This window comes from Microbacterium testaceum, assembly GCF_003075375.1.
GTDB classification, from domain to species: Bacteria; Actinomycetota; Actinomycetes; order Actinomycetales; family Microbacteriaceae; genus Microbacterium; species Microbacterium testaceum_E.
The window spans coordinates 1-44,678 of sequence record NZ_QDFT01000027.1; the positions used below are offsets into that span (position 1 = coordinate 1).

50 protein-coding genes, 1 pseudogene and 1 riboswitch are annotated in these 44,678 nt (G+C 72.3%); of the genes and pseudogenes, 21 read left to right on the top strand and 30 right to left on the bottom strand.

Translation table 11 applies throughout. The features are described 5' to 3' along the window. The 6 genes and pseudogenes from DC432_RS11060 to DC432_RS11085 all read right to left on the bottom strand — a co-directional run. Positions 1 to 643: pseudogene (locus DC432_RS11060) on the bottom strand (IS5 family transposase); the annotation flags it as partial. Positions 644 to 689: 46 nt separating this feature from the next. After that, the gene (locus DC432_RS11065; RefSeq protein WP_116537939.1) at positions 690 to 1,139 is read right to left on the bottom strand and encodes a hypothetical protein; all 450 of its coding nucleotides are present in this window, start codon (positions 1,137 to 1,139) and stop codon (positions 690 to 692) included. 80 nt (positions 1,140 to 1,219) lie between these two features. Next, positions 1,220 to 1,537: a hypothetical protein gene (locus tag DC432_RS11070; RefSeq protein WP_133177925.1), complete on the bottom strand. Its 318-nt coding sequence runs from the start codon at positions 1,535 to 1,537 to the stop codon at positions 1,220 to 1,222. Positions 1,538 to 1,657: 120 nt separating this feature from the next. After that, positions 1,658 to 2,011: a hypothetical protein gene (locus DC432_RS11075; RefSeq protein ID WP_243393099.1), complete on the bottom strand. Its 354-nt coding sequence runs from the start codon at positions 2,009 to 2,011 to the stop codon at positions 1,658 to 1,660. A 69-nt stretch (positions 2,012 to 2,080) separates the two neighbouring features. Further along, positions 2,081 to 2,260 carry a hypothetical protein gene (locus tag DC432_RS11080; protein ID WP_116537942.1) on the bottom strand — a complete coding sequence of 60 codons (180 nt, stop codon included), beginning with the start codon at positions 2,258 to 2,260 and terminating at the stop codon, positions 2,081 to 2,083. Continuing rightward, positions 2,257 to 2,826 carry a MarR family winged helix-turn-helix transcriptional regulator gene (locus tag DC432_RS11085; RefSeq protein ID WP_116537943.1) on the bottom strand — a complete coding sequence of 190 codons (570 nt, stop codon included), beginning with the start codon at positions 2,824 to 2,826 and terminating at the stop codon, positions 2,257 to 2,259. Before DC432_RS11085 ends, DC432_RS11080 begins: the two co-directional genes overlap by 4 nt. A 115-nt stretch (positions 2,827 to 2,941) precedes the next feature. Between DC432_RS11085 and DC432_RS11090 the strand changes: the two genes are divergently transcribed. From DC432_RS11090 to DC432_RS16440, 3 genes are all read left to right on the top strand, one after another. Beyond that, positions 2,942 to 3,322, top strand: coding sequence for a hypothetical protein (locus tag DC432_RS11090; protein ID WP_108319378.1), 381 nt, complete (start codon positions 2,942 to 2,944; stop codon positions 3,320 to 3,322). Position 3,323: 1 nt separating this feature from the next. Beyond that, positions 3,324 to 3,653, top strand: a complete 330-nt coding sequence (locus DC432_RS11095; protein WP_116537944.1) for a hypothetical protein — start codon at positions 3,324 to 3,326, stop codon at positions 3,651 to 3,653. A 170-nt stretch (positions 3,654 to 3,823) separates the two neighbouring features. Then, on the top strand, positions 3,824 to 3,973 hold the full coding sequence (locus DC432_RS16440) for a hypothetical protein (protein WP_165801253.1): 150 nt from the start codon (positions 3,824 to 3,826) through the stop codon (positions 3,971 to 3,973). A gap of 53 nt (positions 3,974 to 4,026) precedes the next feature. Here DC432_RS16440 and DC432_RS11100 read toward each other — a convergent pair whose 3' ends face one another. From DC432_RS11100 to DC432_RS11120, 5 genes are all read right to left on the bottom strand, one after another. Then, entirely contained in the window at positions 4,027 to 5,097 is a 1,071-nt protein-coding gene (locus tag DC432_RS11100) for a spore photoproduct lyase family protein (protein WP_116537945.1), read from the bottom strand. A gap of 9 nt (positions 5,098 to 5,106) precedes the next feature. Next, positions 5,107 to 5,931 carry a DNA-formamidopyrimidine glycosylase family protein gene (locus DC432_RS11105; RefSeq protein ID WP_116537946.1) on the bottom strand — a complete coding sequence of 275 codons (825 nt, stop codon included), beginning with the start codon at positions 5,929 to 5,931 and terminating at the stop codon, positions 5,107 to 5,109. Between the two features lie 2 nt (positions 5,932 to 5,933). Continuing rightward, the gene (locus DC432_RS11110) at positions 5,934 to 7,415 is read right to left on the bottom strand and encodes a phytoene desaturase family protein (protein ID WP_116537947.1); all 1,482 of its coding nucleotides are present in this window, start codon (positions 7,413 to 7,415) and stop codon (positions 5,934 to 5,936) included. Then, the gene (locus tag DC432_RS11115) at positions 7,412 to 7,915 is read right to left on the bottom strand and encodes an SRPBCC family protein (protein ID WP_116537948.1); all 504 of its coding nucleotides are present in this window, start codon (positions 7,913 to 7,915) and stop codon (positions 7,412 to 7,414) included. Before DC432_RS11115 ends, DC432_RS11110 begins: the two co-directional genes overlap by 4 nt. A 165-nt stretch (positions 7,916 to 8,080) precedes the next feature. Further along, positions 8,081 to 9,280: a sensor histidine kinase gene (locus DC432_RS11120; protein WP_207770808.1), complete on the bottom strand. Its 1,200-nt coding sequence runs from the start codon at positions 9,278 to 9,280 to the stop codon at positions 8,081 to 8,083. 115 nt (positions 9,281 to 9,395) lie between these two features. Here DC432_RS11120 and DC432_RS11125 point away from each other — a divergent pair, with 115 nt between their 5' ends. Continuing rightward, entirely contained in the window at positions 9,396 to 9,659 is a 264-nt protein-coding gene (locus DC432_RS11125; protein WP_116537950.1) for a hypothetical protein, read from the top strand. Between the two features lie 66 nt (positions 9,660 to 9,725). Here DC432_RS11125 and DC432_RS11130 read toward each other — a convergent pair whose 3' ends face one another. The 5 genes from DC432_RS11130 to DC432_RS11150 all read right to left on the bottom strand — a co-directional run bounded on the left by DC432_RS11130 (position 9,726) and on the right by DC432_RS11150 (position 14,326). Beyond that, on the bottom strand, positions 9,726 to 11,042 hold the full coding sequence (locus tag DC432_RS11130) for a hypothetical protein (protein ID WP_116537951.1): 1,317 nt from the start codon (positions 11,040 to 11,042) through the stop codon (positions 9,726 to 9,728). Between the two features lie 129 nt (positions 11,043 to 11,171). Beyond that, complete coding sequence (locus DC432_RS11135; RefSeq protein WP_116537952.1) at positions 11,172 to 11,495, bottom strand: DMT family transporter; 324 nt, start codon at positions 11,493 to 11,495, stop codon at positions 11,172 to 11,174. A gap of 10 nt (positions 11,496 to 11,505) precedes the next feature. Then, a riboswitch (guanidine-III (ykkC-III) riboswitch) is annotated at positions 11,506 to 11,570 on the bottom strand. A 247-nt stretch (positions 11,571 to 11,817) separates the two neighbouring features. Next, positions 11,818 to 12,678: a CPBP family intramembrane glutamic endopeptidase gene (locus DC432_RS11140; RefSeq protein ID WP_207770809.1), complete on the bottom strand. Its 861-nt coding sequence runs from the start codon at positions 12,676 to 12,678 to the stop codon at positions 11,818 to 11,820. Next, positions 12,675 to 13,400 carry a tRNA (guanosine(46)-N7)-methyltransferase TrmB gene (gene trmB / locus DC432_RS11145; RefSeq protein ID WP_116537953.1) on the bottom strand — a complete coding sequence of 242 codons (726 nt, stop codon included), beginning with the start codon at positions 13,398 to 13,400 and terminating at the stop codon, positions 12,675 to 12,677. Before trmB ends, DC432_RS11140 begins: the two co-directional genes overlap by 4 nt. A 92-nt stretch (positions 13,401 to 13,492) precedes the next feature. Then, positions 13,493 to 14,326, bottom strand: coding sequence for a DUF3097 domain-containing protein (locus DC432_RS11150; protein ID WP_116537954.1), 834 nt, complete (start codon positions 14,324 to 14,326; stop codon positions 13,493 to 13,495). 124 nt (positions 14,327 to 14,450) lie between these two features. On the opposite strand from DC432_RS11150, the gene DC432_RS16860 reads away from it, so the two are divergent. From DC432_RS16860 to DC432_RS11170, 4 genes are all read left to right on the top strand, one after another. Further along, positions 14,451 to 16,586: a TPM domain-containing protein gene (locus DC432_RS16860; RefSeq protein ID WP_116537955.1), complete on the top strand. Its 2,136-nt coding sequence runs from the start codon at positions 14,451 to 14,453 to the stop codon at positions 16,584 to 16,586. Positions 16,587 to 16,678: 92 nt separating this feature from the next. Continuing rightward, positions 16,679 to 17,434, top strand: coding sequence for a PspA/IM30 family protein (locus DC432_RS11160; protein ID WP_108319907.1), 756 nt, complete (start codon positions 16,679 to 16,681; stop codon positions 17,432 to 17,434). A 65-nt stretch (positions 17,435 to 17,499) separates the two neighbouring features. Next, on the top strand, positions 17,500 to 18,312 hold the full coding sequence (locus DC432_RS11165) for an arginase family protein (RefSeq protein WP_116537956.1): 813 nt from the start codon (positions 17,500 to 17,502) through the stop codon (positions 18,310 to 18,312). Then, on the top strand, positions 18,309 to 18,764 hold the full coding sequence (locus DC432_RS11170) for a Fe-S oxidoreductase (RefSeq protein ID WP_116537957.1): 456 nt from the start codon (positions 18,309 to 18,311) through the stop codon (positions 18,762 to 18,764). The genes DC432_RS11165 and DC432_RS11170 overlap by 4 nt, the downstream gene beginning before the upstream one ends. 295 nt (positions 18,765 to 19,059) lie before the next feature. On the opposite strand, the gene DC432_RS11175 is transcribed toward DC432_RS11170, so the two are convergent. The 3 genes from DC432_RS11175 to DC432_RS11185 form a co-directional block, all read right to left on the bottom strand. Continuing rightward, a complete protein-coding gene (locus DC432_RS11175) occupies positions 19,060 to 19,524 on the bottom strand; it encodes an SIP domain-containing protein (protein WP_116537958.1) in 465 nt (154 codons plus the stop codon). Positions 19,525 to 19,594: 70 nt separating this feature from the next. Continuing rightward, positions 19,595 to 20,308 (bottom strand): tyrosine-protein phosphatase, encoded by a 714-nt coding sequence (locus DC432_RS11180; protein ID WP_116537959.1) that lies wholly within the window; start codon positions 20,306 to 20,308, stop codon positions 19,595 to 19,597. Then, the gene (locus tag DC432_RS11185) at positions 20,305 to 20,856 is read right to left on the bottom strand and encodes a carboxymuconolactone decarboxylase family protein (RefSeq protein WP_243393100.1); all 552 of its coding nucleotides are present in this window, start codon (positions 20,854 to 20,856) and stop codon (positions 20,305 to 20,307) included. Before DC432_RS11185 ends, DC432_RS11180 begins: the two co-directional genes overlap by 4 nt. A gap of 126 nt (positions 20,857 to 20,982) precedes the next feature. Between DC432_RS11185 and DC432_RS11190 the strand changes: the two genes are divergently transcribed. The 8 genes from DC432_RS11190 to DC432_RS11225 all read left to right on the top strand — a co-directional run bounded on the left by DC432_RS11190 (position 20,983) and on the right by DC432_RS11225 (position 28,460). Beyond that, positions 20,983 to 21,915: an alpha/beta fold hydrolase gene (locus DC432_RS11190; protein ID WP_116537960.1), complete on the top strand. Its 933-nt coding sequence runs from the start codon at positions 20,983 to 20,985 to the stop codon at positions 21,913 to 21,915. Positions 21,916 to 22,073: 158 nt separating this feature from the next. Beyond that, complete coding sequence (locus DC432_RS11195; protein ID WP_116537961.1) at positions 22,074 to 23,585, top strand: ABC transporter substrate-binding protein; 1,512 nt, start codon at positions 22,074 to 22,076, stop codon at positions 23,583 to 23,585. After that, positions 23,582 to 24,532 (top strand): ABC transporter permease, encoded by a 951-nt coding sequence (locus DC432_RS11200; protein ID WP_116537962.1) that lies wholly within the window; start codon positions 23,582 to 23,584, stop codon positions 24,530 to 24,532. Before DC432_RS11195 ends, DC432_RS11200 begins: the two co-directional genes overlap by 4 nt. Beyond that, positions 24,529 to 25,398, top strand: a complete 870-nt coding sequence (locus DC432_RS11205) for an ABC transporter permease (protein WP_207770810.1) — start codon at positions 24,529 to 24,531, stop codon at positions 25,396 to 25,398. The genes DC432_RS11200 and DC432_RS11205 overlap by 4 nt, the downstream gene beginning before the upstream one ends. Beyond that, entirely contained in the window at positions 25,395 to 26,192 is a 798-nt protein-coding gene (locus DC432_RS11210) for an ATP-binding cassette domain-containing protein (RefSeq protein WP_116537963.1), read from the top strand. Before DC432_RS11205 ends, DC432_RS11210 begins: the two co-directional genes overlap by 4 nt. Further along, positions 26,189 to 26,980 carry an ABC transporter ATP-binding protein gene (locus DC432_RS11215; protein WP_116537964.1) on the top strand — a complete coding sequence of 264 codons (792 nt, stop codon included), beginning with the start codon at positions 26,189 to 26,191 and terminating at the stop codon, positions 26,978 to 26,980. Before DC432_RS11210 ends, DC432_RS11215 begins: the two co-directional genes overlap by 4 nt. 114 nt (positions 26,981 to 27,094) lie before the next feature. Beyond that, a complete protein-coding gene (locus DC432_RS11220) occupies positions 27,095 to 28,153 on the top strand; it encodes a M4 family metallopeptidase (RefSeq protein ID WP_116537965.1) in 1,059 nt (352 codons plus the stop codon). Further along, positions 28,140 to 28,460 (top strand): protealysin inhibitor emfourin, encoded by a 321-nt coding sequence (locus DC432_RS11225; protein ID WP_243393101.1) that lies wholly within the window; start codon positions 28,140 to 28,142, stop codon positions 28,458 to 28,460. The genes DC432_RS11220 and DC432_RS11225 overlap by 14 nt, the downstream gene beginning before the upstream one ends. Positions 28,461 to 28,473: 13 nt before the next feature. Here the strand turns inward: DC432_RS11225 and DC432_RS11230 are convergent, their stop codons facing one another. From DC432_RS11230 to DC432_RS11240, 3 genes are all read right to left on the bottom strand, one after another. After that, complete coding sequence (locus DC432_RS11230) at positions 28,474 to 29,085, bottom strand: GNAT family N-acetyltransferase (RefSeq protein ID WP_116537966.1); 612 nt, start codon at positions 29,083 to 29,085, stop codon at positions 28,474 to 28,476. A gap of 120 nt (positions 29,086 to 29,205) precedes the next feature. Next, positions 29,206 to 29,892 (bottom strand): uracil-DNA glycosylase, encoded by a 687-nt coding sequence (locus DC432_RS11235; protein ID WP_116537967.1) that lies wholly within the window; start codon positions 29,890 to 29,892, stop codon positions 29,206 to 29,208. Then, positions 29,889 to 30,374: a phosphoribosyltransferase gene (locus tag DC432_RS11240; RefSeq protein ID WP_108320792.1), complete on the bottom strand. Its 486-nt coding sequence runs from the start codon at positions 30,372 to 30,374 to the stop codon at positions 29,889 to 29,891. Before DC432_RS11240 ends, DC432_RS11235 begins: the two co-directional genes overlap by 4 nt. Before the next feature lie 154 nt (positions 30,375 to 30,528). Between DC432_RS11240 and DC432_RS11245 the strand changes: the two genes are divergently transcribed. Then, entirely contained in the window at positions 30,529 to 32,016 is a 1,488-nt protein-coding gene (locus DC432_RS11245) for an MFS transporter (protein WP_116537968.1), read from the top strand. A gap of 15 nt (positions 32,017 to 32,031) precedes the next feature. On the opposite strand, the gene DC432_RS11250 is transcribed toward DC432_RS11245, so the two are convergent. Beyond that, the gene (locus tag DC432_RS11250) at positions 32,032 to 32,802 is read right to left on the bottom strand and encodes an SDR family oxidoreductase (RefSeq protein WP_431739681.1); all 771 of its coding nucleotides are present in this window, start codon (positions 32,800 to 32,802) and stop codon (positions 32,032 to 32,034) included. A 168-nt stretch (positions 32,803 to 32,970) separates the two neighbouring features. On the opposite strand from DC432_RS11250, the gene DC432_RS11255 reads away from it, so the two are divergent. After that, entirely contained in the window at positions 32,971 to 34,293 is a 1,323-nt protein-coding gene (locus DC432_RS11255) for a bifunctional o-acetylhomoserine/o-acetylserine sulfhydrylase (protein ID WP_116537969.1), read from the top strand. Between the two features lie 113 nt (positions 34,294 to 34,406). Here the strand turns inward: DC432_RS11255 and DC432_RS11260 are convergent, their stop codons facing one another. After that, on the bottom strand, positions 34,407 to 35,105 hold the full coding sequence (locus DC432_RS11260; RefSeq protein ID WP_108317860.1) for an SDR family NAD(P)-dependent oxidoreductase: 699 nt from the start codon (positions 35,103 to 35,105) through the stop codon (positions 34,407 to 34,409). Between the two features lie 122 nt (positions 35,106 to 35,227). Between DC432_RS11260 and metX the strand changes: the two genes are divergently transcribed. After that, complete coding sequence (metX, locus tag DC432_RS11265; RefSeq protein WP_116537970.1) at positions 35,228 to 36,433, top strand: homoserine O-acetyltransferase MetX; 1,206 nt, start codon at positions 35,228 to 35,230, stop codon at positions 36,431 to 36,433. A gap of 70 nt (positions 36,434 to 36,503) precedes the next feature. Here the strand turns inward: metX and DC432_RS11270 are convergent, their stop codons facing one another. From DC432_RS11270 to DC432_RS11285, 4 genes are all read right to left on the bottom strand, one after another. Beyond that, complete coding sequence (locus DC432_RS11270; RefSeq protein ID WP_116537971.1) at positions 36,504 to 37,751, bottom strand: MFS transporter; 1,248 nt, start codon at positions 37,749 to 37,751, stop codon at positions 36,504 to 36,506. A gap of 119 nt (positions 37,752 to 37,870) precedes the next feature. After that, a complete protein-coding gene (locus tag DC432_RS11275; RefSeq protein ID WP_116537972.1) occupies positions 37,871 to 38,197 on the bottom strand; it encodes a thiamine-binding protein in 327 nt (108 codons plus the stop codon). 64 nt (positions 38,198 to 38,261) lie between these two features. Continuing rightward, positions 38,262 to 39,569, bottom strand: coding sequence for a glycosyltransferase family 87 protein (locus tag DC432_RS11280; protein ID WP_165801254.1), 1,308 nt, complete (start codon positions 39,567 to 39,569; stop codon positions 38,262 to 38,264). A 75-nt stretch (positions 39,570 to 39,644) separates the two neighbouring features. After that, complete coding sequence (locus DC432_RS11285; RefSeq protein WP_116537973.1) at positions 39,645 to 40,490, bottom strand: ADP-dependent NAD(P)H-hydrate dehydratase; 846 nt, start codon at positions 40,488 to 40,490, stop codon at positions 39,645 to 39,647. A gap of 29 nt (positions 40,491 to 40,519) precedes the next feature. Between DC432_RS11285 and DC432_RS11290 the strand changes: the two genes are divergently transcribed. After that, positions 40,520 to 41,578, top strand: a complete 1,059-nt coding sequence (locus DC432_RS11290; RefSeq protein WP_116537974.1) for an NADH:flavin oxidoreductase/NADH oxidase — start codon at positions 40,520 to 40,522, stop codon at positions 41,576 to 41,578. A gap of 94 nt (positions 41,579 to 41,672) precedes the next feature. On the opposite strand, the gene DC432_RS11295 is transcribed toward DC432_RS11290, so the two are convergent. Continuing rightward, entirely contained in the window at positions 41,673 to 42,728 is a 1,056-nt protein-coding gene (locus DC432_RS11295) for a hemolysin family protein (RefSeq protein WP_116537975.1), read from the bottom strand. Continuing rightward, a complete protein-coding gene (locus DC432_RS11300; protein ID WP_116537976.1) occupies positions 42,728 to 44,068 on the bottom strand; it encodes a hemolysin family protein in 1,341 nt (446 codons plus the stop codon). The genes DC432_RS11295 and DC432_RS11300 overlap by 1 nt, the downstream gene beginning before the upstream one ends. 157 nt (positions 44,069 to 44,225) lie before the next feature. Between DC432_RS11300 and DC432_RS11305 the strand changes: the two genes are divergently transcribed. Beyond that, positions 44,226 to 44,678 carry a hypothetical protein gene (locus tag DC432_RS11305; protein ID WP_116537977.1) on the top strand — a complete coding sequence of 151 codons (453 nt, stop codon included), beginning with the start codon at positions 44,226 to 44,228 and terminating at the stop codon, positions 44,676 to 44,678.

A 44,678-nucleotide genomic window follows, 5' to 3' on the forward strand; every position in this document is an offset into this window, starting at 1 on the left:
CCCACGCCCCCGCAAGCGTGACCGGATCGCGCGGGACGAGTACGCCTTGTCGCCCCGGACCGCGTCCGGGCGGGTGCGAGGGCGACCGACGGGGCGACCCACGCGAAGCTGATCCAGCAAGGGCAGCAGCATCGGCGAATCACCGGCCTGTCCGGGGGTGATCACCGTGACCAGCGGCAGCCCCTTCCCGTCAACGAGCTGGTGGATCTTCGTCGACAGGCCGCCCCGGGAGCGGCCGATAGCATGATCAGGCGGCTCGACGCCCGGATTCGTGTAATTCGATACAGCCCCCTGTGGGGCGACTCGTGTTCGTCGCGTGCTGATGCGCCCGCGTGATCGTCGAATCCACCGATACCGACCAGTCCACCAGCCCCTCGGCGTCGGCCTGCGCGATCAGCGACTGCACGATCGAGTCCCAGGTGCCTTCGGTCGCGAGCCTGCGATGCCAGGTCCACACGGTCTGCCACGGGCCGAACACTGCAGGAAGATCGCGCCACGCGATCCCGCACCGATACCGGTAAATGATCCCTTCCAGCATCGTCCGCGCGTCCGAGAACTTCCGACCCGGGCGACCCGTCGGCCTCGGCAACATCCCATCGATCAGAGACCACTGAGCATCCGTAAGCAACCGAAACCGCGTCACCGCTCCAGCGTCTCAACCGATCCCCTCAACCTTTGTCAGACACGCCCTAGTGGTGGAACAGGGCGCGGACGCGGCGGGTGAACGGCATCCGGAGCATGACCTCGCGCCCGTCGACGTCGACCGTGACGATCGAGCCGCCCAGCCCGCGGCCGGGGGCGGGTGCGGCGTCGCCGCGGACGTACGCCTCGGCCACGTCGACGTAGACGGCGAGGAGTTGCGCGCTCTGATCCTTGGACGACGACGCGTCGACGAGCTGCATGCGGTGGCCCGTGTCGGTCTCGACCGAGAACCACCGCGAGCCGGGCGTCGACACCAACGCCCACCGGTCACCGCGCGAGAACCGCGCCCAGGCCGCACCGTCGCGCAGCTCGGTCGTGACGGAAAGATCCGCCTGGGCGATGACGAGCACCTCGAGCATGGCGAGCGCCTCGGCGGCCGTGACGTAGTCGGCGCGGTCGGCGCTGAGCCCGCCCCACTCGAATCTGCGCTCGCTCATCCCGCCGCCTCCTCGCCACGCACGTCAGGGATGAGCGTAACCCCGTGACGGGCGGCGCGGGCGGTTGCACCGGTGCGCGCTCAGGCGGGACGCAGACTGTCGTCGGGGTGGAGACTGCGCAGCGGCACAGATCCGTCGACGATCGCCCGCAGCGCCCGGGGGCTGACCTCGAGCTCGGCCGAGAGGGTCTCGATGCCGGTTCCGGACGACACCGCCGCCCGGAGCGCCGACTCTGCTTCTCGGGTGGCCTGGTCGACCTCGCCCGCGGAACTGCGGACGAAGGCGGCCAGGCGCGCCTTGGCGAGCCGGATCCACGCACGCTGGCGCTCTCTGAGGTCGACGGACTCGGCGGGCGCGTCAGGGGCGGGTGCGAGGGCACCGTGGCGGTCGGGCGTCATGACTCTCCACTCCGGGCGTTCGACGCTCGCGCGGATCGCGGGCGTCATCCCATGCTGAGGGAGGGCGGGGACGAGCACATCCTCCGAGAGGATGAACTCGGATGAACGTCGGGTGACGTCTCAGGCCCGGGTCGGCTGGTCGAAGTCCCAGTCGATCGGCTCGTCGTCGGCATCCCGATCCGGCTCCACGGCGCGCAGGTGCGGGCGCGGGAACAGACGGTGGTTCTTCAGCTCCTCGGCGGCGCGCGAGAAGTCCGGTTCCTCGTCGTTCCACTCGACCGGGGAGGACAGCACGTCGTTGCCGACGCCGATGACGAGCTCGGCCTGGGCGACCTTCTTCTCGTCGGTGACGATCGGGATGTGCACGGCCTCGGCCTGTCCCTCTTTCGCCACCGCGGCGGTCAGCTCGACGAGCGACTGCGCGACGTCGTCGGTGGTCGTCACGGTTTCACCGGCATAGGTCACGCTTCTCATGATCCGAGCTTGCGCGAGGATCAGCGCCGATCCACGCGGGTTGCCCTCGCGCGCCGGGTGGGGTACGGCTCAGTCCCGTCGCTGCGCGCTGCGGAACATCGCCTCGTCGAGTTCGAACCAGACCGCACGCACCGTGTCGAACTCCCCGAAGGGTTCGGGCTGGGGATCGCTGAGCGAGAGGCGGTAGCCGCGAGGCAGGTCGTCCACGTGCTGTCCGTCGCGCGGGCCGCCGACGAGCACGTAGATCACGGGGACTCGATCTGCGGGGTCTCGTTCGCGGACGGTTCGACCGCGACGCCGTCGACGGCGTCGCTCATGCGGTGCAGGAAGGCCACCACGGCGGCCGACTCTTCGGGCGTCATGTCGATGACGGCCGCGAGCATGCGATCGTGCATGTTGCCGAGGGTCTGACGCACCTCGGCGTCGGCGCGTGGCGTCGACTCGATGAAGATGCTCCGACGATCGTCGGGGTTGGCGCTGCGCACGATGTGGCCCGACCGCTCGAGACGGTCGAGGATGGCCGTGGTCGACGCGGTCGACAGCCCGAGGTAGCGGGTGAGCTCGCCCGGGCGGACGCGCCTCGACTTGTCGCGCAGCAGATAGCGCAGGACGAGCAGCTCGTTCTCGCCCATCGACATCGAGTCGCGGGTGCGGCGCCGCATGGCGACCTCGGCCGCGCGATAGATGCGCAGCGCTTCGAGGACGGCCTTGCTGCGACGCCGGCGGTCGGCGGGCTCGTCGCCGTACCAGTACGTGACCTCGTCGTCCGGCTCCGTGGTGGCGGGTTCGCGGGACGTGGTTTCGACGTCTGTCATGGCACACTCCTCCCCGCTCGTCCCGCAACTATACAACGAAACAAATAGTTAGACAAACTAGTTACTAAGCGAGTATGTTCTACACACAGCTAATCGCTTCTGAAGGGAGTTCCCCATGGGCCACCTGTTCTACGGCACGTCTACCGAGTCGATCACCATCCCCGACCGCCTGCTCTCCCACCTCAAGGTGGTCGCGACCACCAAGCTCCGTCGCTCCGAGAGCTTCACCCTCAGCTGGACGCACGTCGACGGCACCCCCGGTCGTTCCACCCTGTGGCTGCAGCCCGCGATCCCGCTGCGCTTCGTCTTCGACTCCGCCGAGCCCGAGTCCCTGAACGCCACCGCGCTGAAGAACATGGCCGACATGGCCAACTCCTCCGCGGGACTCGTCGTCGATCTGACCGCCGAGATCCCCGCCGCCGACGCCGCGCCGCGCACCCCGGTCCGCGCCGCCGCCCCGGCCGCCCGCCGTCGCTCCCTCTCGGTCGCCGCCTGACATGTCCTCCGCCACCACTGCCCTCACCTCGGCCCGCGTGACGTGGGCCGGAGTCGACACCGGCTTCTGGGTCGCCCATCGCGGCGGCGAGTACTTCGGGTGCGTCGACGCCGTCGCCGGGGGTTTCGTGTCGCGCGATGCCCACGGCATCCCGATCGGTCGTTACGACGCGCTCGACGCGGCCAAGGCGTCCCTTCGCACCACGACGCATCCCGCGAACACTCGGCACCGCGCTCGCCTCGAGCGCGCCGCGCTCGTGACCGCCACCGCCGTCGGGGGGACGGCCCTGGCCTTCGCCCTGACCGCCGGCGCCCTGGCGCCCTACCTGTGAACGGCACCGCCGAGGGCGACCTGCGCGACGACGCCGATGCCTTCGAAGAGGCCGCGACCGCCGACTTCACCGCCCGGTACGGCGTCACTCCGCTCTGACCGCGCGTCGACCCCCTGGACACGGCCGACGAGTCGTGTCACGGTCGCAGTCCATTCGACGAAGGGAATCCCATGACTCCGCACGACGGCCGCGCAGACGACGCCCCCGATCAGGACGCGAACGGCGCGGGCAGCGAATCGCCCGAAGAGGGTGCCGCCGCTCAGCGCGACGCGGACGACGCCGCATCGACGGACGACTCCCCCACCGGCGACATCAGCTGACCGACGACCCCGGGTGCCTCACGGCCCCGGGGTCGATCGCTGTCCGGGCGCGTTCAGAACGCGTAGCGCACCCGGCAGTACGGCAGCTTCTCGGCGATGAGCGCGGTGAGCGCGGCCACGCTCTCGGCCTTGAGGGGATGCCGGTACCGGACGTTGACCGCCCCGTTCTGCGACCTCTTCTCTTCTTGCGTGGCGGGGGTCCAGAGCAGGTCCTCGCCCTTGGGGTGCCACCCCAGGTTGACCTCGTGCAACCCCTCGTTGTGCGTGAGGAAGATCACCTCGCAGGCGAGCTGCGCCTTGGCCCGCGGGTGCAGGGCGGCGTCGAGCTGATCGAACAGCTCGGACCAGTCGCGCAACCACGTGGGGGTGAGGATCACGGGCGAGAAGTTGACGTGCACCTCGTACCCGGCGTCGACGAAGTCGTTGATGGCCGCGATGCGCTCGGCCATCGGCGAAGTGCGCAGGTCGGTCACGCGCGCGGTGTCGGCCGGCATGAGCGAGAAGCGGATGCGAGTACGCCCCGCCGGGTCCCACTCGAGCAGATCGCGGTTGACGAACTTCGTCGCGAACGACGCCTTGGCGGTGGGGAGCATGCGGAACAGGTCGCACACGTCGCGCACGTTCTCGCTGATCATCGCGTCGACCGAGCAGTCGCCGTTCTCGCCGATGTCGTAGACCCACGCCTCGGGGTCGCACTGGTTGGGTTCGGTCTTGGGGCCCCGCGCAGCAACGTGACGGGCGAGATGCCGAGTGATCTGCTCGATGTTGGCGAAGACCGTGATGGGGTTGCTGTACCCCTTGCGTCGGGGGACGTAGCAGTACGCGCACGCCATGGCGCAGCCGTTCGACAGCGAGGGGGCGATGAAGTCGGCGGAGCGGCCGTTCACGCGCGTCGTCACGCTCTTCTTGACGCCCAGCACCAACGCCTCGGTCTTGATCCGCACCCAGCGCGCGACGTTCGTCTCGTCGCCGTGCACCTCGGGGATCTGCCAGTGCGAGGCGATCGGGACGATCCGGGCCTCGGGCCATCGCGCCACGATCTCGCGCCCGCGCTCGAGCTCGAGCGCGGCGTCCTCGGCGTAGATGCGGGTGACGCGCAGCAGGTTCTCACGGTGGACGGCCATCGTCCCGTTCTACTCCGGGGGTCCGACATCGGCGCCGGACGGCGAGGGCTGGCACCGCGGACACCACCACGTCCGCCGCTGCTCCGGGTCGTTCGCGACCTCGTCGCGCACCCGCACCCGGGTGCCGCAGCGCAGACACGGTCGGCCGGCGCGCCCCACGACCCAGTGCGACGAACCGCGGCGCCGGTCGCCGGTCGTGACCTGATACATGCCCGGCACGGTGGCCGACAGGCGCAGGCACCGCGCGGCGAGCGCCACCAGCGCGTGCAGGTCGGTCGCTCCGATGGGAGCGAACGGGTGGATGCCGCGCAGGAAGGCGAGCTCGTTGACCCACAGGTTGCCGAGGCCCGCCATCCGCGTCTGATCCAGGAGCGCGGCGACGACGGGTCGATCGGGTCGCTGCGACAGGCGCCGCACCGCCTCGTCGGCATCCCAGTCCTCCCGCAACGGATCGGGACCGAGGTACCCCACGGCGTCGACCTCGCGCGCCGTGGGCACGAGCTCGACCACGGGCAGGTCGATTCCCCACACCTCGCGCCCGTCCGCGAGGCGCATCCGCACGCGCGCCTGATCGCGGACCGCCGTCGGCAGGCGCCGCCCCGCCCGCGTGATCGTCCAGCTGCCCTGCATGCGCAGGTGCGTGTGCAGGGTGCGGCCGTCGTCGAAGCGGGTCAGCAGGTGCTTGCCGTGCGTGTCGTAGGCGACGATCGTCACCCCGGCGAGAGAGCGACCGGCGGCGGTGCCGGAGCGCACCTCGCCGTCGACCACGAGGGAACCGCGGGTAGCGGCATCCAATCTGCGTCGCAGTCGGAAGACGCTGTCGCCCTCGGGCACCGTCAGCGCGCCGCGGTGAAGAGCTGGTCGTCGCGGGGAGCCAGCCCCGGGCGCAGGCGCGTGCCGAACTCGTGTCGCAGGACGCTCAGGGCGGCCTGCCACCCCGCGAGGCCGTGCACTCCGGGACCGGGGCTCGCCGACGAGGAGCACAGGTAGACACCGCGCATCGGTGTGCGCCACGGGTCGGGACTGTAGACGGGCCGGCCGAGCAGCTGGGTGAGCGTGGGCGCACCGGCCGAGATGTCTCCCCCGGGGAAGTTGGGGTTCCACGCCGCGATGTCGACGGCCGTGCGCGAGGACGACGCCAGCACCGTGTCGCGGAACCCGGGGGCGAAGCGCTCGATCTGGCGGACCACCGCCTCTTCGCGATCGGCGGGACTGCCCGCGGGCACGTGCGTATAGGCCCAGAGCACGTGCCGGCCGGCGGGAGCACGCGTGGCGTCGAAGAGCGTCGGCTGCGCCGCCAGCACGTACGGCGCGTCGGGCAGCTGACCGCGGTCGACCGCGTTCTCGGCCGCCGCAATCTCGGCCCGCGTTCCGCCGATGTGGACGGTGCCCGAGCGCGCCACATCGGGGTCGGCCCACGGCACCGGTTCCGACAGAGCGAAATCGACCTTGGCGACACCGCCGCCGTAGCGGAACCGCTCCAGCGTGCGACGGTAGGCCGACGGCATCCGCGCCCCCGCCAGGCGGATCATCGTGCGGGGGTTCGTGTCGAGCAGCACCGCGCGGGCGGGAGGCAGCTCGTCGAGCGAGGTCACCTCGACGCCCGCGTGCAGCACACCGCCGTGCGCGCGGATGTCGTCGATCATCGCGTCGGCGATGGACTGGCTGCCGCCGACCGGGATCGGCCAGCCGCGGCCGTGACCGTAGGTGGCGAGCACCAGACCCGCACCGCCCGCGGCCAGGCTCGGCTGGTGCAGGATCGTGTGCGCGGACACGCCGGTGATCATGCTCGGCGCGACCTCGTCGCGGAAGCGGGTGTTCCACCACGGTCCCCCCTGCTCGAGCGCGCGCAGACCGAAGAACACGGCCGCGAGGGGGTCGCCCGGGATGCGCAGAAGGGCGTTGCCGGTGAAGTCGGCGACACCCCGCAGGTGCGACACCAGGGGCTTCATGAGACGCTCGTACGCGGGTCCGTCGACGCCCAGGCCCTCGGCCGCCCGCGAGAGATCGCGCCAGGCCAGGCCCGCGCGCCCACCGTCGAGGGGGTGCGCGTACGACACCTCCGGCACGACGAACGGCACGCGGCGGTCCAGGCCGAACTCGCGGAAGAACCACGACTCGAGGGCGAGCGGGTGCACGGCCGAACCGACGTCGTGGCGATAGCCGGGCAGCGTCAGCTCGGCCGTCGCGGCGGCACCGCCGAACTGCGCGGACCGCTCGTAGACCGCGACCGCGAGACCCGCGCGCGCGAGCGTCACCGCCGCCGCCAGGCCGTTGGGCCCCGAGCCCACGATGATCGCGTCGTAGCTCTCGCTCATCGCTGCAGGGGCTCCTTCTCGGCGGTCGAGGCATGTCCGATCGCGCTCGCACCGCCGGTGGTACCGGGCGCTCCGCCCTCGGCGAGGTAGGCGAGGCGGTGCAGCGTCTCGGCGTTGCGCCACCGGGTGATGGCGTCGAAGACGGTGTCGGGCAGGATCGTGGTCGGGCCGGACACCGGCTCTTCTTGGATGCGCACGACGCACGCGTCTCCGCGCGGCTTGACGTCGATGGCCACGCGGGCGACGCCGATCGGGCCGCCGTGCGGCTCGAGAACGGCACGGTGGGGCGGATCCCAGACCCGCATCACGGTGGTGTCGTTCACCAGCAGCGGCCACGAGCCGAAGGAGTGGTGCAGGGTCGCCCCCTCGGCGGGCCAGTCCTCGCCCACGTCGCGCATGCGCGACGTGCCCACCACCCAGAGGGGGTAGAGCCAGCCGTTCTCGAGAACGCGGAACACGTCGTCGGGGGTGCAGTGCAACAGGCGGACGTTGCGGGCCATGCGCCGATCCTCCCCGCCGAAGAGGTGCGGACGGATGCCGCGAGAAGCCGCCTCGACTTCGCCCACGCTACGGTCACCCACCGACACCCGTCGCGGAGGTTGCGCCCCGGCGCAGGTCCGGGTATCGCGGCGGCCGGAACCGCCCGCGATCCGACGGCGCCGCGCTCACGCCGCCGCGGCACCCCGCTGACGCCCGGCCGCGGGCAGGACGAACCACGCGCGCGTGCCGCCCGTGGGCGAGACGTCCAGGCCGATCGAGCCGCCGTGCGCGTCGACGATGCGGCGGCAGGTCGCCAAGCCGATGCCGATGCCCTGCACGTCGGCCCCGTGGTTGCGCTGCATCGGCTCGAACACGCGCTCGCGCATCTCGGGCTCCACCGCATCGCCGTTGTCGTCCACCGTGATGCGCCACCCGTCGGGCAGCACCTCGACGCTCACGCGCACCTCGGGCACCCGCTCGGCGGCCACCGTGAACTTCACCGCATTCGCGATGAGGTTCTGCAGCAGCACCCGCAGCAGGGTGTCGTCGCCGCGGACGAAGGTCTCGGCATCCACCGTCACCGTGGCGCCCGTGGCGACGAGGGCGCCGTCGAGGTCCTCGAGCACGGCGTCGACGGTCTCGGCCACGTCGACCTCGCCCAGGTGCGGTCGCGTGCCCCCCATGCGCGCGAAGTCGAGCAGGTCGGCGACCATCGCGCTCATGCGGCCGGCCGCGGCCTCGGCGCGCGCGAGCGAACGCGCAGCCCGCGGTGCCGCCGCCATCTCGGGGCTGTCGGCCGCCAGTTCGAGGAAGCCCGTCAGCGCGGTGAGGGGGTTCCGCAGGTCATGGCTGACCTGCGCCGCGAAGCTCTCGAGCTGGGCGTTGGATTCGACGAGGTCGCGCTGCACGCGCCGCAGCTCGAGGACGTCGATGACCTGGTGGGCGAGCAGATCGAGAGCGCGGCTGCTGGCATCCGAGAGCTCTCCGACCTCGTCGTCGAAGACGCAGAGCGTGCCGATCGCCACCCCGTCGGGGGTGATCAGCGGGCTCGAGGCGTAGAAGCGGACGTTCGCGATCTCGCCGGTGACGAAGGCGTTCGCGGCGAAGCGGGAGTCCAGACGCGCGTCGGGGACGACGACCCGACCGGGGTTCACGATGACCGCGGCGCACATCGAGTCCTCGCGCGAGCAGGTGGCCGCCTGGATGCCGACCGCCGCGACCTGGTGCTGCATGCGGTCGTCGATGATGTTGATGACCGCCGTCGGCACGGCGCACACGGTCGCCGCGAGCTCGACCAGACCTTGCAGGTCGGGCTCGGGCGGTTCGCCCACGAGTCGGTACTGCGCGATGGCCTCTCGCCTGGTCACATCGTGTGCGGTCGACACATTTCCCCCTGCGGTCGTTCTGCCCGGCGACGAGCCTAGCGCCCGGCGGTTACACCGTCGCGACCCGATCGGGAAGGGGCTCGCGCAGGCGGGCCGCGACGCGCAGAGTCGGCCCATGAGCACACCGAGCCCCTTCCCCGGATCCCCCGCCGAGCCGACCGCGCCCACGCCGTCGGAGCCCACGGCACCCACACCCACCGAACCGACGGTCCCGCTCACGCCCGAGACGCAGCCCGGGCCGGCCTCCGGCGGCGACGGCGGTGCGGGCGCCTTCGCCCGGGAGCAGGGCGACGCCGTCGGCTCCGCCGAGATGGATGCCGACAACGCCGTCGAGCAGGACGTGATCGACGCCGTCGACCCCGGCGGCTCGCCCGACTGATCGCTCGTCGAGAACGCGGAAGGGCGGTGCCGATCGGCACCGCCCTTCCGTCCGTTCAGGAGCGGATCACGGGTTTCCGCGGGTCCACAGCAGCAGGATGGCCACGAGCTGCAGCACCACGCACCCCGCGAGGATCGCGACGCGACGCCGCGGGGTCGAGGACCAGCGCTCGTCGCCCAGCAGGGGAGCCATGGGCATGAGCAGGCGGAAGGTGCTCTGCTGCGGCAGGAAGACCGCGAGGATGTACACGCCGTAGCTGAAGCCGTAGGCCACGACCATGAGGCCCAGCTTGCGGACGGGGCGCGACCACATGAGCGCGAGGAAGCCGACGATCAGCGCCACGACGAGCACGACGCCCACGACGCCGAGGTGTGTCGCCGCCTGACGGAACCACGGCGTGAAGGGCGTGAACTCGTCGTTGCCGACGTAGTCCAGCCACCAGCCGAGCTCGGTGCGGATGTAGGCGTTGTGCGTGCCGGTGACGTACTGCGCGATGTGGTTCCACGACAGACCGGCGACCGCGATCGTCAGACCCGAGGCCATGAGCGATGCCCACTCGCGCACCGGGAAGGGGTCGACCTTGCGACGGAAGAAGCGGACGAGGAACACGATGCCCAGCGCCAGCCCCAGCGCGAGCACACCCGGACGCGTGTACGCGGCGATCAGACCGATCGGCAGGATCCACAGGTAGCGCCGCTTGATCGCCAGCAGCATGCCCGCGAACATCAGCAGCATGAACAGGCCCTCGCTGTAGCCGATGACGAAGAGGAACGACATCGGGGCGAACGAGAAGAACACCATTCCCCACCACGCCGGCTGCGGCTTGGTGACGGTGCGCAGCAGCACGAAGAGCAGCCAGGTCGCGCCCAGGCTCGCGCCCAGGCTGAGCAGGACCGCGACCGGCTGCCATCCCAGACCCGTCGCGCCCGAGATCACGCGCACGAGCGTGGGGAACACCGGCAGGAACGCCCAGTTGTTCGGCAGGATGTCGCCCGACACGTTCATCGGCAACGACATGGGGTAGCCCTGCGCCGCGATCTGGCCGTAGCGGTCGGCATCCCACCCCGTGAGGTAGTCGAAGAAGGTGCCGAGGCGCTCACTGTCGGGACCGAAGCCCCAGCGGGCCGCCTTGGCCACCGAGTAGAAGCCCCACAGCAGGCCGAAGTTGACCACGCGGGCGATGGCCCACAGCGCGAGCACCTTGACGAAGGCGCCGCGTTCGATCGGGACGACGCCCTCGGGGGCGCGCAGCACGTCTGCGCCGTACTGGCGCAGCGCCCGTCCGACGCGGGAATCACGCAGACGGTCGAGGCGTCGCGACGGACGCCCGATGACCCTCGACGGTTGCGTCGGGGTGACAAGCTCGCTCGGCGGTGCGCTCACTCGGAACCTTTCACGGGGAAGATGTGGGCGAGTGACGACGGTGTCGGGCCCGGACAAGTGCAGTTGGGGTGGATCGTACCGGATGAAACCGAGCGTTCCATCCGGTTGACTTCGAGCGGAATCCCCTGGTCAGTGGGCGTCGCCGACGACCTTGAGGCCGATGACGCAACCCACCAGCCCCAGGATCAGCAGCACTTTCACCACCGAGATCGCCTCGGCGCCCGAGATCATTCCCACCACGACGGTCAGCGCGGCTCCGATGCCCACCCAGACGGCGTAGGCGGTGCCGGTCGGGATCTCGCGCATCGCGTACGCCAGGCCGGCCATCGAGGCGACCAGTGCGACGCCGAACACGACGCTCGGCCACAGCTTGGTGAACCCCTCGGAACGGCCCAGAGCCGTGGCCCACACGGCTTCGAGGACACCCGAGACGACGAGGACGATCCACGACATGACGATGCTCCTTGGCCAGTCTTGTCGCAGTCCGGGTACTGATCCCTCGTCCGGGGACGCGGAGGGCGTCCACGGTCCAGCGTAGCGGTCGCACCTGAGCAGGGCCCGTGCAGCCGGTCCGCTCCCCCTCCACCCTCCCGCGCCCTCGCCCGCCCTCGCCCCCCCTCGATAAACGCCGTGCGTGTCGAGACACGCTGCGGCGCCGCGTGTCTCGACACGATCGGCGTTTATCGAGGACGGCGCGGCGACGGCGACGCGGCGGTCACCGACGACGGCGATGCGGCGGTCACCGAGGACGACGCGGGAGCCGCGGGATCCGGGATCAGATCAGGAAAATGGATGCCGCGCCGGGGTTGTGCGCGTGAACGAGGACCCCGAACACGACGGCGTCGAACAGCAGGTGCACGGTCACGACGTACCAGAGCGACCGGGTCTTCAAGAAGAGGAAGCCCTGCACGATCGCGAAGGGGATCGTCAGCAGCGGCCCCCACGCCTGGTAGCCGAGCTCCCACAGGAACGAGACGAAGACGATCGCCTGCAGCAGGTTCGCGGTCAGGTCGGGGAAGTGCCGACGCAGCAGCACGAAGACCGTGCAGATGAAGAACAGCTCGTCCCAGATGCCCACGGCGCCGACACCGACGAACAGGCGCGCGATGAGGTCGGGCGTGGTCACCTCGGGCCAGTTCGTGTAGACGCCCGAGGTGATGAAGTAGAACGGCAGGATCAGGTAGCCCAGCACGATGACGCCCGCGAGCCAGGCCCACTGCCACCAGGTCCAGCGTCCGCCGCCGCGCCAGGGGAAACGGATCGCGTGGTCGCGGTAGACGAAGCGCGAGACGACGTAGGGCACGACCACCGCGCCGCCCAGAGCGAGGGTGAAGCGCACGAAGGCCGCGTCGTCGAGCTCGGCCTGCAGCGGGATGAGGCTGACGATGAACTGCCCGAGGGCGACGAGCGAGACGTCGCGGGCGATGCTCGGCTCGGCCCCGCGGGCGAGGGGCACCGCCGCGCGCCGGTCGACGAGGATCGCGGATGCCACGGCGAGCGCGAGCAGGATCCAGCCCAGCCACACGATCTGGACGACGAACAGGACCGGGGCGGCGAGACACACCGACAGTGCCGGGATGAGCTTGGGCGTCCAGGTGGAACGCCCGCGGACCGGCACCGCGGTGTGCGCGGTCACGGCGAGACCCGCGTGTAGGTCAGGTCGCGGATATCGCGGCCCACGCGCAGACCCTTGCGCTCGAACGCGGTGAGGACGCGACCCTCGAAGCGCTCCGCCCACTCCCCCGCGAACGCCCGCTCGAAGGCCGGGGCCTCGTCCAGCACGTCGCGCATCTGATCGGCGTAGTCCTGCCAGTCGGTCGCCAGACGGAGCGTGCCGCCGGGACGCATTGCCCCCGCCGCGATCCGGGCGAAGTCGGGGGCGACGAGACGGCGCTTGGTGTGCTTGTTCTTGTGCCACGGATCGGGGAAGAACACCCACAGCTCGTCGACCGACGCCGCCGGCAGCAGGTGCTCGAGCGCCTCGGGGGCGTTGGCCTCGACGAGCCGCAGGTTTCTCACGCCCTCGCGATCGGCATCCAGCATGGTGCGCGCGAGCCCGGCCGTGAACACCTCGACGGCGAGGAAGTCGGTGTCGGGGTGCGCGGCCGCGGCCGACACGATCTGGTGGCCCTGCCCCGAACCGATCTCGACGACCAGGCGCGCCGCGCGGCCGTAGACCTGCGCCGGGTCGATCGCGGTGCCCGCCTTCACGCTCGTCGCGGCGGCGGCCCGCTCGACCGGCAGCAGGTAGAAGGGCGAGAGCTCGGCCCACGCCCGGTCCTGCGCCTCGGACATGCGTCCGCTGCGCCGGACGAACGACACCGGCTTGTCGCGGAACACGGGGGCGGTGGCATCCATGTCCCCCAGGCTATCCGCCGCGTCCTGTCGCTTCCCGTCCGCGGAAGCGACGGACTCCGATGACTCGCGCGAGAGCGCGCGCTTGCGGCCGCTCACGGGACGGTCACGAAGTCGATGAGCTCCTCGACGCGGCCGAGCAGGGCCGGTTCGAGGTCGCGGAAGGTGGTGACCCTCGACAGGATGTGCTGCCACGCGCGGGCGGTGTCGGCCTGCTCCTCGGCGGGCCAGCCGAGGGCGCGGCAGACGCCGACCTTCCACTCGATGCCGCGGGGCACCTCGGGCCAGGCGGCGATGCCCAGCGCGCGGGGGGTGACGCACTGCCACACGTCGACGAAGGGGTGGCCGACGATGCGCACGTGGGCGCCGTGGCGCCCCCGCGCGATCTTCTCGGCGATGCGCGACTCCTTCGAGTTCGGCACCAGGTGGTCCACGAGGACGCCGTAGCGCCGCTCGGCCGTGGGGGGCTCGGCATCCAGCTTCTGCTCGAGCAGGTCGACGCCCTCGAGGAACTCGACCACGACGCCCTCGGCGCGCAGGTCCGCGCCCCACACCTTCTCGACGAGTTCGGCGTCGTGCTTGCCCTCGACGAAGATGCGACTCGCGCGGGCGGTGCGCGCACGCTGGTCTTCGGCCGCGAAGGATCCGGATGCCGTCCGTGTGCGGCCCTTCGCCGCGGCGGCCGGCGCGGTGAGCACGACCGCGGCCCCGTCCACGAGGAAGCCGCCGCCGAGCGGGAACAGGCGCTTCTTGCCGAAGCGGTCCTCGAGCTCGACGTTCATGCCGTCCACGCGGGTCACCGCGCCGACGAAGCCGTCGCCGACGACCTCGACCACGAGATCCGCGGATGCCGCCACGGGGGCGGGCTTCTTGCGGCCGGCGTCGCGCCAGCCGCGCGCGAGCACGTCCGTGCCGTAGCGGTCGTCCATCGTGTACCTCCGAACGTCTGAGCCTAGGCGGCGCCCCGGTACCTCCGCCGGGGACGCGCCGCTCCTACCCCGGTGTCGGCGGTCGTGCATAGGGTGGAGGACACCCGGCGCCGAAGGAGGATGGATGCGACACCCGAGGGTGGCACGTGCGATCACGACGGTGGTGGTCGCCGCGGCCGGGGTGCTGGTCTCCCCCTGGAGCGCGGCTGCCGTCGCTCCTCCGTCGCTCGGCTCGAGCTACGTGCTCGACCAAGCCGGGGTGCTCACCGACGCGCAAGAGGCCGAGGTGCAGTCCCGCCTCATCACGCTGGGCGATCAGACGGGACTCGACCTGTGGGTGGTCTACGTCGACGGGTTCACCGATCCGCCGGCCGCCGAGGATTGGGCCAACGAGACCGCCAACCGCAACAACCTCGGTCCGCACCAGTATCTGCTCGCGGTGGCGATCGAGGGCGACACGTTCTCGTTCTACCTCTCGGGCGACGTCGACGACGGCGAGCTCTCGGCCGCACAGCTGAGCGCGATCGAGCAGGACCGCGTCCAACCCGCCCTCGAGGCCGGCGACGACGCCGGAGCCGCGATCGCCGCCGCCGACGGCATCCGCACCGCCCACGCCCAGTCGGGCGGCAATCAGCCCGCCCCGCCGCCGACCCCGGCCACGCAGTCCGGTCCCGCCCTGGCGCCGATCGTGCTGGTGGGGCTGCTGCTGGCGGTCATCGCCGGTGCGCTCGTGTGGCTCGCGCTGCGACGACGGCGTCGCACGGGCCAGGGCCCGGGAGCCGGACCGACCGAGAGCATCGACGAGCTGTCGCGGCGCGCCGGCTCGGCGCTGGTCGCCACCGACGACGCCGTCAAGACCAGCGAGCAGGAGCTCGGCTTCGCCCGGGCCCAGTTCGGCGACGACGCCGCGGCCCCCTTCACCGAGGTGCTCGCTCAGGCCAAGGCCGACCTCGACCGCGCTTTCTCGCTCCAGCAGCAGCTCGACGACGACCAGCCCGAGACCGACGAGCAGCGCCGCGCCGCCTACATCGAGATCCTGCGGCTGTGCGCCGGCATCGATGAATCCCTGGATGCCAAGGCCGCGGCCTTCGACGAGCTGCGCGCCCTCGAGGCCGATGCCCCGGCCGCCCTCACGGCCCTGGCCGCGCGCCGCAGCGAGGTCGCGTCCACCGTCACCGGCGCCGACGCCGAGCTCGACGACCTGCGCGGACGCTACACCGAGGACGCCCTCGCACCCGTCGCCGACAACCCCGCGCAGGCACGGACCCGCCTCGAGCTCGCCGCCCACCAAGAGGCCGAGGCCGACGCGGCCCTGGCGGCGGGTCGGACCGGCGAGGCGGCCGTGGCGATCCGCGCCGCCCAAGCCGCCCTGGCCCAGGCCGAGGCGCTGCGGACGGCGATCACCGCACGCGGCGCGGATCTCGACCAGGCGCAGCAACGCGCCGCAGCGCTCGTCGCCGAGCTCGAGGGCGACCTCGCGGCCGCGGCCGAGCTGCCCGACGCCGACGGTCGGGTCGCCGGGGCGATCGCGTCCACGCGCGCGCAGCTCGATACCGGGCGCGCCGCGCTGACAGAGGCGCGCACCGACCCCCTGCGCGCGACCGAGACGCTGCAGCAGGCGAACGCCACGATCGACGCGGTGCTCGCTCAGGTGCGCGACGAGGCCGAACGCCGGCGCCGCGCCGGGTCGCAGCTCGACGCGACGCTCGCGCAGGCGCGGGCGCAGGTTCGCGCGACCGAGGACTTCATCGCCACGCGGCGCGGCGCCGTGGGCGCCACCGCGCGCACGCGTCTGGCCGAGGCCGGAGCAGCCCTCGTGCAGGCGGAGCAGCTGCGCGCGGACGACCCCGAAGGCGCTCTCGCCCTTGCCCAGCGCGCCGCCGGGCTCGCCGATCAGGCCGCGTCCGCCGCGCAGAGCGACGTCGGGTCGTTCGGCGGCGGCGGCGGAGGCGGCGACCTGATGGGGGCCATCCTCGGCGGCATCGCCGTCAACGCCCTGCTCGGCGGCGGCTCGGGCCGACGCGGCGGCTTCGGCGGCGGCGGTCTCGGGGGCCTGGGCGGCCTCGGCGGCGGCTTCGGCTCCGGCGGCTTCGGCTCCGGCGGCTTCGGCTCCGGCGGCTTCGGCTCCGGCGGCTCACGCGGGGGCGGCTTCGGCGGGGGCTTCTCGGGCGGGGGCGGTCGCTCGCGCAGCGGAGGCGGAGGCGGCTTCTCGGGCGGCGGGCGCAGCCGCGCCGGAGGAGGACGCGGAGGACGCCGCTGATCCACCCCTCGCGCCCGCACCGGTCCATCACAGACAATTCGTAGCAACCGCCACCAGACTCGACACCGTCGCTTCCCGGAAGGAACACCCGCATGGCCAAGCAGTCCATCTTCGGTCGCATCTCGACCCTCGTCCGCGCGAACGTCAACGCGCTCCTCGACCAGGCCGAGGACCCGCAGAAGATGCTCGACCAGCTCGTCCGCGACTACTCCAACTCGATCGCCGACGCCGAATCGGCGATCGCCGAGACCATCGGCAACCTGCGCCTGCTCGAGCGCGATCACCAAGAAGACGTCCAGGCCGCGGCCGAGTGGGGCAACAAGGCCCTCGCCGCCAGCCGCAAGGGCGACGAGCTGCGCGCCGCCGGCAACACCGGCGAGGCCGACAAGTTCGACAACCTCGCCAAGATCGCCCTGCAGCGTCAGATCACCGCCGAGGGCGAGGCCAAGGCCGCCGCTCCCACGATCGCCGCCCAGACCGAGGTCGTCGACAAGCTCAAGGACGGCCTCAACGGCATGAAGGGCAAGCTCGAGCAGCTCAAGGCGAAGCGCAACGAGCTGACCGCACGCGCCAAGGTCGCCGAGGCCCAGAACAAGGTCCACGACGCGGTGAAGTCGATCGACGTGCTCGACCCCACGAGCGAGCTCGGCCGTTTCGAAGACAAGATCCGCCGCGAAGAGGCCCTCGCCGCGGGCAAGCAGGAGCTGGCCGCGTCGAGCATCGACGCGCAGTTCAACGCGCTCGAGGACGTGGGCGAACTCACCGAGGTCGAGGCGCGTCTGGCCGCGCTGAAGGTCGGCGGCCCCCAGCGCGCCGCGATCGACGCACCCAGCCCCGATCAGGTCTGACCGATCGCGAATGCACCGCCCGCCTCGTCGGGCGGTGCATTCCCGTCCGACGGCGAGGAGCCCGCATGACCCGATTCATCGTCGCCCCGCAGTGGCAGGGCTCGTCCTCGTCTCGCGCGATGCAGCTCATCGACGGGGCCGAGGCCATCGCCGGGGATCTGCCTCGCGCCTCCACGACGGTGCTCGAGGCTCCGTCCGAGGCGGGCGACGCGCAGGGCACCCGTGTGCAGCGCATGAGCGCCCTGGTCCGCATGCGCGAGCGCATCCACGAGGCGGTGCGCGCCGCCGATGAGCACACCGTCGTGATCGGCGGGGACTGCGGGGTGGCGCTCGGCGCCGTGTCCGCCGTCGCCGGCGACGACCTGGCCGTCGTCTGGCTCGACGCGCACGCCGACCTCAACACTCCCGAGTCCTCGCCCAGCGGCGCCTTCCACGGCATGGTGCTGCGCGCCGTCGCGGGCGACGGCGACACGCTGCTGCGGCTGGATCCCGGCATCCCTCCCTCTCGCCTGGTGCTCGCGGGAACCCGCGCGCTCGACGCCGAAGAGGAACGGTTCGTGCGCGAGAACGGCGTCCGCGTGCTCGCGCCGTCCGACCTGACCGACCCCGACGCCCTCGCCGACGCCGTCGCGGCCACCGGAGCGACCCGCGTGCACGTGCACGTCGACCTCGACGTCCTCGACCCCGCCGAGATCACGGGCGTCGCCCTGCCCGAACCCTTCGGGGCGCGGACGGTCGAGGTCGTGGCATCCATCCGCCGCCTTCGGGAGCGGATGCCGCTGGCCGGCGCGACCCTGACGGAGTTCTCGCCGTCGTCTCCCGCCGCGGCCGTCGACGATCTCGGCACGATCCTGCGCGTGATCGGGGCCCTCGCGTGAGCCCTATCCCCTCTCCCCCGACCGGGTGGCGCGAGCGCGCCGATCGTGCGGTCGCGCGCGGACGGCGTCTGGACCGGTTCATCCCCGGGGCCCTGCTCGACTCACGTGTCAGCCGCGTGGGCTACTGGTACGGCTGCACCGTCGGGTGGGTGTGGGGGTCGATCTGGAGCACGGGCCGGATCGAGAAGCGGCAGGGCCTGTGGGTGTTCCGCGGCCTGCCGGCCTGGGCGTTCCCCCGGGGCGGGGTGTGCGTGGGCGGGTGCTTCCTGACCGGCGACGACCGCCCGAGCGACGCGGTCCTGCGCCACGAGGCCGTTCATAAGGTCCAGTGGCGACGCTACGGCTTCCTGATGCCGGTGCTCTACGCCCTCGCCGGGCGCGACCCCCTGCGCAACCGCTTCGAAATCGAGGCGGGCCTGATCGACGGGAACTACGTCCCTCGGGGCCACTGAGCCTGCGGGCCGTCGGGAGCGCGGGGTGCCGGGCTCGGCGACGCGTGCCAGCCGTACGCGGGCACGTGCATAACCTCCGCGATGCGCGCGAACTCCGCGCGGACACGCCCCCGCGAACGGAGGATGTGCACATCACGGAGCTTGTGCACGGCCGGCACGGCGGCGAGTCAAGAAGCCCTACCGACGGAGGGCAGATGACGTCGGCGCGGCGCGGCATCGAGCACGAGCGCCGCGAACCGAAGCGCGGGCCCGCGCGCGCGGGCGCCAGGCCGAAAGCCCGGACCCGGGCGCGCGGTCAGCGCGCGGTCGCGAGACCGAAGCGCTCGGGCGTGTGGATGGCGAGGGGATCGACCCCGTGGCGGGAGACGAGCTCATCGACGATCTCGGCCGTACCGAGGTAGCCGCCCAGCAGGATGACGCGCGTGGCGTCGTCGTCGCAGCAGAGCATCTCGCCGGCCCAGCCGGACACGGCGCGCGCGAGTGCCTGTCCGGGAGCGCAACCGCGGCCGGTGCCGGGGGCGCCGCCACGGCGGGAACGGTCGAGCCAGGTGAGGGTCATGCGAGCGGGAGCGGCGACGCGGCCGATCCACGACTCGTCGGGCACCTCGATGAACACGCGCCCGGTCGAGCAGATCGGCAGGGTGGCCAGCAGCGCCTCGAGCTCGGCGAGCGAGTTCTCGTCGGCGGTCACGAGGTGCTGGACACGGGTGTGCCGCGACGCGCGGCAGGCGGCGTCGTTGTGCTCGGTGGAGGGGACCATGATGGCATCCACTCTACCACCGACGAAGGGTTGCCTAACCTGAGTAGGGGCCGGGTGCTCCACGAGTGGATCACTGCACCAGCACCTCGCGCAGCCTGTGGAGCTCGTCGGCGCTCATGCCGTGCGCGCGCAGGAACCCGGCCGGGGAACCGTACTCCCGGTCGAGCTTGTCGAGCAGCGACCGCATCGCCCGCGCCGGCGACCGGGTGGCGAGGTCTTCGGCGTTCACGCTCTCGGGGTGGAACGCCCGGATCGCCGCGCGCACCTTCTCGTTGCGTTCGGCGGGCAGCAGCTGCTCCGTCCGCGCGTAGTCGGCGATCACCGCGTCGCGGTCGACGCCCGCCGCGGCGAGCGCGATGCCGACCGTGACGCCCGTGCGGTCCTTGCCGACCGTGCAGTGCACCAGCACGGGCTGTGCGCGCAGGATGCCGCGGATTGCCGCGACGACCCGGTCCGCGCCGTCGTCGACGATCGCCGCGTAGAGCTGCTCGATGGTCACGTCGCGCTCGAAGAACGACGCGACCGAACCGAGGAAGAGGGGTTCGTGCTGCACCTCGACGGCGAGGTCGTCGAGGCGGCTCGGCGCGTGCGCGACCTCGGCGGCGTCGCGCAGATCGATCACGCGCCGCAGGCCCAGATCGCGCAGTGTCCGTCGTCCCGCCTCGTCGACCTGCACGAGGTTGCCCGAGCGGTACAGCACGCCCGAGCGGGTCCGCCCCGACCCCGCAGGCAGGCCGCCGACGTCGCGGAAGTTGGCGGCTCCCGAGACCAGCGTCGCGCTCACTCCCCCGGACCCGGGTGCACGTGCGGGGTGCGCGGCGTCGTCACAGCCGGGGGCGCGGCATCCGTCCCGACGACGACGCTGCCGCCCGTGCGCGGGGGCACGGGGTAGCGCCCCGCGATCGCGACGCGGTTGAAGGCGTTGATCGCCACGAGCACCCAGCTCAACGCGACGTACTCCCCTTCGCTCAGGATGCCGCCCGCCTGGTCGTACACCTCGTCGGGGATGCCGTCCTCGTGGATGAAGGTGAAGGACTCGGTCAGCTCGAGGGCCGCGCGCTCGCGCTCGTCGAAGACGCCCGATTCGCGCCACGTCGGGATCTGCGCGATGACGTCGGCGTCGAGGCCCGCCTTGACGGCCGCGTCGACGTGCACGCGGACGCAGTAGGCGCAGCCGTTCAGCTGGGAGGCGTGGATCTGGACGATTTCGCGCAGGCGCGCGTCGATCCCCGCCTCGGCGGCCAGACGGCCCACGGTGGTCGAGAACGAGCGCAGCGCCGCGTACGCCTCGGGGGCCGATCTCGACAGATGCACGCGCCGTTCTTCACCCATGGCCTCAGCCTACGGCGGCACGGGTCGCCGGGCGTGGGAACGGTTGGCGACGACGCGGCGAGGTCTGGGTGACGCCCCGTGGCGCGACGCTGGCGGCGCCGCCCGCCGAGGTGACAGGCTCGGGGGATGCCCGTTCGCGACGAGTTCTCGTTCCTCCCCGCCCAGGCGGCCGGCCTCGACCGCCCCGTCCCCCCGGTGGCGCGCGTCGACCTGACGCTCGACGACGGTCGGCGTCTGAGCGGCCTGCGCTGGGGCGACGCTCCCCCCGCGGTGACGCTGCTGCACGGCGCAGGACTGAACGCGCACACGTGGGACACCACCCTGCTGCACCTGGGGCTGCCGGCCCTCGCCCTCGACCTCGCCGGTCACGGCGACTCCTCGTGGCGCGACGACGCCGCCTACGTCGCGCACGTGCTCGCCCCCGACATCGCGACCGCGCTCGAGGAGTGGACCGCTGCACCCCAGGTGCTCGTCGGGCACTCGCTGGGCGGGCTGACGGCGGCCGCGGTGGCGGCATCCCGCCCGGATCTCGTGTCGCGGCTCGTCGTCGTCGACATCACCCCGGGCGTCGATCCGAGCGCCGGGCCCGCGCAGATCCGCGCGTTCTTCGCGGGTCCGACCGACTGGGCCAGCCGCGACGAACTGGTCGAGCGGGCCCTGTCGTTCGGTCTGGGCGGCTCGCCCGAGGCCGCCGCACGCGGGGTGTTCCTCAACTCGCGGGTGCGCCCAGACGGGCGCGTCGAGTGGAAGCACCACTTCGCGCACCTGGCCGCCGCGGCGGCGAACGCCGGGGCTGACCCCTCGACGCCCGACGCCGTCCGCGCGGTGCTCGCGGACACGGGGTGGGACGACCTGGCGGCCGTGCGGGCTCCGCTGACGCTGGTCCGCGGCGAGCGCGGGTTCGTCACGGTCCCGGATGCCGAGGACCTCACCCGACGCGTCCCGGACGCCGAGGTGCGCACCCTCGGCACCGGCCACAACGTGCAAGAAGAGGACCCCGCCGGCCTCGCCGCCGTCATCCGCGGGGTCGTCGACTCCGTGCACCCCTCCGCAGGCTGACCCCTGCCGGCCGGCACCTCGACCTGCGCGGGGCGTCATCGATCGTCGCGGGGCGTCACGGGCGACGTCGGGGGAATGCGGGCGAAAGTAGGCTGTTTGCACCCCTGCACGGCATCCACAGCACTCGGATGCCATCGGCCTGCGAAAGGACCCCCGCCATGCTGCGCCGCACCGCCCTCGCCACGAGCGCCCTCCTCGTCGGAGCCCTCCTGCTCAGCTCGTGCACCGGCACGACCGCCCCCACCGGGCCGACCGGAGAGGCCGACCCGAACGCGACCCTGACGGTGCGCCTGTCGCTCGAGCCGTCCAACCTCGACATCCGTCGCACCAGCGGCGCCGCGCTCGAGCAGGCGCTGGTCGACAACGTGTACCAGGGCCTGGTCACCCGCAACGCCGACGACGGCAACGCGATCGTCCCCGCCCTCGCCACGGACTACACGGTGTCGCCCGACGGCCTCACCTACACCTTCACCCTGCGGCAGGGGGTGACGTTCCACGACGGCAGCGCGCTGACCGCCGACGACGTCGTCACCTCGCTGCAGACGGCCAAGGACGACGCGACGATCCAGAACAGCGCCGACCTCGCCGGCGTCGCCTCGATCGCCTCTCCGGATGCCTCGACGGTCGTCGTGACGCTCGCGCAGGCCAACATCGACTTCCTCTTCGCGCTCACCGGGCGCGCGGGTCTCATCTTCAAGAACGGCGACACCACGAACCTCCAGACCGCGGCCAACGGCACGGGTCCGTTCCGCGTCGAGAACTGGAACACCGGTCAGAGCCTGACCCTGGCGCGCTACGACGGTTACTGGGGCGACAAGGCCGGCGTCGCCGAGGTCGTCCTGGACTACATCCCCGATCAGAGCGCCGCGGCGAACGCCGCCGTCAACGGCGACGTCGACGTCGCGCTCGAGATCGACCCCGAGCTGCGCGGTCAGATCGAGGGGACGAACGCCTTCACGATCGAGTCGGGTCTGACCACCGACAAGGGCACGCTCGCCTTCAACAACCAGAGGGCGCCGTTGAACGACCAGCGCGTGCGCGAGGCGCTGCGCCTGGCCATCGACCACGACGCGCTGATCGAGACGCTCGGCTCGGGCGAGACGCTCGCGGGTCCGATCCCGCCGCTCGACCCCGGCTACGAGGACCTCTCGGACAGCATCGCGTTCAACCCCGACCGCTCGCGCGAGCTGCTCGCCGAGGCGGGCGCCGAGAACCTGAACCTGACGCTGACGATTCCCAACGTCTACCCCACGACGATCCCGACCTTCCTCGTGTCGTCGTTCGCCGACGTCGGGGTGACGCTGACGGTCGACTCGGTCGACTTCACCGCCTGGCTGCAGGACGTCTACACCAACAAGGATTACGACCTCAGCTTCGTCCGCCACGTCGAGGCGCGCGACTTCGGCAACTGGGCGAACCCCGCGTACTACTTCGGTTACGACAACCCCGAGGTGCAGTCCCTGTACACCCAGGCCCTCGCCACGACCGATGAGCAGCAGTCGTCCGACCTGCTGGCCGAGGCCGCGCGCATCGTGAGTGACGAGGATGCCGCGGACTGGCTCTTCCTCTCGGCCCCGCTCACCGCCGTGGGCGCCGAGGTGGCGAACTTCCCGAAGAACTCGCTCAACGTGCGCCTGCCGCTGGCCGGCGTGACGGTCGCGTCGGAGTGATCCGCTACGCGCTGACACGGCTGGGCCTGCTCGTGCTGGGCCTGGCCGTGGCCAGCGTGCTGATCTTCGCGTCGCTGCGCGTGCTGCCCGGCGACGTCGGTCAGCTGATCGCGGGCGCCGAGGCGACCCCCGCGCAGGTGGCGGCGGTGCGCACGAGCCTCGGTCTCGACGACCCGCTGTGGGCGCAGTACCTCGACTGGATCGGCGGCCTGCTCCGCGGCGACCTGGGCTCCTCGCTCGTCACCGGCACCCCGGTCGCGGCCGAGCTGGTCGACAAGGCGCGGGTGACGGTCCCCCTCGCGGCCCTGTCGCTGACGATCGCGCTGCTGATCGGCATCCCGCTCGGAGTGCTGTCGGCCCTCGGCCGCCGCCGGGTCGGCGGCACCGGGCTGAGCGTGGCCGCCCAGGCCCTGGCCGCCGTCCCGGTCGTCTGGGCGGGGCTCATGCTCGTCGTGGTGTTCTCGGTGTGGCTGGGGTGGCTGCCGCCGCAGGGCTTCCCGCGCGCCGGCTGGAGCGACCCCGCGGCGGCGCTGCGGGCCCTGATCCTGCCCGCGCTGACCATCGGGGTCGTCGAGGGCGCCCTGTTGCTGCGCTTCGTGCGCAGCGCGACGCTGCAGGCCATCGGCCAGGACTACGTGCGCACCGCCGCGGCCAAGGGACTGACCCGCACCCGCGCGCTGCTCGCGCACGGGCTCCCCAACGTGGGCCTGTCGGTCGTCACCGTCCTGGGGCTGCAGATCGCCGGGATCATCGTCGGCGCGGTCGTCATCGAGCAGTTGTTCACCCTGCCCGGCGTGGGACGCATGCTCGTCTCGGACGTCGCCTCGCGCGACCTGCCCAAGGTGCAGGGCGAGCTGCTCGCCCTCACCGGGTTCGTCCTGGTCGTCGGCTTCATCGTCGACCTCGCCCACCGCCTCATCGACCCCCGGCAGAGGGAGGCCGCGTGAGCACTGTGAAACGCTTGTGGATCCTGGGCACCGGGCGCTTCGGCATCCTGATCGTCCTTCTCGTCGTGGCCACCGCGGCGGTATCGCTCGTCTGGACGCCGTTCGATCCGGCCGCCGTCGACGCCCGCGCGCGGTGGCTCGATCCGTCGTGGCCGCACGTGCTCGGCACCGACAACACCGGCCGCGACATCGCGAGCCTGCTCATGGCCGGTGCCCGCACCACGGTGATCGTCGCCGTCGGGGCGGGGGTCGTGGCATCCGTGCTGGGCATCGCCCTGGCCTGCCTCGGTGCGCTCACCACGCGCTGGGTCCGCGAAAGCGTCGCGGTGCTCGTGGACATCCTCGTCGCCTTCCCGGTGCTGCTCATCGCCATGATGATCTCGGCCGTGTGGGGCGGCTCGCTCGCCGTCGTGATCTGGGCGGTCGGGATCGGCTTCGGCGTCAACGTGGCCCGCGTGACCCGGCCCGAGCTGCGCCGGGTGCTGCACAGCGACTTCGTGCTCGCCGGGCGCGCGAACGGACTGTCGACGTGGCAGAACCTCACCCGGCACCTGCTGCCCAACGTCGCGCCCGTCTTCATCGTGCAGCTGTCGTGGGGCATGGCGGTCGCCGTCCTCGCCGAGGCCGGATTGTCGTACCTGGGCTTCGGCGCCCCGGTCACGCAGCCGTCGTGGGGGGTGCTGCTGAGCGACCTGCAGGCCTACATCGCGGTGCACCCGCTCACGGTCGTCTGGCCGGGACTCGCGATCACGCTGACGGTGCTGGGCCTGAACCTGCTCGGCGACGCCCTGCGCGAGGCCGCCGATCCGACGCTGTCCGCGCGCACCCCCGCCGTCCGCACCCCCGTCACGGGGGTGGTCGCGTGAGCCTCGACGTCACCGACCTGCGCATCGACATCGGCGGGCGCACCGTCGTGGACGGCGTGTCGTTCTCGGTGCCCGACGGCGCCCGCGTGGGTCTGATCGGCGAGTCCGGATCGGGCAAGTCGCTCACCGCCCTGGCGATCCTCGGCCTGCTGCCCGACGGCGCGACGGCCAACGGCAGCATCGCGTGGAACGGTCGCGAGATCCTGGGCCTCCCCGATCGCGAGCTCGCCGCCCTTCGCGGCGACGACATCGGCATGGTCTTCCAGGACCCGCGCACCGCCCTCAACCCGATCCGCACGGTGGGCCGCCAGATCGGCGAGTCCCTCCGCATCCACGCGCGCATCCCACGCCGCGAGGCGCTGCGCCGCGCCGTCGACGAGGCCGCCCGCGTGTCCCTCCCCGACCCCGCGCGCATCGTCTCGCGCTACCCGCATCAGCTGTCGGGCGGACAGCGCCAGCGCGTCGCGATCGCGATGGCCCTCGCCTGCCGTCCGCGACTGCTCATCGCCGACGAGCCGACCACCGCGCTCGACGTCACCGTGCAGGCGGGCGTCCTGTCGCTCCTGCGGTCCCTGGTCCAGGATGCCGGCATGTCGCTCGTCTTCATCACGCACGACCTCGCGGTCCTCGCGCAGGTGGCGACCCACGCCGTCGTGCTCGAACGCGGCCGCGTCGCCGAGCAGGGCGCGGTCAAGGACCTGCTGACCGCGCCGTCGTCGCCGGTCACCCGGGCGCTGGTGCGCGACGCGACGGCGACGCTGTGGCATCCCGAGAATCCCGGAGGCACCTCGTGAGCGCACCGCTGATCCGGGCGCGCGGGCTCTCGCGCGACTACCTCGCCCCCCGCGCGCGGGGGTTCGGGCGGGCCGAGCGCACGCCAGGCCTGGTGGACGTCGACCTCTCGGTCGACGCGGGGTCGGCCGTGGGCATCATCGGCGAGTCGGGGTCGGGCAAGTCCACCCTCGTCCGCCTGCTGCTCGGACTCGACGTCCCGACCGCGGGGACCGTCGAGGTCGACGGCCGCGCCGTGGACGCGCGCGGCTCGGCGCGCTCGCTGCACTGGCTGCGCCGCGAGACGGGGATCGTCCTGCAGGATCCCTACGCCTCGCTCGACCCGCGCATGGACGTCGGACGCATCGTGGCCGAACCGCTGTGGGCCCTCGGCATCGACGGGGACCGGCGCGCGCGCGTGCGCGAGGTGCTCGAACAGGTGGGACTTGAGGCCGACATGGCCGCCCGCTATCCGCACGAGTTCTCGGGCGGGCAGCGCCAGCGCATCGCCCTCGCGCGCGCGATCGCGCACCGACCCCGCATCCTGGTCGGCGACGAACCGCTCTCGGCGCTGGACGTGACGGTGCGCGCGCAGATCCTGCGGCTGCTGGCCCGGCTGCGGACCGAGCAGGAGCTGACCCTCGTGCTCGTCTCGCACGACATCGGCGTGGTGCAGAACGTCTGCGATCAGGTCGTCGTCATGAAGGACGGAAGCATCGTCGAGCAGGGCCCCACCGAGAAGGTGCTGCAGCAGCCGCAGGCGGCGTACACGAGGCAGCTCCTGGCCTCGATCCCGACCCTGCCGGCGTGAGCGGGAGTCCCGTGGACCGTCGCGAGTCCTCCTCCGCCGGGTGACGCGCGGAGCTCTCCCGAGAATCCGATCAAGGGATGCCACGATGTCGGCGGTCGGCGTTAGCCTCGCCCCATGACCCCCGGAATCGTTCCCCCGTTCCTGCTCGACCGTCTCGCCCAGACCGACGACCCGCGCCTCGCCCGCGCCGCCGCCGCCGCGCGCAAGACCCTCGCGATGCCGCGGCCGCCCCGGCCGGCGCGCACCCGACTGCGCCTGTCGATCGACGGTGACGCCCTCGTCGCCGAGACCGCGCCCGCCCCCGACCGGATCATCTCGGATGCCGGCAACACCGAGAACCTCCCGGGTCGCCGCGTGCGCAGCGAAGACGACGCCCCGACCGGCGACGACGCCGTCGATCAGGCGTACGACGGCCTGGGGGCGACGTACGACTTCTTCTGGGACGCCTTCGCGCGCGACGGCATCGACGCCGCGGGCGGGTCGCTGCTGGCGACCGTGCACTACGGCGACGACTACGACAACGCCTTCTGGAACGGCGAGCGCATGGTCTTCGGCGACGGCGACGGCGACGTGTTCGTCGGGTTCACCCGCTCGCTGAGCGTCATCGCCCACGAGCTCGGCCACGGGGTCACCGAGGCCGCGGGCGGGCTGGAGTACCAGGGGCAGTCGGGAGCCCTCAACGAATCCCTCTCCGACGTCTTCGGCGCCCTCGCCGAGCAGCATCACCTCGGCCAGCGGGCCGACGACGCGTCATGGTTGATCGGGGCGGGGATCTTCGCGCCCGACGTGCAGGGCGAGGCGCTGCGATCCATGAAGGCTCCCGGAACGGCCTACGACGACGACGTCCTGGGTGAAGACCCGCAGCCCGGGCACATGCGCGACTACGTCGACACGGCCGACGACAACGGCGGGGTGCACATCAACTCCGGCATCCCGAACCGCGCGTTCTATCTCGTGGCGACGGCGCTCGGTGGCTTCGCGTGGGAGCGCGCGGGGCTCATCTGGTACCGCACGCTCACCGCGGGTACGCTCTCGCCGGCGGCCGACTTCGCCGCGTTCGCGGCCGCCACCCTGGCCACCGCCGCGTCGGAGTACGGTGAGGAGTCGGAGGAGGTCGCCGCCGTCCGCGCCGCGTGGGCCGGGGTGGGCGTCGTGAAGGATGCCGCAGCCTGACACCGTCGAAGACGAGCGCATCGTCATCATCGTCGTCCGCTCGGGGGGTATCGCCGGCCTGTCCCGGCAATGGCGCGCCGAGCCCGACGCCGACGACGAACCGCGGTGGCGCGACCTGGTCGAACGCTGCCCGTGGGACCGGACTCCCCCGGCGACGACCGGGGCGGACCGCTACCAGTGGCGCATCGAGGTGCACCGTGGCGCGGCAGCCGTGCGGCAGGCGAAGCTCGGCGAAACCCAGGTCGAGGGACCGTGGCGCACACTCGTCGACGAGGTGCGCGAGGCCGCGGCGCCGCACCGTCGCTGACCGCCGGCAGGGCTCAGCCGAACAGGCGCCGCTTCTTCTTCTTCGACGGGATGCTCTTCTGCAGGTAGACCACCCCGAGCCAGCGGCCGAATTTGAAGCCGACCCGGCCCATGCGCCCCACCTCGGTGAACCCGAGCTTCTCGTGCAGGGCGATCGAGGCGTCCGCCCCCTTGTCGCTGATCGCGGCGACCATCTCGCGGATGCCGAGCTCCTGACACGCGGCGATGAGCGCCTCGAGCAGCGCCCGGCCGAGTCCCTTGCCGGCGGCCGCCTGTCCCAGGTAGATGGAGTTCTCGACCGTGTAGCGGTACGCCGACTTCGACTGCCACGGCTGAACGAGCGCGTAGCCGAGGATCTGTCCGCTCGGGGACTCGGCGACGAGGAACGGCAGCCCGAGCTTGTCGAGGGTGGCGAATTTGTCGCGCCACTTCGCGATCGACCACGCCTTCTCGTCGAAGGTCACGACCGAGTTGCGGACGTAGTAGTTGTAGATCTCGCGGATGTCGGGGATGTCCGCGGCGGTCGCCGGACGGATGTCGAACGAGAACGGCCGTTCCGGCTCGGGAGCACGCCGCAGGTGCGCCGGCAGCCGCCGACGGCTCTTCTCGTACTCCTCTTCCAGCACCCCGCCACTCTACGGCGAGACCCGTTTCGCGCGTGTGTCCCCCGCCCCGCTCCCGCGCAGGAATCCACCGCCCCAGCCCGCCCGCACGGAAGACCGCCGGGGAACGAGGACGCGCCCCGGTCAGGCGGGCAGGCGCCAGTCGACGGGGGCGGCCCCCTGCTCCTCGAGCAGCGCGTTGACGCGCGAGAACGGCCGCGAGCCGAAGAAGCCGCGACTCGCCGACAGCGGCGAGGGATGCGGCGACGACACGATCGCGGTCTCGCCGAGCAGGGGCGCGAGGTTCATGGCATCCCTCCCCCACAGCACCGCGACGAGCGGCTGATCGCGCGCCGCGAGGACGCGGATGGCGTGCTCGGTCACGCGCTCCCAGCCCCATCCGCGGTGGGATGCCGCCTCCCCCGGCGCCACGGTCAGCACCCTGTTCAGCAGCATGACTCCCTGGTCGGCCCAGGCCGAGAGGTCGCCGTGCGCCACCGGCGCGATACCGAGATCGTCCTGGAGCTCGCGGTAGATGTTCGCCAGGCTCCGCGGCACGGGGCGCACGTGCGGATCGACCGTGAACGACAGGCCGATCGGGTGACCCGGGGTCGGGTAGGGGTCCTGTCCGACGATGAGCACGCGCACGGCGTCGACGGGCGTGCGGAAGGCGCGCAGCACCAGCTCGCCCGCGGGCAGGTAGGGCCGGCCCTCGTCGCGCAGTCGCCGCCCGAGGGCCGCGATGTCGTCGGCCACCGGAGCCAGGGGCTCGACCCACGAGGCGTCGATCAGCCCGGCCTCGGCCAGCTCGGCGAGGGATTTCGGCGTCACGCCGCGTCTTCCTCGTGGACCGACCCCTGGTGCGACCACGGGAAGTCGATCCAGAGCGAGGTGTCCTTCCACGCGTAGTCGGGCTGCACGACCGTGGTGGGCTTGGTGTAGATCACGGCCGAGCGCGCCTCGGCACCGTGCCGGTCGAGCAGCTTGATCGCGAGGTCGAGCGTGCGCCCGCTGTCGGCGACGTCGTCGACGAGCAGGACGCGCCGCCCCGACAGGTACGACAGGTCCAGGGCGGGCGGCAGGACTTCGGGGGCGTCGAGAACGGTCCCCACGCCCGTGTAGAACTCCACGTTCAACGCGCCGCAGTTCTTGACGCCGAGGCCGTAGGCGATCGCACCGCCGGGGAGCAGCCCGCCGCGCGCGATGGCGACGACCACCTCGGGAGCGAACCCATCGGCCACGATGGCGCGCGAGATCTGCCTCGTCGCGTCGCCGAAGTCGTCCCAGCTCAACCGTTCGCGTTCCTCAGCCACCGCGGGCCCCTCTCGTCGTGGTTCCCACCCTAGGGCGCGACCCGCGCCCCCGATCGCGGATGCCGCTCGCGCCGCGCCCGCATCCCGTACCCGCCCGCGAGACGGCCCGACGACGCCCCGCACGTCCGGTCGCCGCCGGTGCTAGCCTCGCGCCATGTCACGCGTCTCGGGCGCGGTCGCGAGGGCGCGCACGTCGGCCCTCGGTGCGACCGCCGGTCTGATCGGCTGGTTCGTCCTGGTCGAGGTGGCCAGCGGCATCCTGCAGGGCTTCTACGTCCCCCTGCTTCCCGACATCGTCGTCCACCTCGGCATCCGCGATGCCGACGTCAACTGGTTCGAGGCGGCGCAGCTGCTGCTGTCCGCGCTCGTCCTGCCCGTGCTCGCCAAGCTCGGCGACATGTTCGGGCACAAGCGCATCCTGCTGTTCTCGGCCGTGGCGACGGCCACCGCCAGCTGGTGGCTCGTGTTCGCCGACACCTTCGCGAGCTTCCTCGCGGCGTGGGCCCTGCAGGGGTTCTACGTGGTGTGGCTCCCGCTCGAGATCGCCCTGATCTTCGACCGGGGTCGCCGCGGCCGGCAGGGCGTCTCTCGCACCCGCCGCGCGGCGGGACTGCTCGTGGTCGGCCTGCAGATCGGCGCCATCGCCGGAGCCCTGGCCGCCGGGCGGGTGTTCGCCGCGACCGGCGGCGACCTGCGCCTCGCGCTGATGATCCCCGCGGTGGTGGTGACGGGGGTGTGCGTGGTGATCTGGCTCGGCGTCCCCGAGTCGGAGCGCCTCCCCGGTAGGCGGAGCCTCGACGTCGGCGGCTTCGCCATCCTCGCGGGGGCACTGCTGTGCGTGACGGGAGCCCTGTCGTTCGTCCGACTCCCCGACGGACCGGGTCCCGCCGTCATCGGCGCGCTGCTCGTCGCGGGCGCGGTGCTGCTCGTCGTCTTCGTCCGGTTCGAGCTCGGCCGCCCCGACCCGGCGATCGACGTCCGCGTGCTGCGCCGACCCGAGATGTGGCCCGTGCAGGTGACGGCCTTCCTCGTCGGCATCAGCCTGCTGGGCGCGCAGGGGCCGCTGGCGACCTACGCCGGGACCGACCCGTCCCTCGGCTACGGACTGGGCCTGGACGCCACCGACCGCTCCAACGTGATCGGGGTGTACCTGGTGTCGCTCATCGTCGGCGCGATCCTCTTCGCGGTGACGTCGCGCCGCGCGAGCCCGCGCGTCGTCCTGATCGGGGCGGCGACCCTCGTCGGTGTGGGCTACGCCCTGTTCCTGCCCCTGCACGACACCGTCTGGCAGGTGCTGATGTGCCTGGGGGTCGCGGGCCTCGGCTCGGGAGCGCTGGTCGCGGCGATGCCGGCGGCGGCCGCGGCGGCCGCCCCGCACGGGCAGACCGGTGTGGCCTCGGCGCTGACCAACACGACCAAGACTCTGGGCGGCACGATGTCGTCGGCGGTGTTCGGCGTCGTCCTCGCGGCGGGGGCCGGGGCCGTGGTCGGTACGGCGGCGCCGTTCGCGGGCTACGTCACGGTGTGGATCGTCTGCAGCGCGGGCGGATTCCTCGCCGCGATCCTGCTGCTGTGCGTGCCCCGGGTCGCCTTCGCGGATGCCGAGACCACCGACATCACGGCACGGGACGCGGTCCGCTAGTCACCCCGCTCCCGCTCAGCGGGTCTTCAGCGGCCCCCGCGCCAGCAGGTGCTGCGCCGACTGCGCGACCGGCCGCAGCGTCACCAGGTCGAGGTTGACGTGGCCCGGAGCGTCCAGGGCGTAGGCGATGACGTCGGCGACGTCCTCGGCGACGAGCGGCGCCTCGACGCCCTCGTAGAGCTTGTCGGCGGCGGCGCGGTCGCCGCCCAGGCGGTTCAGCGTGAACTCCTCGGTGCGCACCATTCCCGGAGCGATCTCGGTCACGCGCAGGGGTTCGCCGTTCAGCTCCTGGCGCAGCGCGTGCACCAGCATGGACTCCCCCGCCTTGGCCGCGTTGTACCCGCCCCCTCCGGGGTAGGCCGTCTGCGCCGCGGTCGAGGTGACGAACAGCAGGTCGGCGTGGCCGACGTCGTCGGCCGCGCGCCGCAGGGTGGGAAGAAGGGATGCCACCAGCTGCTGCCCCGCCAGCACGTTGACCTCGAACATCCACCGCCAGTCCTCGGGGTCGCCGTCCTCGATTCGGTCGGTGCCGCGGGCGCCTCCGGCGATGTGCACGAGCGCGTCGACCCCGCCGGTCTCGTCCAGCCACGCCGCGAGCGCGGCGATGTCGTCCGCGTCGGTCAGGTCGGCCGCGCGCGCGACAACGCCGGTCTCGGCGGCCAGGGCGGCCAGACGGTCGGCGCGCCGGGCGACCCCCACGACCTCCCACCCGCGGGCGCGCAGCAGCCGTGCGGTCGCCTCTCCGATCCCCGAACTGGCCCCGGTCACCATCGCGCGTCGCGTCATGGCATCCACGGTAGTGGTCCCCTCGGACCCCTCGGGGCTCCGCTCCCCGGCGATGCCGCGCGTGGTATTACGGCGCGTGTCCGGGGCGGTTGTCGGCGTCCGGGGGCGGTCCCTACGCTCGCAGGAGGCCATGGCGACCGCCCGGCCTGACGAAGCTGAGGAGCAGTCATGTCGGCACCCGAGAACTGGCGTTTCGAGACCAAGCAGATCCACACGGGCGCTCAGCCCGACCCGGTCACCAAGGCCCGCGCCACCCCGATCTACCAGACCACCTCGTACGTGTTCGACAACGCCGACCACGCCGCGAACCTCTTCGCGCTCGCCGAGTTCGGCAACATCTACACGCGCATCCAGAACCCCACCCAGGACGTCGTCGAGCAGCGCGTCGCGGGCCTCGAGGGCGGCACCGGCGCCCTCCTCGTCGCCAGCGGCCAGGCCGCCGAGACCTTCGCGGTGCTGAACATCGCCGAAGCGGGCGACCACATCGTCTCGTCGAGCTCGATCTACGGCGGCACCTACAACCTGTTCAAGTACACCCTCGCCAAGCTCGGCATCGAGACGACCTTCGTCGAGAACCAGGACGACCCCGAGGAGTGGCGCGCGGCCGTGCGCCCCAACACCAAGCTGTTCTTCGCCGAGACGATCGGCAACCCGAAGATCAACGTCCTCGACATCCGCTCGGTCGCCGACGTGGCGCACGAGGCTGGCGTGCCCCTCATCGTCGACAACACCATCGCGACGCCCTACCTCATCCGCCCCTTCGAGCACGGTGCCGACATCGTCGTGCACTCGGCGACGAAGTTCCTCGGCGGTCACGGCACCGTCATCGGCGGCGTCATCGTCGACGGCGGCACCTTCGCGTGGTCCGCGCACGCGGACCGCTTCCCGGGTCTGACCACCCCCGACCCCTCGTACCACGGAGCGGTCTACACCCAGGCGGTCGGCGACGGCCTGGCGTACATCATCAAGGCGCGTGTGCAGCTGCTGCGCGACCTGGGCGCCTCGATCGCCCCGCAGAGCGCGTGGCAGCTCATCCAGGGCATCGAGACCCTGTCGCTGCGCATCGAGCGCCACGTCCAGAACGCGCAGGAGATCGCCGAGTGGCTCGAGGCGCACCCCGAGGTCGCGACCGTGAACTACTCGGGCCTGCCGACCTCGCCCTGGTACGCCGCGGCGAACAACTACGCCCCCAAGGGCGTGGGCGCGGTGCTCTCGTTCGAGCTCAAGGGCGGCGTCGAGGCGGGCCGCGAGTTCGTCAACTCGCTCAGCCTGTTCAGCCACCTCGCCAACATCGGCGACGTCCGCTCGCTGGTCATCCACCCCGCGTCCACGACGCACTCGCAGCTGACGCCCGAGCAGCAGCTGACCGCGGGGGTCACCCCCGGGCTGGTGCGCCTGTCGGTGGGCCTCGAGAACATCGACGACCTCAAGGCCGACCTCGACCAGGCCCTCGCCGCCGCGCGCCGGTTCTCCGAGGCCGCCCGCGCCTGATCCGCCCTCGCACGACGCCCCGCCCCGGTCCATCCGGCGCGGGGCGTCCGTGCGAATCGCGGGGATCCGTCCCCTCCGGCGCCCCCGGGCGACACCACTTTCGCGGAAGGCGGTCAGATCTTCTGGCGCGGGCGGAGGCTCCCCAGACCCCCGTCGACGCCGAGCACCTGACCCGTCATCCACGCGTTCTCGGGCGCCAGCAGGAATTCGACCGCACGGGCGACGTCGTCGGGCTCGCCGAGGCGGCCCAGCGGGTGCATCGCCTCCGACACCTTGCGAGACATGTCGCTCGACGTGAGCTTCTCGGTCAGCCGCGTCTGCACGAGACCCGGCGCGACCGCGTTGACCCGCAGTCCGTGAGCGGCGTAGCTCGCCGCGGCCGACAGCGTCAGACCGATCACGCCGGCCTTGGCCGCGGCGATGCCGTCGTGGTTCGGCAGACCCGCCAGGGCCGCCGCCGACGACACCAGCACCACGGCGCCGCCGCCGCGCATGTGGGCCCCCGCCGCCCGCACCGCCGCGAACGCGGTCGTCAGCGAGGCCGCGATCAGGCCGTCGTACTGCTCGCGCGAGGTCAGGTGCGCGGGCTTGAGCAGCATCGAGCCCGCGAACACCGCGATGCCGTCCAGCTCGCCCGCCTCGGCGACGACGCGGTCGACGGCGTCGAAGTCCGTGGCATCCAGCACATGATCCGGCTCGATGACCGAGGAGTCCCGTGCCGTGGTGATGACGCGGTGTCCCGCGTCGCGCAGTCGTGTCGCCGTCGCCCCGCCGATGTCGCTCGAGGCCGCGATGAGGAGGAAGTTCGCCATGCCGCGATCATGACCAGCGCCCCCGGCGCGCGACGGGGGGTGGACATTTCGCGCACGAGGCGTTCCGTCCCCGGGACGTAACAGTCCGCGGCGTCCCTCGCCCTCCGGGGAGAATGGATGCCATGGACTGGCAGATCTCCGAAGACACGGTGCCCTCGGCCCCGGTGACGGAGGCCGACGCGCGGTCGCTGCTCGGTCGTCCCCCGGCGACGGGCGCGTGGCGCGACGGCGACCCCGTGGGCGATCGCCGCTTCGCCTCGTTCGGGATGTTCGCGACCGAGAGCGGCGAATCCCTTCCCCACGTGCGGCTCGCGTACGAGTCGTGGGGCGAGCTCTCGCCCGAGCGCGACAACGCCGTGCTGATCCTGCACGCCCTCACCGGCGACAGCCACGTGCGCGGCGCCGCGGGTCCCGGTCACCCGACCGCCGGTTGGTGGAGCGATCTCGTCGGGCCGGGCGCCGCGATCGACACCGACCGTTTCTTCGTCGTCGCCCCCAACATGCTGGGCGGATGCCAGGGCTCGACCGGCCCCGCCAGCATCGCGCCCGGCGGGTACGAGTGGGCGTCGCGCTTCCCCTACCTGACCGTCCGCGATCAGGTCGCCGCGCAGGCGCTACTCGCCGACGAGCTCGGCGTCGCGCGCTGGCACGCGGTCGTGGGCGGGTCGATGGGCGGCATGCACGCCCTGGAGTGGGCGGTCGGTCATCCCGACCGCGTCGCCCGCGCCGCGATCCTGTCGGCGCCGCCGGTCACCACCGCCGACCAGATCGCGCTGAACTCCGTGCAGATGGACACCGTGCGCACCGACCCCCGCTTCTCCGGCGGACAGTACTACGACGCCGGTGACGGCGACGGCCCCCACCGCGGACTCGCCCTGGCGCGGCGGATGGCGCTGCTGAACTACCGCAGTCCCACCGAGCTGAATCAGCGGTTCCAGCGCTCCTGGCAGTCGGGGGTGAGTCCGCTCGGCCGCGGCGGGCGGTTCGCGGTCGAGTCGTACCTCGACTTCCACGGCAACAAGTTCACGCGCCGCTTCGACGCCAACAGCTACCTGACGCTGGTGCAGGCGATGAACTCGCACGACGTGGGCCGCGACCGCGACGGCGTCGAGGACGCCCTGGCGCGGGTCACCGCGACCACCCTCGTCCTGGGGATCGACAGCGACCGCCTGTTCCCGATCGACGGACAGCACCGCATCGCCCGGGGCATCCCCCGCACCCTCGACGGCGACGCGGCGGTCGTGCTGTCGAGCGACTTCGGGCACGACGGCTTCCTCATCGAGACGGCCGCCGTGGCGATGCACCTGCGCCGGCTCTTCGCGAGCTGAACCCGACCGAGGGCGGAGCCGCGGCATCCGGCGCTCCGATCGCGACCGGCGGTCGACGGCGGGCCCTGCCTCAGCGCTGCGTGGGGATCGATCCGGTGATCGCGGTCGTGGCCGCCTCGGCCGCCGGCATGCGGTGCGCCGGGTGGCGTCCCGAGCGGTCCTCGACGCGGTACGAGATTACCGCCACGATGAGCCCGCCCAGGGCGAGCAGGGCACCGACCCAGGCCGGCGCGACCAGGCCGAGGCCGGCGGCGATGGCGAGCCCGCCGAGGAAGGCGCCCAGGCTGTTGCCGATGTTCAGAGCCGAGTGGTTCAGCGCGGCGGCGATCGACTGGTTGTCCTCGGCGACGTCCATCAGTCGCGTCTGGATCGACGGGCTGAGCGCGGCCCCGCAGAACGCCACGAGGAAGGCGAACAGCACCAGACAGACGATCCACTGCGCCGTCAGGGCGAGACCGATGGATGCCACGGCCAGGGCGATCAGACCGACGTACAGCCAGAAGCGCAGGTCCTTGTCGGCGAGCGCCCCGCCGACGATGTTGCCGATCGTCATGCCCACGCCCACCAGCACGAGCACGAGCGACACCGCCCACTCGGGCTGGCCCGCGACGTCGGTGATCATGGGCGCGATGTAGCTGTACATCGCGAAGAATCCGCCGAACCCGACCGCCCCGATCCCCAGGGCGAACCACACCTGTCCGATACGGAAGACGCGCAGCTCGTCGCGCAGACGGCGACCCGGAGTGCCGGGGTGGGCGGGAACGAAGAGGGCGATGCAGATCGCGGCGAGGGCGAAGATGGCCGTCACCACGGCGAACGCCGCCCGCCAGCCGACCTGCTGGCCGAGCAGGGTTCCCAAGGGCACCCCCACGACGTTCGCGATGGTCAGGCCCGTCAGGACGAAGGCGACGCCCTTCGCCCGGTTGCCCGGACCCAGGACGTCGGCGGCGACCAGCGCACCGATGCCGAAGTAGGCGCCGTGCGGCAGACCCGCCAGGAACCGGGATGCCGCGACCAGCTCGAAGGTGGGGGCGATGACGGTCAGTAGCGTGAAGAACGCCAGCGCCGCGGCGAGCACGATCATCACACGATGGCGCGGGAAACGGGCGACCGATCCGGCGATCGTCGGCGCTCCCACGACGACGCCGAGCGCGTACAGCGAGATCAGCCACCCCGCCTGGGCGATCGCGTCGTCGGGTGACGCGGCCCACGTGCCCGGGACGAGCTCGCGGGCGATGTTGGGCAGCAGGCCCATCACCACGAACTCGGTCATGCCGATGCCGAAACTGCCGATGGCGAGAGAAAGGAGCGCCCGCATCGCCGCACCTCTCGAGGTCGTCGAAGAGGTCACCCGACGATGCTAGTCGGCGGGACCGGCCGGGGTCGAATCGTTTCGGAGGACGCCTCTCCCCGTCCGGGCGGGGCGCCGCGGCGGCGTCAGTCCTCGCGCCGCTCCAGCGCCTGCTCCAGACGCTCGATCTTGCCGTCGATCTCGCCCGTGCGGCCGGGCCGGATGTCGGCCTTCAGCACGAGCGACACGCGTGAGCCGTAGGGCAGGACCGCTTCGGTCGCGGCCTTGACCACGGCGAACACCTCATCCCATTCTCCCTCGAGCTCGGTGAACATCGAGGTGGTGCGGTGCGGCAGGCCCGAGGCGCGGACGACCGCGACCGCGGCGGCGACCGCGTCGTGGACCGAGGCATCGGGGTTCTCCGCGGCGGCGGATCCGACCCCCGAGGGGGCGACCGAGAAGGCGATGAGCATGCTCCGAGACTACGGTCGCGCGACAGCGCGCGTCGATCGGCTCACCGTCGCCCGCGCCCGCGCCTCAGCGACGGACGGTCGCCCGCGCCGGTACCGGGCGCCGACCGGTGACGATCTCGCGGAGTCCCGCCGGGGGACGCACCCGACCCGTGGGGACGCGCACCACGCGCACCACGGCCCACACCAGCAGCACGAGCGCGAGCACGTTGCGCACCTCGAGCACCGTCACCGGGAAGGGGTTGGGGTGCGTCGCCATCAGCCCGTCGTACAGCAAGGGGTACATCCACTGCGTCAGCCCGGCGATGACCAGCGTCATCCCGGCGAACGCGTACCACCGGCGGCGGTCGATCATGAGCCCGACCACGACCGGCGCGAACAGCCACACGTAGTACTGCGGGGACCCGACCTTGTTCAGCGCGATGAACGCCGTCACCAGCGCGAGCGAGAGCGGCGGGAAGAGGCTGACGAACGTCGCACCGCGGCGGAGCTTGTGCACCCCCACGATCGCGACCCCGACCATGGTCAGCAGCATGATGGGCGTCATCGCCGCGATGAGCGCTTCGGCCCCGGGTCCCGTGACCTGGAAGGTCAGGACGTCGCCGTCGTAGTAGACCTCGCTCCCGGGTACGTAGAACGCCGCGAGGAACATGTACAGGCCACCGACGGGCGCCTCCATCTGGATGCCGCGCGAGGTCTGATCGCCGACGAAGCCGAAGACGTAGGGCGCGCCGCCGAGCGACACGACCGGGATGATCGTCAGCACCGACACCGCCACGGCGCCCCAGACCAGCGCGAGCCGGCGGCGGATCGCCACGAGCCCCGCCGCCAGGATCGCGGCGGGCCAGACCTTCATCCACACCGCGACGGACAGCAGGACGGATGCCACGAACGGGCGCCGCAGCATCCAGATCCCCCCGAGGATCGCGAACGGGACGGTGATGCCGTCGATGCGGTACAGCCCCACGGGCCCGATCAGCAGGATGGCCAGGAGCCAGAACCACGCGGCGAGGACGCGGCCGCGGGAGCGGCCCTGCCCGACGAGGATGACGAAGGCGACGAGGTTGAACAGCGAGACGGTGATCGCCCAGGCCGGGGTGTAGCCCACCGCCCACGCGAAGGCCCACGCGAACGTCATGGGCAGGAACGCCAGCTGCGGGTAGATCCACTTCTCGGTGACGCCGGGCCACTCCCACGCCACGCTCCGCGTGCACGAGCTCGCGTCGACGCCGCCGAAGAGGGCGCAGCGCGACCACGGTTCGTACACCAGGTACACGTCGCCCATGGGTTCGTTGGGCTGCTGGTAGCCCAACCAGCCCACCACGACGTGCACGGCGACGAACGCAATCAACAGGGGAACGACACGCCTCAGCACCGCCTCATCCTAATTGGGCGCCCCCGCGGCCCCGGGACGCCCTCCCCGGCCCTCCCGGCGCGACGGCGAGAACCGTTACGCGATCGAGTCCCGCAGCACCTCGGCGATCACCTCGGGAACGGCCTCGGCCACGTCCAGCGCCGTGATCGGCCCGCCGCCCCCGTTCCGGACCGAGGCGACGTGCCCGGCGCGCCCGTGCACCCACGCCGCCGTCGCCGCGCAGGCCGCGAGCTCGACCGCGTCGGTGCGCCCGTCGGCCACGGCCCCGGCGACCACGGCACCCAGGATTCCGCCGAGCACGTCGCCGGTGCCCGCCGTCGCCAGCCACGGCGTCCCCGCCGACACGTGCGCGACCCATCCGCCGGGAGCCGCGACGATCGTCAGCGCCCCCTTCGACAGCACCACGCCGCCGAAGGCCTCGGCGGTCTCGATCGCGGTGCGTTCCCGATCCGCGGGGTCGCCCGGCTCGAGACCGAGCGAGGAGCGCAGGCGGTCGAGCTCTCGCGCGTGCGGCGTCACGATCACCGGTGCCGCCGCCCCGGTCACCAGGTCGAGCGCCCCGGCGTCGACGACGACCGGCACCTCTCCGTTCAGGATGCCGCGCAGGGCCGCGGTCTCGCCGGCGTCGCGCTCCGCGGCATCCGTTCCCGATCCGAGCACCCAGGCCTGCACGCGTCCGTCGGCGGTCACCGTCTCGGGGCGTCGCTGCAGCACCAGGTCCTGGGCGCGCGAGGGCCCGAGGTAGCGCACCATGCCGGTGCCCGTGCGCCAGGCCGCTTCGACTCCGAGCACCGCTGCGCCCGGATACCGCTCCGAGCCCGTGCGCAGGCCCACGACCCCGCGGGAATACTTGTCGTCATCAGCGGTTGGCCTCCGCAGGACGCGCGAGGCCGAGCCCCCGTCCCATTCCGTCGCCGTCATGGCGTCACCCTAGAACGAGAAGGACACCGATGAGCGCCCTCTTCACTCCCCTGTCGATCCGCGGTATCCAGACGCGCAACCGCCTGTGGGTCTCGCCGATGTGCCAGTACAGCGCGGTCGACGGCGTGCCGAACGACTGGCACCACGTCCACCTGGCCCAGTTCGCCGCCGGCGGCGCGGGTCTCGTGGTGGCCGAGGCCACAGCCGTCTCGCCCGAGGGTCGCATCTCGCCGCAGGACGTGGGCCTCTGGACCGACGAGCAGGCCCGCGCCTGGGAACCGATCGTCGCGGCGATCCGTGCCCGCGGCGCCGTCGCGGGCGTGCAGCTGAGCCACGCGGGACGCAAGGCGTCGACGTCGGCGCCGCTGACGGGCGCGCGCGGTACCGTGTCCCCCGCCGACGGCGGGTGGACGACCGTCGCCCCCTCGGCCCTGGCCTACGCCGACTTCGCCGAGCCGATCGCCCTCGACGCCGCCGGGATCCACCGGGTCGTCGACGACTTCGCGGATGCCGCGCGCCGCGCCGCCGCGGTGGGCTTCGAGGTGCTCGAGCTGCACGCCGCCCACGGGTACCTGCTGCACCAGTTCCTGTCGCCGCTGACCAACCACCGCGACGACGAGTACGGCGGATCGTTCGAGAACCGCGTCCGCCTGCTGGTGCGCGTGACCGCCGCCGTGCGCGCCGCGGCGCCGGACGCCGCGGTGTTCGTCCGGTTCTCGGCGACCGACGCCGCCCCCGGCGGGTGGGACGTCGACGACACCGTCGCGGCCTCTCGCCTGGTCGCGGACGCCGGGGCCGACCTCATCGACGTCTCGAGCGGGGGTCTCGTGCCGCACCAGCACATCGTCCCCGGACCCGGGTACCAGGTCGGCTACGCCGCGACCGTCCGGCGCGAGACCGGGCTGCCGGTCAGCGCCGTCGGCATGATCGACGACCCCGCCCAGGCCGAGGCCGTGGTCGCCGAGGGCCGCGCCGATGCCGTGATGTCGGCCCGGGAGTGGCTGCGCGACCCGCACTACGCCCTGCGCGCGGCCGTGGCGCTCGGCGCCGACTCGCCCGCCCCGGCGCAGTACCTGCGGGCGTACTGACCCGCTCGCGGCGCCGTCGCGCGACGGCGGTGCCGCGATACGACACGACGGATGCCGCGACCCGGGGTCGCGGCATCCGTCGTCGAAGGCGTGCTCAGACGAAGCGGCGACGCTCGGTGGCGTCCTGCACCTCGCCGACGAGCTCCTCGATGACGTCCTCGAGGAACAGCACGGCGCGCACGTCGCCGTTCTCGTCACGGACCTGCGCGAGGTGGCGGCCCGAGCGGCGCATGAGCGCGAGGGCGTCCTCGAGGTCGGTCGTCTCGAGGACGGACACCATGTGGTGCACGCGCTTGGACGGGATGGGCCGAAGCATGTCGGCATCCGCCCCCTCGGCCGCGCGCAGCACGTCCTTGAGGTGGACGTACCCGGTCGGGTCGCCCGCGGCATCCACGATGACGTAGCGCGAGTAGCCGTGCTGGGCGACGGCGCGCTCGATCTCGGCCGGGGTCGTCGTCTCGGGAAGCGTCACCAGGGCGGCCATCGGCACCGCGATGTCGGCGGCCTTCTTCTCGGTGAACTCCACCACGGCCGTCACCGTTCCCGACGCATCGTCGAGCACGCCCTCGCGACGCGACTGGGAGACGATCGTCGCGACCTCGTCGAGGGTGTAGGTCGAGGCGGCTTCGTCCTTGGGCTCGACGCGGAACAGGCGCAGTACGTGGTTGGCGATCCAGTTCAGCGCGACGATGATCGGGTGGAACGCCTTCGAGACCGCCACCAGCGGCGGGGCGAGCATGAGCACCGCGCGGTCCGGCAGCGAGAACGCGAGGTTCTTCGGCACCATCTCGCCGAACACCACGTGCAGGTACGACACCAGCAGCAGCGCCACGACGAAGCCGATCACGCCGACCGCGGCCTCGGGCAGCCCCGTCAGACCCAGGGGTCCCTCAAGCAGGTGGTGGATCGCCGGCTCCGACACGTTCAGGATCAGCAGCGAGCAGATCGTGATGCCCAGCTGGCACGTGGCCAGCATCATCGTCGCGTGCTCCATGGCGTAGAGCGCCGTCTTGGCCGCTCGTGATCCGCGGTCCGCGTGCGGCTCGATCTGCGAACGGCGCGCCGAGATGACGGCGAACTCCGCGCCGACGAAGAAGGCGTTGGCGATCAGCAGCACCACCAGCCACGCGATTCCGGCCCAGTCGCTCATCACTGGTCACCACCCTTCGCCGCGCGGACGAGGTCGTCGACGTCCTGCTCGCGGGGCGTGGGCGTGTACTGCACGCGGTCGACGCGACGGCCGTCCATGCGCTGGACCGCGAGCACGCCGTCGTCGAGGTCGACGGTGTCCCCCACCACGGGGATGCGCTCGAGCGCGGCCATGATGAACCCGCCGACCGTGTCGTAGACGTCGCCCTCGGGCACGCGCACACCGGCGCGGTCGAGGACCTCGTCGGGGCGCAGGTCGCCGGGGAAGGTGAGGGATGCCGCCGACCGCACGACGCCCGCACGGGAGCGGTCGTGCTCGTCGAGCACCTCGCCGACGATCTCTTCGACCAGGTCCTCGAGGGTGACCACGCCCGCCGTCCCGCCGTACTCGTCGACGACGATGGCCATCTGGTACCCCCGCGAGCGCAGCTCCGACACGAGGGCGTCGAGGTGGACGGTCTCGGGCACGCGCAGGGGCTCGGTCGCGAGGGCCGCGACGGGCACCTCGGCCCGGCGGTCGCGCGGGACGCCGATCGCGGCCTTGAGGTGCACGACGCCGACGATGTCGTCCATCGACTCGCCGTAGACGGGGAAACGGCTGTGCCCGGTGCGCCGGGCGAGCTGCACGACGTCGTCGGCCGGGTCGCCCGCGGCGAGCGCGTGCACGCTCGGTCGCGGGGTCATGACGTCGGCGGCGCTCAGGCGCGCGAAGGTGAGGCTGCGATCCAGCAGGGACGCCGTGTCCTTCTCGAGCATCCCGGCGCTCGCGGACCGCTTGACCAGGCTCGACAGCTCCTCGGCCGACCGCGCTCCCGACAGCTCCTCCTTCGGCTCGACGCCGAGGGCGCGCAGCACGCCGTTGGCACTGCCGTTGAGCACGAGGATCGCGGGCTTGAACACCGCGGTGAACGCCACCTGGAAGGGGATGACGAGCTTGGCCGTCTGCCGGGGGATGGCGAGGGCGAAGTTCTTGGGCACGAGCTCGCCGAGGATCATCGACAGCACGGTCGCGAAGCCGACGCCGATGACGGCGGCGAGCGTGACGGTCACCGCCTCGGGCAGCCCCCACGCCTCGAAGGCGGGGCGCAGCAGGTTCGAGATGGCGGGTTCCATCGTGTAACCCGTCAGCAGCGTCGTGAGCGTGATGCCCAGCTGCGCGCTCGACAGGTGGGTCGAGGTGATCCGCAGCGCATCGATGGTCAGCGACAACCGCGTCTCGCCCGCGGCGCGGCGCGCCTCGAGATCGGCGCGGTCGAGGTTGACCAGGGCGAACTCGCTCGCGACGAACAGTCCGGTGCCCACGGTGAGAAGCAGCCCCACGCCCAGCATGACGTAATCCATCAGGCATCGCCCCCGCTCGCGGTGGCGGCGGAAGAGGGTCGGAGGGGCCTGGGTCTACAACTGGGAGGGTCGTCCATCGTGCCGTCGATTCTATGACAGCCCGACCCGACCCGGCGCGGGCTGTCCCGGTTCCGCCGGAGCGCGACACGATGGGGGCATGGATGCCTCCCCCTCGACGCAGCGACGCGCCGCGGCCGCGGAGCGAGCGGTTCTGGACCGCTACCTCCACCGTTACGGCCCCGTCGCGTGGGCGCACGCCGCCACGGGCGACCGGCCGGCCCGGCGGACGTGGCACTACTGGTGGCACGCGCACCTGCTGCACGTGCTCGCCGACGCCGAACGAAATCGCCCCGACCCGCGCCGTCGACGACTGCTCCGACGCCTGCGACGCGGGGTGACCCTGCGCACCCTCGGCCGCTGGACGACACCGTTCTACGACGACATCGCCTGGATGGGACTCGGGCTCTTCTCCAGCGGCGCCGACACCCGCGCACTGCGCAAGATCTCGCGCATCCTGGGCGAGGCGATCGACCCCGCCCACGGCGCGCTGCCCTGGAGCGTCGGCAGCGACCTCTACAACGCCCCGGCGAACGCGCCGGGAGCGTTGTAG

Bases quoted from the DNA above. Each gene is read 5' to 3' on its own strand.
- DC432_RS11275 (WP_116537972.1), bottom strand. From the start codon at position 38,197: ATGCTCATCGCCTTCTCGGTCGCCCCCTCGGGGGTCGGATCCGCCGCC.
- DC432_RS11065 (WP_116537939.1), bottom strand. From the start codon at position 1,139: ATGAGCGAGCGCAGATTCGAGTGGGGCGGGCTCAGCGCCGACCGCGCC.
- DC432_RS11290 (WP_116537974.1), top strand. From the start codon at position 40,520: ATGAGCGCCCTCTTCACTCCCCTGTCGATCCGCGGTATCCAGACGCGC.
- DC432_RS11095 (WP_116537944.1), top strand. From the start codon at position 3,324: ATGTCCTCCGCCACCACTGCCCTCACCTCGGCCCGCGTGACGTGGGCC.
- DC432_RS11270 (WP_116537971.1), bottom strand. From the start codon at position 37,751: ATGCGGGCGCTCCTTTCTCTCGCCATCGGCAGTTTCGGCATCGGCATG.
- DC432_RS11070 (WP_133177925.1), bottom strand. From the start codon at position 1,537: ATGACGCCCGACCGCCACGGTGCCCTCGCACCCGCCCCTGACGCGCCC.
- DC432_RS11285 (WP_116537973.1), bottom strand. From the start codon at position 40,490: ATGACGGCGACGGAATGGGACGGGGGCTCGGCCTCGCGCGTCCTGCGG.
- DC432_RS16860 (WP_116537955.1), top strand. From the start codon at position 14,451: ATGCGACACCCGAGGGTGGCACGTGCGATCACGACGGTGGTGGTCGCC.
- DC432_RS11225 (WP_243393101.1), top strand. From the start codon at position 28,140: ATGCCGCAGCCTGACACCGTCGAAGACGAGCGCATCGTCATCATCGTC.
- metX (WP_116537970.1), top strand. From the start codon at position 35,228: ATGGACTGGCAGATCTCCGAAGACACGGTGCCCTCGGCCCCGGTGACG.
- DC432_RS11195 (WP_116537961.1), top strand. From the start codon at position 22,074: ATGCTGCGCCGCACCGCCCTCGCCACGAGCGCCCTCCTCGTCGGAGCC.
- DC432_RS11135 (WP_116537952.1), bottom strand. From the start codon at position 11,495: ATGTCGTGGATCGTCCTCGTCGTCTCGGGTGTCCTCGAAGCCGTGTGG.
- DC432_RS11260 (WP_108317860.1), bottom strand. From the start codon at position 35,105: ATGGCGAACTTCCTCCTCATCGCGGCCTCGAGCGACATCGGCGGGGCG.
- DC432_RS11090 (WP_108319378.1), top strand. From the start codon at position 2,942: ATGGGCCACCTGTTCTACGGCACGTCTACCGAGTCGATCACCATCCCC.
- DC432_RS11110 (WP_116537947.1), bottom strand. From the start codon at position 7,415: ATGAGCGAGAGCTACGACGCGATCATCGTGGGCTCGGGGCCCAACGGC.
- DC432_RS11160 (WP_108319907.1), top strand. From the start codon at position 16,679: ATGGCCAAGCAGTCCATCTTCGGTCGCATCTCGACCCTCGTCCGCGCG.
- DC432_RS11295 (WP_116537975.1), bottom strand. From the start codon at position 42,728: ATGAGCGACTGGGCCGGAATCGCGTGGCTGGTGGTGCTGCTGATCGCC.
- DC432_RS11100 (WP_116537945.1), bottom strand. From the start codon at position 5,097: ATGGCCGTCCACCGTGAGAACCTGCTGCGCGTCACCCGCATCTACGCC.
- DC432_RS11250 (WP_431739681.1), bottom strand. From the start codon at position 32,802: ATGACGCGACGCGCGATGGTGACCGGGGCCAGTTCGGGGATCGGAGAG.
- DC432_RS11165 (WP_116537956.1), top strand. From the start codon at position 17,500: ATGACCCGATTCATCGTCGCCCCGCAGTGGCAGGGCTCGTCCTCGTCT.
- DC432_RS11245 (WP_116537968.1), top strand. From the start codon at position 30,529: ATGTCACGCGTCTCGGGCGCGGTCGCGAGGGCGCGCACGTCGGCCCTC.
- DC432_RS11085 (WP_116537943.1), bottom strand. From the start codon at position 2,826: ATGACAGACGTCGAAACCACGTCCCGCGAACCCGCCACCACGGAGCCG.
- DC432_RS11220 (WP_116537965.1), top strand. From the start codon at position 27,095: ATGACCCCCGGAATCGTTCCCCCGTTCCTGCTCGACCGTCTCGCCCAG.
- DC432_RS11150 (WP_116537954.1), bottom strand. From the start codon at position 14,326: ATGGACGACCGCTACGGCACGGACGTGCTCGCGCGCGGCTGGCGCGAC.
- DC432_RS11190 (WP_116537960.1), top strand. From the start codon at position 20,983: ATGCCCGTTCGCGACGAGTTCTCGTTCCTCCCCGCCCAGGCGGCCGGC.
- DC432_RS11305 (WP_116537977.1), top strand. From the start codon at position 44,226: ATGGATGCCTCCCCCTCGACGCAGCGACGCGCCGCGGCCGCGGAGCGA.
- DC432_RS11075 (WP_243393099.1), bottom strand. From the start codon at position 2,011: ATGAGAAGCGTGACCTATGCCGGTGAAACCGTGACGACCACCGACGAC.
- DC432_RS11185 (WP_243393100.1), bottom strand. From the start codon at position 20,856: ATGGGTGAAGAACGGCGCGTGCATCTGTCGAGATCGGCCCCCGAGGCG.
- DC432_RS11115 (WP_116537948.1), bottom strand. From the start codon at position 7,915: ATGGCCCGCAACGTCCGCCTGTTGCACTGCACCCCCGACGACGTGTTC.
- DC432_RS11175 (WP_116537958.1), bottom strand. From the start codon at position 19,524: ATGGTCCCCTCCACCGAGCACAACGACGCCGCCTGCCGCGCGTCGCGG.
- DC432_RS16440 (WP_165801253.1), top strand. From the start codon at position 3,824: ATGACTCCGCACGACGGCCGCGCAGACGACGCCCCCGATCAGGACGCG.
- DC432_RS11125 (WP_116537950.1), top strand. From the start codon at position 9,396: ATGAGCACACCGAGCCCCTTCCCCGGATCCCCCGCCGAGCCGACCGCG.
- DC432_RS11300 (WP_116537976.1), bottom strand. From the start codon at position 44,068: ATGGATTACGTCATGCTGGGCGTGGGGCTGCTTCTCACCGTGGGCACC.
- DC432_RS11255 (WP_116537969.1), top strand. From the start codon at position 32,971: ATGTCGGCACCCGAGAACTGGCGTTTCGAGACCAAGCAGATCCACACG.
- trmB (WP_116537953.1), bottom strand. From the start codon at position 13,400: ATGGATGCCACCGCCCCCGTGTTCCGCGACAAGCCGGTGTCGTTCGTC.